At 71.6% G+C, this 56,253-nt stretch carries 50 protein-coding genes and 2 pseudogenes (2 of these 52 running past the window's edge); 27 read left to right on the forward strand and 25 right to left on the reverse strand.

What is annotated here, in order from left to right:
- A protein-coding gene (locus ACIRJP_RS29175) for an ABC transporter ATP-binding protein (RefSeq protein ID WP_404180279.1) crosses the window boundary here: on the forward strand, positions 1–476 show its end. The gene continues 733 nt to the left of window position 1, outside the view; the window shows 476 of its 1,209 coding nt (coding positions 734–1,209); its start codon lies beyond the left edge, outside the window; the stop codon is at positions 474–476.
- A gap of 21 nt (positions 477–497) precedes the next feature.
- Here ACIRJP_RS29175 and ACIRJP_RS29180 read toward each other — a convergent pair whose 3' ends face one another.
- Positions 498–1,622 (reverse strand): alpha/beta hydrolase, encoded by a 1,125-nt coding sequence (locus ACIRJP_RS29180; RefSeq protein WP_404180282.1) that lies wholly within the window; start codon positions 1,620–1,622, stop codon positions 498–500.
- 138 nt (positions 1,623–1,760) lie between these two features.
- Between ACIRJP_RS29180 and ACIRJP_RS29185 the strand changes: the two genes are divergently transcribed.
- The 6 genes from ACIRJP_RS29185 (at position 1,761) to ACIRJP_RS29210 (ending at position 6,706) form a co-directional block, all read left to right on the forward strand.
- Positions 1,761–3,632 (forward strand): phosphatidylglycerol lysyltransferase domain-containing protein, encoded by a 1,872-nt coding sequence (locus ACIRJP_RS29185; protein WP_404180285.1) that lies wholly within the window; start codon positions 1,761–1,763, stop codon positions 3,630–3,632.
- A gap of 94 nt (positions 3,633–3,726) precedes the next feature.
- Complete coding sequence (gene folP, locus ACIRJP_RS29190) at positions 3,727–4,524, forward strand: dihydropteroate synthase (protein ID WP_404180413.1); 798 nt, start codon at positions 3,727–3,729, stop codon at positions 4,522–4,524.
- A complete protein-coding gene (locus tag ACIRJP_RS29195; RefSeq protein WP_404180288.1) occupies positions 4,521–5,003 on the forward strand; it encodes a nuclear transport factor 2 family protein in 483 nt (160 codons plus the stop codon). Before folP ends, ACIRJP_RS29195 begins: the two co-directional genes overlap by 4 nt.
- 201 nt (positions 5,004–5,204) lie before the next feature.
- On the forward strand, positions 5,205–5,564 hold the full coding sequence (folB, locus tag ACIRJP_RS29200; protein WP_266731883.1) for a dihydroneopterin aldolase: 360 nt from the start codon (positions 5,205–5,207) through the stop codon (positions 5,562–5,564).
- Complete coding sequence (folK, locus tag ACIRJP_RS29205; RefSeq protein ID WP_404180291.1) at positions 5,561–6,172, forward strand: 2-amino-4-hydroxy-6-hydroxymethyldihydropteridine diphosphokinase; 612 nt, start codon at positions 5,561–5,563, stop codon at positions 6,170–6,172. The genes folB and folK overlap by 4 nt, the downstream gene beginning before the upstream one ends.
- A gap of 51 nt (positions 6,173–6,223) precedes the next feature.
- Positions 6,224–6,706: a DUF3180 domain-containing protein gene (locus ACIRJP_RS29210; protein ID WP_404180294.1), complete on the forward strand. Its 483-nt coding sequence runs from the start codon at positions 6,224–6,226 to the stop codon at positions 6,704–6,706.
- Positions 6,707–6,758: 52 nt separating this feature from the next.
- Here ACIRJP_RS29210 and folE read toward each other — a convergent pair whose 3' ends face one another.
- From folE to dacB, 6 genes are all read right to left on the reverse strand, one after another.
- A complete protein-coding gene (gene folE / locus ACIRJP_RS29215) occupies positions 6,759–7,364 on the reverse strand; it encodes a GTP cyclohydrolase I FolE (protein ID WP_404180416.1) in 606 nt (201 codons plus the stop codon).
- Positions 7,365–7,517: 153 nt separating this feature from the next.
- The gene (gene ftsH / locus ACIRJP_RS29220; protein ID WP_404180297.1) at positions 7,518–9,548 is read right to left on the reverse strand and encodes an ATP-dependent zinc metalloprotease FtsH; all 2,031 of its coding nucleotides are present in this window, start codon (positions 9,546–9,548) and stop codon (positions 7,518–7,520) included.
- A gap of 228 nt (positions 9,549–9,776) precedes the next feature.
- Complete coding sequence (hpt, locus tag ACIRJP_RS29225; RefSeq protein ID WP_072487175.1) at positions 9,777–10,316, reverse strand: hypoxanthine phosphoribosyltransferase; 540 nt, start codon at positions 10,314–10,316, stop codon at positions 9,777–9,779.
- Between the two features lie 100 nt (positions 10,317–10,416).
- Positions 10,417–11,499 (reverse strand): tRNA lysidine(34) synthetase TilS, encoded by a 1,083-nt coding sequence (gene tilS / locus ACIRJP_RS29230; protein WP_404180300.1) that lies wholly within the window; start codon positions 11,497–11,499, stop codon positions 10,417–10,419.
- 200 nt (positions 11,500–11,699) lie between these two features.
- A complete protein-coding gene (locus tag ACIRJP_RS29235; protein WP_404180303.1) occupies positions 11,700–12,833 on the reverse strand; it encodes a zinc-dependent metalloprotease in 1,134 nt (377 codons plus the stop codon).
- A 49-nt stretch (positions 12,834–12,882) separates the two neighbouring features.
- Positions 12,883–14,388: a D-alanyl-D-alanine carboxypeptidase/D-alanyl-D-alanine-endopeptidase gene (gene dacB / locus ACIRJP_RS29240; RefSeq protein ID WP_404180306.1), complete on the reverse strand. Its 1,506-nt coding sequence runs from the start codon at positions 14,386–14,388 to the stop codon at positions 12,883–12,885.
- A gap of 86 nt (positions 14,389–14,474) precedes the next feature.
- Between dacB and ACIRJP_RS29245 the strand changes: the two genes are divergently transcribed.
- A complete protein-coding gene (locus ACIRJP_RS29245; RefSeq protein ID WP_031090989.1) occupies positions 14,475–14,969 on the forward strand; it encodes an inorganic diphosphatase in 495 nt (164 codons plus the stop codon).
- Positions 14,970–15,323: 354 nt separating this feature from the next.
- Positions 15,324–17,033: a threonine/serine exporter ThrE family protein gene (locus tag ACIRJP_RS29250; RefSeq protein WP_404180419.1), complete on the forward strand. Its 1,710-nt coding sequence runs from the start codon at positions 15,324–15,326 to the stop codon at positions 17,031–17,033.
- 22 nt (positions 17,034–17,055) lie between these two features.
- Here the strand turns inward: ACIRJP_RS29250 and ACIRJP_RS29255 are convergent, their stop codons facing one another.
- Positions 17,056–17,769, reverse strand: a complete 714-nt coding sequence (locus ACIRJP_RS29255; RefSeq protein WP_404180309.1) for a DedA family protein — start codon at positions 17,767–17,769, stop codon at positions 17,056–17,058.
- 171 nt (positions 17,770–17,940) lie between these two features.
- On the opposite strand from ACIRJP_RS29255, the gene ACIRJP_RS29260 reads away from it, so the two are divergent.
- A complete protein-coding gene (locus ACIRJP_RS29260; RefSeq protein WP_404180312.1) occupies positions 17,941–18,306 on the forward strand; it encodes a YbjQ family protein in 366 nt (121 codons plus the stop codon).
- A 56-nt stretch (positions 18,307–18,362) separates the two neighbouring features.
- Here ACIRJP_RS29260 and ACIRJP_RS29265 read toward each other — a convergent pair whose 3' ends face one another.
- On the reverse strand, positions 18,363–19,121 hold the full coding sequence (locus tag ACIRJP_RS29265) for a MerR family transcriptional regulator (protein WP_404180315.1): 759 nt from the start codon (positions 19,119–19,121) through the stop codon (positions 18,363–18,365).
- 136 nt (positions 19,122–19,257) lie between these two features.
- On the opposite strand from ACIRJP_RS29265, the gene ACIRJP_RS29270 reads away from it, so the two are divergent.
- The 3 genes from ACIRJP_RS29270 to ACIRJP_RS29280 all read left to right on the forward strand — a co-directional run bounded on the left by ACIRJP_RS29270 (position 19,258) and on the right by ACIRJP_RS29280 (position 22,759).
- A complete protein-coding gene (locus ACIRJP_RS29270) occupies positions 19,258–20,544 on the forward strand; it encodes an ion channel protein (RefSeq protein ID WP_404180318.1) in 1,287 nt (428 codons plus the stop codon).
- A 152-nt stretch (positions 20,545–20,696) separates the two neighbouring features.
- Positions 20,697–21,320 carry an NAD(P)H:quinone oxidoreductase gene (wrbA, locus tag ACIRJP_RS29275; protein ID WP_404180321.1) on the forward strand — a complete coding sequence of 208 codons (624 nt, stop codon included), beginning with the start codon at positions 20,697–20,699 and terminating at the stop codon, positions 21,318–21,320.
- 14 nt (positions 21,321–21,334) lie between these two features.
- Positions 21,335–22,759 carry a glutamate decarboxylase gene (locus ACIRJP_RS29280; protein ID WP_404180324.1) on the forward strand — a complete coding sequence of 475 codons (1,425 nt, stop codon included), beginning with the start codon at positions 21,335–21,337 and terminating at the stop codon, positions 22,757–22,759.
- 24 nt (positions 22,760–22,783) lie between these two features.
- Here the strand turns inward: ACIRJP_RS29280 and ACIRJP_RS29285 are convergent, their stop codons facing one another.
- The 4 genes from ACIRJP_RS29285 to ACIRJP_RS29300 all read right to left on the reverse strand — a co-directional run bounded on the left by ACIRJP_RS29285 (position 22,784) and on the right by ACIRJP_RS29300 (position 26,484).
- Positions 22,784–23,404, reverse strand: coding sequence for a PadR family transcriptional regulator (locus tag ACIRJP_RS29285; protein WP_388666644.1), 621 nt, complete (start codon positions 23,402–23,404; stop codon positions 22,784–22,786).
- Positions 23,405–23,422: 18 nt separating this feature from the next.
- Entirely contained in the window at positions 23,423–23,974 is a 552-nt protein-coding gene (locus ACIRJP_RS29290) for a DinB family protein (protein ID WP_404180327.1), read from the reverse strand.
- 115 nt (positions 23,975–24,089) lie between these two features.
- The gene (locus ACIRJP_RS29295) at positions 24,090–25,547 is read right to left on the reverse strand and encodes an aldehyde dehydrogenase family protein (protein WP_404180330.1); all 1,458 of its coding nucleotides are present in this window, start codon (positions 25,545–25,547) and stop codon (positions 24,090–24,092) included.
- Positions 25,548–25,602: 55 nt separating this feature from the next.
- Positions 25,603–26,484, reverse strand: a complete 882-nt coding sequence (locus ACIRJP_RS29300; protein WP_259927850.1) for a helix-turn-helix transcriptional regulator — start codon at positions 26,482–26,484, stop codon at positions 25,603–25,605.
- A 327-nt stretch (positions 26,485–26,811) separates the two neighbouring features.
- Here ACIRJP_RS29300 and ACIRJP_RS29305 point away from each other — a divergent pair, with 327 nt between their 5' ends.
- Entirely contained in the window at positions 26,812–27,309 is a 498-nt protein-coding gene (locus ACIRJP_RS29305; protein ID WP_404180333.1) for an ATP-binding protein, read from the forward strand.
- Positions 27,310–27,547: 238 nt separating this feature from the next.
- Here ACIRJP_RS29305 and ACIRJP_RS29310 read toward each other — a convergent pair whose 3' ends face one another.
- Positions 27,548–27,790, reverse strand: coding sequence for a DUF397 domain-containing protein (locus tag ACIRJP_RS29310; protein ID WP_037690973.1), 243 nt, complete (start codon positions 27,788–27,790; stop codon positions 27,548–27,550).
- A 265-nt stretch (positions 27,791–28,055) separates the two neighbouring features.
- On the opposite strand from ACIRJP_RS29310, the gene ACIRJP_RS29315 reads away from it, so the two are divergent.
- Positions 28,056–28,544, forward strand: coding sequence for a hypothetical protein (locus tag ACIRJP_RS29315; protein WP_404180336.1), 489 nt, complete (start codon positions 28,056–28,058; stop codon positions 28,542–28,544).
- Positions 28,545–28,561: 17 nt separating this feature from the next.
- Here ACIRJP_RS29315 and ACIRJP_RS29320 read toward each other — a convergent pair whose 3' ends face one another.
- A complete protein-coding gene (locus ACIRJP_RS29320) occupies positions 28,562–30,742 on the reverse strand; it encodes an FUSC family protein (RefSeq protein WP_404180339.1) in 2,181 nt (726 codons plus the stop codon).
- A gap of 133 nt (positions 30,743–30,875) precedes the next feature.
- Positions 30,876–32,066: a DUF2786 domain-containing protein gene (locus ACIRJP_RS29325; protein ID WP_404180342.1), complete on the reverse strand. Its 1,191-nt coding sequence runs from the start codon at positions 32,064–32,066 to the stop codon at positions 30,876–30,878.
- 105 nt (positions 32,067–32,171) lie between these two features.
- Here ACIRJP_RS29325 and ACIRJP_RS29330 point away from each other — a divergent pair, with 105 nt between their 5' ends.
- The 6 genes from ACIRJP_RS29330 to ACIRJP_RS29355 all read left to right on the forward strand — a co-directional run bounded on the left by ACIRJP_RS29330 (position 32,172) and on the right by ACIRJP_RS29355 (position 41,170).
- Entirely contained in the window at positions 32,172–32,981 is an 810-nt protein-coding gene (locus tag ACIRJP_RS29330; protein WP_404180345.1) for an ABC transporter ATP-binding protein, read from the forward strand.
- Entirely contained in the window at positions 32,975–35,134 is a 2,160-nt protein-coding gene (locus ACIRJP_RS29335) for an ABC transporter permease (protein ID WP_404180348.1), read from the forward strand. Before ACIRJP_RS29330 ends, ACIRJP_RS29335 begins: the two co-directional genes overlap by 7 nt.
- Before the next feature lie 208 nt (positions 35,135–35,342).
- Complete coding sequence (locus ACIRJP_RS29340) at positions 35,343–36,344, forward strand: DUF1259 domain-containing protein (protein WP_404180351.1); 1,002 nt, start codon at positions 35,343–35,345, stop codon at positions 36,342–36,344.
- A 206-nt stretch (positions 36,345–36,550) separates the two neighbouring features.
- Complete coding sequence (locus ACIRJP_RS29345; RefSeq protein ID WP_404180354.1) at positions 36,551–37,756, forward strand: cytochrome P450; 1,206 nt, start codon at positions 36,551–36,553, stop codon at positions 37,754–37,756.
- A gap of 489 nt (positions 37,757–38,245) precedes the next feature.
- The gene (locus ACIRJP_RS29350; RefSeq protein WP_383712032.1) at positions 38,246–39,304 is read left to right on the forward strand and encodes a type III polyketide synthase; all 1,059 of its coding nucleotides are present in this window, start codon (positions 38,246–38,248) and stop codon (positions 39,302–39,304) included.
- Between the two features lie 168 nt (positions 39,305–39,472).
- Positions 39,473–41,170 (forward strand): bifunctional 3'-5' exonuclease/DNA polymerase, encoded by a 1,698-nt coding sequence (locus ACIRJP_RS29355; protein ID WP_404180358.1) that lies wholly within the window; start codon positions 39,473–39,475, stop codon positions 41,168–41,170.
- On the opposite strand, the gene ACIRJP_RS29360 is transcribed toward ACIRJP_RS29355, so the two are convergent.
- From ACIRJP_RS29360 to ACIRJP_RS29370, 3 genes are all read right to left on the reverse strand, one after another.
- Positions 41,133–41,351 carry a hypothetical protein gene (locus ACIRJP_RS29360; protein ID WP_404180361.1) on the reverse strand — a complete coding sequence of 73 codons (219 nt, stop codon included), beginning with the start codon at positions 41,349–41,351 and terminating at the stop codon, positions 41,133–41,135. The genes ACIRJP_RS29355 and ACIRJP_RS29360 overlap by 38 nt on opposite strands.
- A gap of 152 nt (positions 41,352–41,503) precedes the next feature.
- Positions 41,504–42,337: a carbohydrate-binding protein gene (locus ACIRJP_RS29365; protein WP_404180364.1), complete on the reverse strand. Its 834-nt coding sequence runs from the start codon at positions 42,335–42,337 to the stop codon at positions 41,504–41,506.
- 197 nt (positions 42,338–42,534) lie between these two features.
- A complete protein-coding gene (locus tag ACIRJP_RS29370; RefSeq protein WP_404180367.1) occupies positions 42,535–43,908 on the reverse strand; it encodes an alpha-lytic protease prodomain-containing protein in 1,374 nt (457 codons plus the stop codon).
- 173 nt (positions 43,909–44,081) lie between these two features.
- Here ACIRJP_RS29370 and ACIRJP_RS29375 point away from each other — a divergent pair, with 173 nt between their 5' ends.
- Positions 44,082–44,762 carry a phosphotransferase gene (locus ACIRJP_RS29375; protein WP_404180370.1) on the forward strand — a complete coding sequence of 227 codons (681 nt, stop codon included), beginning with the start codon at positions 44,082–44,084 and terminating at the stop codon, positions 44,760–44,762.
- A 21-nt stretch (positions 44,763–44,783) separates the two neighbouring features.
- Here ACIRJP_RS29375 and ACIRJP_RS29380 read toward each other — a convergent pair whose 3' ends face one another.
- From ACIRJP_RS29380 to ACIRJP_RS29390, 3 genes are all read right to left on the reverse strand, one after another.
- The gene (locus ACIRJP_RS29380; protein WP_404180372.1) at positions 44,784–45,833 is read right to left on the reverse strand and encodes a serine hydrolase domain-containing protein; all 1,050 of its coding nucleotides are present in this window, start codon (positions 45,831–45,833) and stop codon (positions 44,784–44,786) included.
- A 310-nt stretch (positions 45,834–46,143) separates the two neighbouring features.
- Complete coding sequence (locus tag ACIRJP_RS29385; RefSeq protein ID WP_404180375.1) at positions 46,144–46,392, reverse strand: DNA glycosylase AlkZ-like family protein; 249 nt, start codon at positions 46,390–46,392, stop codon at positions 46,144–46,146.
- A complete protein-coding gene (locus ACIRJP_RS29390; RefSeq protein ID WP_404180378.1) occupies positions 46,389–47,378 on the reverse strand; it encodes an MDR family NADP-dependent oxidoreductase in 990 nt (329 codons plus the stop codon). The genes ACIRJP_RS29385 and ACIRJP_RS29390 overlap by 4 nt, the downstream gene beginning before the upstream one ends.
- 96 nt (positions 47,379–47,474) lie before the next feature.
- Between ACIRJP_RS29390 and ACIRJP_RS29395 the strand changes: the two genes are divergently transcribed.
- A complete protein-coding gene (locus tag ACIRJP_RS29395) occupies positions 47,475–48,431 on the forward strand; it encodes a helix-turn-helix transcriptional regulator (protein ID WP_404180381.1) in 957 nt (318 codons plus the stop codon).
- 154 nt (positions 48,432–48,585) lie between these two features.
- Here ACIRJP_RS29395 and ACIRJP_RS29400 read toward each other — a convergent pair whose 3' ends face one another.
- From ACIRJP_RS29400 to ACIRJP_RS29410, 3 genes are all read right to left on the reverse strand, one after another.
- Positions 48,586–51,543: a hypothetical protein gene (locus ACIRJP_RS29400; RefSeq protein WP_404180384.1), complete on the reverse strand. Its 2,958-nt coding sequence runs from the start codon at positions 51,541–51,543 to the stop codon at positions 48,586–48,588.
- Between the two features lie 2 nt (positions 51,544–51,545).
- Complete coding sequence (locus ACIRJP_RS29405) at positions 51,546–53,393, reverse strand: HSP90 family protein (RefSeq protein ID WP_404180387.1); 1,848 nt, start codon at positions 53,391–53,393, stop codon at positions 51,546–51,548.
- Between the two features lie 100 nt (positions 53,394–53,493).
- On the reverse strand, positions 53,494–54,480 hold the full coding sequence (locus tag ACIRJP_RS29410) for a hypothetical protein (protein ID WP_404180390.1): 987 nt from the start codon (positions 54,478–54,480) through the stop codon (positions 53,494–53,496).
- Between the two features lie 244 nt (positions 54,481–54,724).
- Between ACIRJP_RS29410 and ACIRJP_RS29415 the strand changes: the two genes are divergently transcribed.
- The 4 genes and pseudogenes from ACIRJP_RS29415 to ACIRJP_RS29430 all read left to right on the forward strand — a co-directional run.
- A complete protein-coding gene (locus ACIRJP_RS29415) occupies positions 54,725–55,045 on the forward strand; it encodes an SseB family protein (protein ID WP_404180393.1) in 321 nt (106 codons plus the stop codon).
- A pseudogene (locus ACIRJP_RS29420) lies at positions 55,042–55,446 on the forward strand (hypothetical protein); the annotation flags it as partial. The gene ACIRJP_RS29415 and the pseudogene ACIRJP_RS29420, both read left to right, overlap by 4 nt.
- A pseudogene (locus tag ACIRJP_RS29425) lies at positions 55,419–55,604 on the forward strand (putative T7SS-secreted protein); the annotation flags it as partial. The pseudogenes ACIRJP_RS29420 and ACIRJP_RS29425, both read left to right, overlap by 28 nt.
- Positions 55,605–55,672: 68 nt before the next feature.
- A protein-coding gene (locus ACIRJP_RS29430; protein WP_404180396.1) for a hypothetical protein crosses the window boundary here: on the forward strand, positions 55,673–56,253 show its 5' portion. The gene runs 49 nt beyond the window's last position; only the first 581 of its 630 coding nucleotides appear in the window; it begins with the start codon at positions 55,673–55,675; its stop codon lies beyond the right edge, outside the window.

Raw genomic sequence — 56,253 nt, forward strand, 5'->3', positions numbered from 1 at the left:
GGCTCTCCGTCACCCCCATCGAGGAGGGCGACCTCGACCAGCCGCCCGTCGTCCACCTCGACGACTCCCTGGCGAAGGCGACCGAGCGACTGCGCGCCGAGGGCGCGCGCTGGGCCGTCGTGCTGGACGGCCAGGACAATCTGCACGGCTGGATCCCGGCCGACGGAGCCGGAGCCGATGCCGGAGCCGGGGCCGGAGCCGATGGCACCGTGCGCGCGCACGCCCGCCGGATGGAGGCCTGGCTGCCCGTCGGCGCCCCGCTCAAGCAGGCGTTCGCCACCATGCTCCAGCACGACGCGGGCTGGATCGCCGTCATCGACGCGGAGAGCACCGGCCGGTTCCTCGGTGTGCTCACCCCGGCCCGGCTGCACGAGGCGCTGCGCCGCTCGATCGACGCGGACGCCCAGGACGTACCGCGCACCGAGGCGGCGGTCGAGACCGTGGAGAGCGTCGGCAAGACGGCCGCCACCGGGTAGAGCCGGGGGCCGGGCCCCGCGTCAGTTCTCGCTGAGCCGGCTGCTCATCCAGTCCAGCGCCGAAGGGATCTCCCGCCGCCAGGTGTTGAAGTTGTGCCCGCCGCTGTCGAGCACGATCGAGGAGACCTGGGCGGGCGACTTCACCTTGGAGATGAACCGCTGCGTGGAGCGGTAGTTCCCCTCGCCGTGCCGGGACGTCGTGACCAGGAAGGACACGTCGGGCTGCTTCGGCAGGTGATCCAGGGTCCACATCAGATCGGCGCGGTCACGGGCCTGCTGGTCGCCCTGGAAGAGATCACCGGTCGTCGGGTCCTCGGCCGCCTTGTAGTACGCGGAGAGCCCGACGCTCGCGGTGAACCGGTCCGGGTGGTGGAGGCCGATCTTCAACGCACAGTAACCACCGGTCGAATTGCCCATGATGCCCCAGTTGTGGGCCAGTCTGCCGACCCGGTACACCTCCGAGACCACGTTCGGCAGATCCTCCGCGAGGAACGTCTCGGTCTGCGGCCCGCCCTTGATGTCCACGCACTCGGTGTCCCGCGGCGGCGCCAGCGTCGGCCGCAGCATCACCAGGATCATCGGCTGCGCCTTGCCCGCCTTCACCCGGTCGTGCGCGGTCCGCGGATAGTCGAGGCCCTTCAGGAGGTTCTCCGGAATGCCCGGGTAGCCGGTGAGGACCACCACGGCGGGGAACTTCCGGTGCGCGAACGCCGGCTGGAAGTACTCGGGCGGGAGGTACACGTACGCCGAGCTCTCGATCGCCGACCGCCGGCCCGAGATCACGACCTTGTCGATCCGCCCGCTCTTCACCGGCTGCGAGGCGCCCGGCACGTCCGGCAGCTGCATCCCGACCCGGACGATGTTCTTGGCCGCCAGCGTCCCGGCCGCGTGGTCCGTGACGACGCCCAGATCCTGCTTCTGGCCGAGCAGGTCGGCCCACGACCCGTAGAAGAGAAAGGAGTTGTTGGCCAGCAGACCGACCGAGGAGAAGACCATCACCTGGGTCGCCAGCAGCAGGCCGACCCTGCCCAGCACCGCGCGCACGCTGCGGCGGGCCAGCCGGGGCCAGAGCCAGATCGTGGCGGCGAAGGACACCACGGCCAGCCCGATGACCAAGCCCAGGAACACATTGCCGGTAAGGCCCATGGGTGTGAGCTTTCTTGTCTGGAAATTTCCGGTTCTCGGGTGAACCCCGGTCCCGGAAGCCTCGTCCTACAGGTCGTACATCGTCCGGAGGACCACGGCCGAAGGACTCAAGAATCTCTCGCGGAACCACGGGAAGCGATGTCTGTCACGCTAGATGGGGATAATTCGGGATCGGTTCCGGGCCCTGTACGCAAGTTCCTGCGCGGCCCGAGCTCTGTACGCAAGCTCGTACGCGGCCCGCGCCCCGAATCCGTACCGACGCTGGTCGGTACCGCTTGCACCGTCGTCGGCCTGATCGATGTCGCCGCGGGCGTCTTCCCGCGCTTCCGGCACAGCCGGATGCACACCCTCGCCGAGGTACTGCCCGGCGCCCTCGGGCCGTTCGCCGCCGCGCTCTCGCTGAGCGCCGGCGTCCTGCTGCTGCTGCTCGCCCACGGCCTCAAGCGGCGAAAGCGGCGGGCCTGGCGGGCCGCCGTCGTCCTGCTGCCGGCCGGTGCGCTGGCGCAGTTCACCTACCGGCACTCGGTCATCGGCACGCTCGTCTCGCTGGTGCTCTGCCTGCTGCTCGTCCGCAACCGCGGCGAGTTCGCCGCGCTCCCCGACCCCAGGAGCCGCTGGCGGGCGCTGGCCAACTTCGTGCTCCTCGGTGCGGGTTCGCTGGCCCTCGGGCTCGTCGTCGTCAGCGCGCACCCCGGCCGGGTGGTCGGGAGCCCCAGCATCGCCGACCGGCTCCAGCACGTGCTGTACGGAATGCTCGGCTTCGAGGGGCCCGTCGAGTACGCCGGCGACACCTCCTGGACCGTGGCGTACTCCCTGGGCGCCCTCGGTCTGCTCACCGCCGTCACCACCATCTACCTCGCCTTCCGCCCCGAGCACCCGGCCGCCCGCCTCACCGAGGACGACGAGGTCCGCCTGCGCGCCCTGCTGGAGAGGCACGGCGGCCGCGACTCGCTCGGGCACTTCGCGCTCCGCCGCGACAAGGGCGTCGTCTTCTCCCCCAGCGGCAAGGCCGCCGTCTGCTACCGCGTGGTGTCCGGGGTGATGCTGGCCAGCGGCGACCCGATCGGCGACGTGGAGGCCTGGCCGGGCGCCATCGAACGGTTCATGGACGAGGCCAGGGCCCATTCCTGGACCCCGGCCGTGATGGGCTGCGGCGAGACCGGCGGCGAGGTCTGGACCCGCGAGACCGGGCTCGACGCCCTGGAACTGGGCGACGAGGCGGTGGTGGACGTCGCGGATTTCTCGCTCGCCGGGCGCGCGATGCGCAACGTACGCCAGATGGTGAAGCGCATTGAACGGCTCGGCTACGAGACTCGGGTCCGGCGCGTGGGCGAGATCGGCGACGCCGAACTGGCCCGCATCCGCCGGGCCGCCGACGACTGGCGCGGCACCGACAACGAGCGCGGCTTCTCCATGGCGCTGGGCCGGATCGGTGACCCGGCCGACGGGGACTGTGTCATCGCCACCGCCCACAAGGCCGACGAGCACGCAGGCGAGTCCCCCTACGGCGACCTGAAGGCCGTGCTCCACTTCGTCCCGTGGGGCCCCGACGGCATGTCTCTCGACCTGATGCGCCGCGACCGCTCCGCCGATCCCGGCATGAACGAACTGCTGATCGTCGCCGCCCTCCAGGCGGCCCCCCAGCTCTCCGTCGAACGCGTCTCGCTGAACTTCGCGATGTTCCGCTCGGCACTCGCCCGGGGCGAGAAGCTGGGCGCCGGACCGGTGCTGCGTACCTGGCGCGGACTGCTGATCTTCCTGTCGCGCTGGTTCCAGATCGAGTCGCTGTACAAGTTCAATGCCAAGTTCCGCCCCCGCTGGGAGCCCCGCTTCGTCGTCTACCGCACCGCCCGCGACCTGCCCCGCATCTCCCTCGCCGCCATGCAGGCGGAGGGCTTCGTGAGCCTCGCGCTCCCCCGCCCCTTCGCCCGCCGCTTCCCGGCGCCCCGGCCCCGCCCCTGCGCCCACACCGCGGCGCCCGGCCGGGAGCAGCACGCGCGCGCGGCGTAGCTCCGCTCCATCCGGGGCCTACGCTGGTCGCATGAGTACGTTGCGTGGACGAGGCACGGTCCAGGGCCTTCCGGAGTGGGACCGCTGCGCGGTCATGGGTGTCGTGAACGTGACCCCGGACTCCTTCTCCGACGGAGGGCGCTGGTTCGACACGATGGCCGCGGTCAAACACGGCCTCGACCTGGTGGCCCGGGGCGCCGACCTGATCGACGTCGGCGGCGAGTCGACCCGCCCCGGCGCGAGCCGGGTGGACGCGTCGGAGGAGCTGCGGCGCGTGGTCCCGGTGGTCAAGGGCCTGGCGTCCGAAGGGGTCACGGTCTCCGTGGACACCATGCGGGCCCGGGTCGCCGACGAGGCGGTCGCGGCCGGAGCCGTCCTGGTCAACGACGTGAGCGGCGGCCTCGCCGACCCCGACATGGTCCGGGTCGTCGCCGCGGCCGGCGCCCCCTTCGTGGTGATGCACTGGCGCGGCTTCAGCGAGTCCATGAACAGCCGGGCGGTGTACGGGGACGTCGTCGCCGAGGTCGTCGCCGAGCTGCGGGAACGGATGGACGCCGTGGTCGCGGGCGGCATCGCCCCGGAACGGATCGTGATCGACCCCGGTCTCGGCTTCGCCAAGGACGCCGCCCACGACCTCGCCCTGGTCGCCCACCTCGACGAGCTGCGTGCCCTGGGCCGCCCACTGCTGGTCGCCGCCTCCCGCAAGCGCTTCCTCGGCCACGTACTGGCCGGCGAGGGCGCCGCACCGCCGCCCGCCCGCGAACGCGACGCCGCCACCGCGGCGATCTCCGCCCTGTCCGCGCACGCGGGCGCCTGGGCCGTCCGGGTCCACGAGGTCCGGGCCACGGCCGACGCCGTACGGGTCGCCCGCGCCATCGAGGGAGCTTCGTGAGCGGGCCCCGTGACGAGCACGCGGAGGCGGCTGCCGACATCGCGGCCGTCGAGCAGACCAACACGGCCTTCTACGAGGCGATGGAGCGCGGCGACCTGGAGGAGCTCTCCGGTCTCTGGCTGCCGGGCGAGGACCTCACCGTCTCCTGCGTCCATCCGGGCTGGCCGGTGCTGACCGGCCGCGGCGAGGTGCTGCGCAGTTACGCGCTGATCATGGCGAACACCGAGTACATCCAGTTCTTCCTGACCGACGTCGGGGTCTCGATGACCGGTGACACGGCCCTGGTGACCTGCACGGAGAACATCCTCAGCGGCGGCCCGGCGGAGGACGGCAACGCCCTCGGCCCACTGGTCGGCCAACTCGTCGTGGCCACCAATGTGTTCCGGCGCACACCCGACGGCTGGAAGCTCTGGTCCCACCACGGCTCGCCCGTACTGACCGAAACCGGTGACGAAGAGGACGAAGAGACACCCTCCTGACCGGCCGGCCGGGCGGCCGCGCCCCCGAACGGGGTTGGAACGGGGCCGTGCGGGTATACGCGGCTACCAGTCCGTGAGGCCGCGTCCACGGCCCCCGCGGGCGAGCACTGTCGGTGCTCGCAGGTAGATTCGAAAGAGAGCACCTCGCCGTCCGCACGCGGCCCCGTGTCTCTACGACCAACGACAGCAGGAGTGATTCGCGTGGATCGTGTCGCGCTGCGCGGCCTCAAGGCCCGTGGACACCATGGCGTCTTTCCCAAGGAACGGGAAGAGGGCCAGACCTTCATCGTGGACCTGGTGCTCGGCCTGGACACCCGCCCCGCGGCAGCCTCCGACGACCTGACGAAGACCGTGCACTACGGCGTCGTCGCGGAGGAGGTCGTCGAAGTGGTGCAGGGTGACCCCGTCGACCTGATCGAAACGCTCGCGGAGCGCATCGCCCAGCAGTGCCTCAAGCACGAAGGAGTCCAGGAGGTGGAGGTCGTGGTGCACAAGCCGGATGCGCCGATCACCGTCCCCTTCGACGATGTGACCATCACCATCACCCGGAGCCGAGTATGACTGCGTTTTCCACCGAGGGGCAGAGCGACCCGACCGTCCAGCCGGTGCCCGCCGCCGTGGTCGAACAGGTCGACGCGGCGGACGTCACCCTCTCCAACCCCAAGCGTGCCGTGATCTCCCTGGGCTCCAACCTCGGCAACCGCCTGGAGACCCTCCAGGGCGCCATCGACGCGCTGGAGGACACCCCCGGCCTGCGGGTCAAAGCCGTCTCCCCGGTGTACGAGACGGAGCCGTGGGGCGTCGCACCCGGGTCCCAGCCCTCGTACTTCAACGCGGTGATCGTCGTGAAGACGACGCTCCCCCCGTCCTCCCTCCTGGAGCGCGGCCAGGCCGTCGAGGAGGCCTTCGACCGGGTCCGCGAGGAGCGCTGGGGCCCGCGCACCATAGACGTCGACATCGTGGCTTACGCAGACGTCGTCTCCGACGACCCGGTGCTCACCCTCCCCCACCCCAGGGCCCATGAGCGGGCCTTCGTCCTCGCCCCGTGGCACGACGTCGACCCCGAGGCCCAGCTGCCCGGCGCCGGTCCCGTCGCGGAGCTGCTGGCCGGAGTCGGCCGGGAAGGCGTGCTGCCCCGCGCCGATCTGGAACTCCGCCTGCCCGAGTAGTCGTTAGGCTCGACGGAAACTGACCACTGGCGGCGAAGGGCGGATCTCTCGGTGAAGCAACTCAGGCTCGGGGTACTGGTCGGCCTCTTCGCCGCTGCCGGAGTGCTCTCCTGGGGCGGCGCCCGCCTCTGGGACTCCCTGGGCAGCCTGCCGAGTGTTCCCCTCGCCGCGCCGATCGTGCTCGCGGTGATCGCCGTCATCCTGCTGGCGACGGCGCTCTCCGTCCGTTCCCGGCTGCGCGCCCAGCGCGAGCGCCGGCCGGGAGCCAAGGGCATCGAGCCCCTGATGGCCGCCCGCGCTGTCGTCTTCGGCCAGGCCAGCGCCCTGGTCGTCTCCCTGGTCTCCGGCATGTACGGCGGCATCGGCGTCTTCCTGCTCGGCTCCCTCGACATCCCGGCCCGCCGCGACCAGGCCATCTACGCGGGCTTCGCCGTCCTGGCGGGCATCGCCGTGGTCGCCGCGGCCCTCTGGCTGGAGCGCATCTGCAAGCTCCCGGAGGACGAGGACAACGACAGGAGCTCGGCGGCCGCGTAGGGCCACCGAGCTCCTGTGGTGAGGCTGCTTCCGGATCCGAATCCGGGTCCGGTCAGCGCGCCATGATCAGGCTCATCGCCTCGGCACGCGTCGCGGGGTCACGGAGCTGTCCGCGCACCGCCGAGGTCAGCGTCTTGGCCCCCGGCTTGCGGATCCCGCGCATCGACATGCACATGTGCTCACACTCGATGACGACGATGACCCCGCGCGGCTCCAGGATCTCCATCAGGGACTCGGCGATCTGCGTGGTCAGCCGCTCCTGGACCTGCGGGCGGCGGGCGTAGACGTCGACCAGCCGGGCCAGCTTGGAAAGACCGGTGATCTTGCCGGTGGTCGCCGGGATGTACCCGACGTGTGCGACGCCCCTGAACGGGACCAGATGATGTTCACAGGTACTGAACACTTCGATGTCCTTGACCAGCACCATCTCGTCGTGACCGAGGTCGAACGTGGTCGTCAGGACGTCCTCGGGCTCCTGGTGGAGGCCGGCGAATATCTCCTTGTACGCCCGCGCCACCCGCCCCGGCGTCTCGCGCAGTCCCTCGCGGTCCGGGTCCTCGCCCACCGCGATGAGGAGTTCGCGTACGGCGGCCTCGGCCCGCTTCTCGTCGAAGTCGCCGATCGAACCCTGGCCGTCCAGCGTCACCGGGTCGGTCATCTGTGCCTCGTTCCTCTGAGCTGTCACCCGCGCCATACCTCCGCACGGGCGTACGAAAAAGCCGCGCCTCCACAGGCTAGAACCTGTGGGGGCGCGGCTTCCATTCCGGGCCCGGCGCGACCTCCGTGAAAGGGGCCACACCGGGGAACGGGATCAGCTCTCGGGCCGGTCCTCCGGGACGACCTCGGTGGCCGGGACGGTGTCCGTGGGGACGGCCGTGCCGTTCGCCGTGGTGGCGCCGTTGGTGAGGGCGAGCTCCTTCGGCGAGAGCACCGGGGGCCGCGTCGAAGGCGTACGCCGGGCCGAACCGGTCCACGCCGGACGGGCCGGGCGCTTCACGATCGGGGCGAAGATCTCGGCGATCTCCTCCTTGCCGAGCGTCTCCTTCTCCAGGAGCTGGAGCACCAGGTTGTCCAGGACGTCGCGGTTCTCGACGAGGATCTCCCACGCGTCGTTGTGGGCGGTCTCGATGAGCTTCTTGACCTCCTCGTCGACCAGGGCCGCGACCTCTTCCGAGTAGTCGCGCTGGTGGCCCATCTCCCGGCCCACGAAGGGCTCGGTGTTGTCGCCGCCGAACTTGATCGCGCCGAGCCGCTCCGTCATGCCGTACTGCGTGACCATCGCGCGAGCCGTTGCGGTGGCCTTCTCGATGTCGTTGGCGGCGCCGGTGGTCGGGTCGTGGAAGACCAGCTCCTCGGCCGCGCGTCCGCCCAGCATGTAGGCCAGCTGGTCGAGCATCTCGTTGCGCGTCGTGGAGTACTTGTCCTCCTCCGGGAGCACCATCGTGTAACCGAGGGCGCGGCCGCGGGAGAGGATCGTGATCTTGTGGACCGGGTCCGCCTGGGGGGAAGCCGCCGCGACCAGGGCGTGTCCGCCCTCGTGGTACGCGGTGATCTTCTTCTCCTTCTCGGACATGATCCGGGTCCGCTTCTGCGGGCCCGCCACGACACGGTCGATGGCCTCGTCGAGCATCTTGTTGTCGATCAGCTTCAGATTGCCGCGCGCCGTGAGGAGCGCCGCTTCGTTCAGCACGTTCGACAGGTCGGCACCGGTGAAGCCGGGCGTACGACGGGCGACGGCGCCGAGGTCGACGTCCTTCGCTACCGGCTTGCCCTTCTGGTGCACCTTGAGGATCTCCAGGCGGCCCTGCATGTCCGGCCGGTCGACCGCGATCTGCCGGTCGAAGCGGCCCGGACGCAGCAGCGCCGGGTCGAGGATGTCCGGCCGGTTCGTGGCGGCGATCAGGATGACGCCGCCCTTCACGTCGAAGCCGTCCATCTCGACGAGCAGCTGGTTCAGCGTCTGCTCGCGCTCGTCGTGCCCGCCGCCCATTCCGGCACCGCGGTGCCGGCCTACGGCGTCGATCTCGTCGACGAAGACGATCGCCGGGGCGTTCGCCTTGGCCTGCTCGAAGAGGTCACGGACCCGGCTGGCACCGACACCGACGAACATCTCGACGAAGTCGGAACCGGAGATCGAGTAGAACGGGACGCCCGCCTCGCCGGCGACGGCGCGTGCGAGCAGCGTCTTGCCCGTACCGGGCGGCCCGTACAGCAGGACGCCCTTGGGGATCTTCGCGCCGACGGCCTGGAACTTCGCCGGCTCCTGGAGGAACTCCTTGATCTCCTGGAGCTCCTCGACAGCCTCGTCCGACCCCGCCACATCGGCGAACGTCGTCTTCGGCGTGTCCTTGGTGATCAGCTTGGCCTTGGACTTCCCGAACTGCATGACCCGGGAGCCGCCGCCCTGCATCTGATTCATCAGGAACAGGAAGACGACCACGATCAGGACGAACGGCAGCAGCGAGAGGAGGATCGAGATGAACGGGGACTGCTTGGACGGCGAGACCGTGTAGCCCTCGCCGATCTTGCCGCTCTCGAACTTCTGCTGCAGCGTGTCCGCGATCTGGACACCCTGGTTGCCGATGTAGCTCGCCTGGAACTTGGTGCCGGACTCGCCCGAGAGCTTCTGGCCCTTCTTCAACTCGATCTTGATGATCTGTTCGTCACCGGTGGTCAGCTTGGCCTGCGCCACCTGGTCCTTGCTGATCGCCTGGATCACCTTGCCGGTGTCCACCGATTTGTAGCCGCCCGACGAGCCGACGACTGTCATCAACACGACCACGGCGAGGACGGCCAGCACGATCCACATGACCGGCCCACGGAAGTATCGCTTCACGTCCATCCATACGGGGCGAAGCCGCCCCGTCCCTCCTGCCCGTAGGTAAATGCTGCTGTGAGAAAAGACTGTTCTTCGGACGGTACCCCAGCATTGTCACCCGCGACTGCCGGGGACGTCTGTCAAAACCCGCCTTCGAAGACTCAACGGCGGGAAGCCCGTGAAAGGTTCCCCGCCGTCGGCTCCGGTCGGTCCGGGCACCGCCGGGGCCGGGCGAAGGGCTCCGGGCGGAGGTCAGCCCCCGTAGACGTGCGGGGCGAGGGTGCCGACGAAGGGGAGGTTGCGGTACTTCTCGGCGTAGTCGAGCCCGTAGCCGACGACGAACTCGTTGGGGATGTCGAAACCGACCCACTTGCAGTCGAGCGCGACCTTGGCCGCGTCCGGCTTGCGCAGGAGGGTGCAGATCTCCAGGGAGGCGGGCTCCCGCGAGCCGAGGTTCGACATCAGCCACGACAGCGTCAGGCCCGAGTCGATGATGTCCTCGACGATCAGGACGTGCTTGCCCTTGATGTCGGTGTCCAGGTCCTTCAGGATCCGGACCACTCCGGAGGACTGGGTGCCGGCGCCGTACGACGAGACGGCCATCCAGTCCATGGTGACGGGGGTGGACAGCGCGCGCGCCAGGTCCGCCATCACCATCACTGCGCCCTTGAGGACACCGACGATGAGCAGGTCCTTGCCCGCGTACTCCGCGTCGATCTTCGCGGCCAGCTCGACGAGCTTCGCGTCGATCTCTTCCTTGGTGAGGAGCACCGACTGAAGGTCGGTGCCCATGTCCTTCTCGTTCACCCGCGTCTCTTTCTCTGCCTGCCGGGTCCGGGGTGTTGCCCCCGCACCTGCGCGGCCGCTCGCCTGCATGTCAGCCGCTTGTGCTTCAGCTCTGCCGAATGACCAGTCTGCCACCCTGCCGCATGGCTTCGACGCGTCCGGGCAGGTTGATGGCGCGCTGGCCGCGCCAGCCGGTGATCAGACGGTCGACTTCCTCGATGTGACGGGCGAAGAGCGAGCCGGCCGGGGAACCGGCCTCCAAGACTGCCCGGCGCAGGACCCGGCGGCGTACGGCGGGCGGCAGCGCGAACAACTTGGCGCACTCCAGCCGGCCCGCGTCGTCCCGCGCGGCTCGGCCGGCCTCGGCGGCCCAGGTGTCCAGCGCGTCGGCGTCGTCGCGGGAGAGCTGCGCGGTACGGGCCAGGGCCTCGACGACCCCTTTGCCCAGCGCCTTCTCCAGGGCGGGCAGGCCCTCGTGGCGCAGCCGGGAGCGGGTGTAGGCCGGGTCGATGTTGTGCGGGTCGTCCCAGACGGGCAGCGACTGGACGAGGCACGCCTTGCGGGCGGTCTGCCGGTCGAGTTGGAGGAAGGGGCGGCGGTAGCGGCCGGCCGGTCCGGATGCGGCGGCCATGCCGGAGAGCGAGCGGATGCCGGAGCCGCGGGCGAGGCCGAGCAGCACCGTCTCCGCCTGGTCGTCACGGGTGTGTCCGAGCAGGACGGCGGCGGCGCCGTGCCGCTCCGCCGCCGCGTCAAGGGCGGCGTAGCGGGCGTCCCGGGCCGCGGCCTCGGGGCCGCCTTCGTGACCGACCCGCACGGCGACGGACTCGACCGGGTCGAGGCGCAGGTCGGTGAGGCGGTCCACGACCTCGGCGGCCCGCTCGTCGGAGCCGTCCTGGAGGCCGTGGTCGACGGTGATTGCGCCGGCCCGGACGGCGAGTTTGGGGGCCTCGAAGGCAAGGGCCGAGGCGAGGGCCATGGAATCGGCGCCGCCGGAGCAGGCCACCAGCACCAGTGGGGTGTCGGGGCGCTCGGGGAGTGCGGCGCGCTGCCTGCCCGCACCGGCTTCGGCGAGCTCGGGGTGCGGGGTGCGCCGGTTGAGGTCGGCGCTTCGGATGTGATCGGTGAGTACGTCGTGGAGTACGCGGCGGACCGCCAGGCGTATCGCCGCGACCGCAGGATGGGGACCCATGTCCGGTGCCCTTCATGAAGGTTCGGTGAGGTGCCTCGGAGCGGCGGACGGAGAAGTGCGCCGTCACTCAGAGTGCGTCGATGGTGACAGAGGCAAGCCGTCCATCGAGCATTGCACGCCTTCCCATGCCCCTACGGTCCCTCGGATGGGTGATTACCGGCGCGTTCTCATCCTGCCGTCCGCCGGCGGACCGCCCATGGTCAGGACTCTGCCCTACGGTGCACCCTCGCGATCCAGTCCGCGGGCTTCGCGATCTCCGCCTTGGTGGGCAGGGTGTTCGGCGAGGTCCAGACCCGGTTGAAGCCGTCCATGCCGACCTCTTCGACCACGGCCCGGACGAACCGTTCGCCGTCGCGGTACTGGCGCAGCTTGGCGTCGAGGCCGAGGAGCTTGCGCAGCGCCTGGTCGAGGCGGCCGGCGCCGCGCGCCCTGCGCTGCTGGAACTTCTCGCGGATCTCGTCGACGGATGAGACCACCTCGGGGCCGACGCCGTCCATCACGTAGTCGGCGTGGCCTTCGAGCAGGGACATCACGGCGGTGAGCCGGCCGAGAATCTCGCGCTGGGAGGGCGTCTGGACGAGTTCGACCAGGCTGCGGCCGCCGTCCTCGCCCTCTTCGCCCTCGGGGCGCCCGCCGGCCAGGGACTGGGCGGCCTCGCGGAGCCGTTCCAGCACGGCCATCGGATCGACGTCGGTCTCGTCGAGGAATGACTGGATCTCGCCCTGGAGGTGGTCGCGGAGCCAGGGCACGCCGGTGAACTGGGTCCGGTGGGTCTCCTCGTGGAGCGCGACCCAGAGCCGGAAGTCGTGCGGATCGACCTCCAGTTCACGCTCGACGTGGACGATGTTCGGGGCGACGAGCAGCAGCCTGCCGCCGCCGTCGGCCGAGGCGGGGAGCTCGCGGGTGGCCGGGGCGAACGTCTCGTACTGGCCGAGGACCCGGGAGGCCAGGAAGGACAGCAGCATCCCGACCTCGACGCCGGTGACCTTGCCGCCGACGGCGCCGAGCACCGCGCCGCCGGGGCCGCCCGCGCGCCGGTCCTGCATCTTCCCCAGCAGCGGGCGGAGCAGTTCGCGGAAGCCCGCGACATTGGCCTTGATCCAGCCGGCCCGGTCCACGACCAGGACCGGGGTGTCCTCCGGCCGGGTCCCCTCCGGGATCATCCGGGTGAAGGAACGGACGTGCTCCTCCGCGGCCTTGGCATGCCGGCGCAGCTCCGCGACGACTTCGCGGGCCTCCTCGCGGCTGATCTCCGGCCCCGGCCGCACAAGTCGGGTCGCGGTCGCGACCGCGAGATTCCAGTCGACCATCTCGGCACCACCGATGCTCGTCATGCGTCAACCGTACGTGCTCGGGTCGGTCCGCGGTGTGGTGTCGACCGGCTCAGCGGGGGACGGTGCTCAGGGCTGTGGCAAGTGTGTCGAGGGCGGACTGGGCTTCGGACGGGGAGGTCGTGCCGGAGGACAGGAAGGCGAAGGCGAGCAGCCGGCCCTGGTGGTCGACGACCGTTCCCGCGAGGGTGTTCACGCCGGTGAGGGTGCCGGTCTTGGCGCGGATCAGGCCGGTGCCGGCGGACTTCCCGGTGAAGCGGTCGCTGAGCGTGCCGCTGAAACCGGCGACCGGGAGGCCGGTGAGGACCGGGCGCAGTTCGGGGTGGTCGGGGTCGGCCGCGCGGGCGAGGAGGCCGGCCAGCAGTCCGGCGGTGACCTTGTCCTTGCGGTTCAGTCCGCTGCCGTCGGCGAGGTCCGCCCCCTTCAGCGGCAGGCCGAGCTTCTTGAGCTGTGCGGTGACGGCCCGTCGGCCGCCCGCGAAGTCGGCCGGTTCACCCGCGGCGAGGGCGGTCTGCCTGGCGAGCGCCTCGGCGATGTCGTTGTCACTGTTGGTCAGGGCTCGTTCGACCAGGGCGGAGAGCGGGACGGAGCGGTGTTCGGCGACCTTCCGGGACCCGGCGGCCGGGCGGCCGTGCTTCGGCTCCGCCGCGGTGTCGATCCCGGCGTCGTGGAGCAGCTTCGCGAAGGTACGGGCGGTGTCCCCGGCCGGGTCGTCGCTGCGCGGGGCGGGTCCGCTCGCGGAGTTGTCGAGCCTGCCCTCGTCGGTCATCAGGGCGCTGACGGGCGCGATGTTCTCGTTGGGGCCGATCGGGTGCCTGGCCGGCCCGGAGTAGCGGGAGGTGTCGTACGTGAGGCGGGCCTTGCCGACGCCCTGGTCCTTCAGGGCGCGGGCGGTGTCGGTGGCCAGTCTGCGCAGGGCGGCCTTGTCGAGGGTGGGGTCGCCGCCGCCGACCAGGGCGATGGACCGGAGGTCGGCGGACGCCCGGACCTCGGTGGCGATGCGGTGGTCGGGGCCGAGGGCGCCGAGGGCGGCGACCGCGGTGGCGATCTTGACGGTGGAGGCGGGCGTCATGGGGGTACCGGCGCCCTGGTCGTACAGCCGCTCGCCGGTGGCGGTGTCGATGACGACGGCGGCGCGCCGGTCGCCCAGGGCGGAGTCCTTCAGCAGCGGGCCGAGGGCGGCGCGGAGTGCGGCGGCTGCGCCGTTGGGGGTGGTGCGGGCGTCCGGGGCGGCGTTGTCGACGGCGGCGGAAAGGGCGTCCAGAACGGCCGGGGCGCTGGGTGCGGGGGCCGGTCCGGGCGGCGCGGCGGGCTCGTGATGTGCGCCACCTGTACGGTTCCGGGCGGCGGCCCAGTCGATCTCGGCCTTACGCTGACCCGAGTCCCAGGGGCCGGCGGCAAGGACGACGCCGGCTGCGAGCGCCAGGCCGAGGCCGGCGGAGACGGCGGTGAACTGCCGGTCGTTCAGTCCCTTCAACCTGATCACGGCGGCCCGGAGGGTGCGCCTGCTCAGCTTGTCCAGCGGGTTGACCGACGGTCTTTTCACCGGCTCGTCCACCGTTGACCAGCCCCTTTCGCGAGCACACATCTGCGTGGGGGACACTTAATCACCAGTCGTATGTGTTGATCATGGAGGAGCCACCCGTGGAGTTCGACGTCGTTATCGAGATCCCGAAGGGTTCGCGGAACAAGTACGAGGTGGACCACGAGACCGGTCGGATCCGCCTGGACCGTCGACTCTTCACCTCGACCAGCTACCCGGCGGACTACGGCTTCGTCGAGAACACCCTCGGCGAGGACGGCGACCCGCTGGACGCGCTGGTCATCCTGGAGGAGCCGACCTTCCCCGGCTGCCTCATCAAGTGCCGCGCCATCGGCATGTTCCGGATGACGGACGAGGCCGGCGGCGACGACAAGCTGCTGTGCGTGCCGGCCTCCGACCCCCGGGTGGAGCACCTGCGCGACATCCACCACGTGTCGGAGTTCGACCGCCTGGAGATCCAGCACTTCTTCGAGGTCTACAAGGACCTGGAGCCCGGCAAGTCGGTCGAGGGTGCCGACTGGGTCGGCCGCGCCGAGGCCGAGGCCGAGATCGAGGCCTCCTACAAGCGCCTTGAGGCGCAGGGCGGCGCGCACTGACCCGAGGGTCGTGGCCGGATTCCGGCCGAGGTACGTGACACGGTTCCGTTTCCACGGTTCCGGGCCGGGAACGGGCGGTACTCCTCATCGCGGAGTGCCGCCCGTTCCGCGTGTCCGCCGCGGTTCGTGCGGCGGCTGCTCCGCGTGTACCGCACGACCCGTCGAGCGCCCGTTCCGCGGGTCCACCGCGACCCGCGTGTCGCCTGCTCCGCGGGTCCGCCGCGATCCGCATGTCGCCTGCTCCGCGGGTCCGCCGCGATCCGCGTGGAGCCCTCCTGGCGTCCGGGCCGCGTCCCGTGGCCATACTGGGCACAGGTGCGGCCGATGGCGCGCAGCCGAGAGGAGCGAGGTCGAGTGGTGGCGGAACAGGGCGGTCCGGAGGACCAGAAGCCCCAGTCCGACGAGGCGCGCAGCGCCTTCACGCCGCCGGCCGGGGTGGACCGGCGCGCGTCCGCGCCCGACGACGACCACCCGACATCGGAGTTCGCCGTTCCGGCCGGTCTGACGACCGAGCCCCAGGGGCCGGGAACAGGTTCCGCTTCGGGCTCCGCCCCGGGGTCCGGTTCTGGTTCGGAGACGATCGGTTCGGCCTTCGCCCCGCCGCGCACCTACAGCGCCCAGCACTCGCCGCCCGCCTTCACCCCGGCCCACGGCAGCCCGATGATCCGGCTGACCAAGGAGGCCCCCTGGCAGGACCGGATGCGCACGATGCTGCGGATGCCGGTCGCCGAGCGCCCGGCGCCCGAGACGGTACAGAAGGCCGACGAGGCGGGGCCCGCGGTGCCCCGCGTCCTCGACCTGACGCTGCGTATCGGGGAGCTGCTGCTGGCGGGCGGCGAGGGCGCCGAGGACGTCGAGGCGGCCATGTTCGCGGTGACCCGCAGCTACGGCCTGGACCGCTGCGAGCCCACGGTCACCTTCACCCTGCTGTCCATCTCGCACCAGCCGTCGCTGGTCGACGACCCGGTGACGTCGAGCCGTACCGTACGCCGCCGCGCCACCGACTACACCCGGCTGGCCGCCGTGTTCCGGCTCATCGACGACATCACCACCGAGGACGTCGAGGTCTCGCTGGAGGAGGCCTACCGGCGACTGGCGGAGATCCGGCGCAACCGGCACCCGTACTCCGGCTGGGTGCTCACACTGGCCGCCGGCGGGCTCGCGGGGGCGGCGTCGGTGCTGCTCGGCGGTGGTCCGCTGGTGTTCCTGGTGGCGGCGGTCGGCGCGATGCTCGGCGACCGGCTCGCCTGGCTCTGTGCCGGGCGTGGGCTGCCGGAGTTCTACCAGTTCGTGGCGGCGGCGATGCCGCCGGCCGCGCTGGGGGTGGCGCTGACCCTGACCCACTGGTCGGACCTGCAACCGTCCGCGGTCATCACCGGTGGGCTGTTCGCGCTGCTGCCGGGGCGGGCCCTGGTGGCGGGGGTGCAGGACGGGCTGACCGGTTTCTACATCACCGCGGCCGCGCGGCTGCTCGAAGTCATGTACCTGTTCATCGGCATCGTGGTCGGTGTGCTGCTGGTGCTGTATCTGGGGCTCCAGCTGGGCGCCCAGCTGAACCCCGAGGCCAGGTTCATCGCCCCGGACCGGCCGGTGGTTCAGATCCTGGCGTCGATGGCGCTCTGTTTCGCCTTCGCGATCCTGCTCCAGCAGGACCGGTCCACGGTGCTGGCGGTGACCCTCAACGGCGGTGTGGCCTGGGTGATCTACGGGGCGATGGCCCGCACCGGCAACATCTCGCCGGTGGCGGCGACGGCGACGGCGGCCGGTCTGGTGGGACTGTTCGGGCAGCTGCTCTCGCGCTACCGGTACACCTCGTCGCTGCCGTTCATCACCGCGGCGATCGGCCCGCTGCTGCCCGGTTCGGCCACGTACTTCGGTCTGCTGGCCGTGGCCCAGGGGCGGGTGAACGCCGGGCTCTCCTCGCTGTCGACCGCGGTGGCCACGGCGCTGGCCATCGCGATCGGGGTGAACCTGGGGAGCGAGATCTCCCGGCTGTTCATGCGGGTGCCGGGTGCGGTCGGCGGGGCGGGCCGCCGCGCGGCCAAACGGACGCGCGGCTTCTGATCCCCTGCGGCCGGAGGGTGCGTCAGCGCTTGGCGTGACGGCCGCGCTGGCCCGGGGCCGGGCTGCCCCCGGCGGACGGGCCGTGGCCCTCGCTGCCGCCGGACGCCGCTTCCTTCTTCGACTTGGAGCGGGCGCGCAGGAACTCGATCGCGATCGGCACCACCGAGATGAGCACGATCAGGATGAGCATCGCCTCGATGTTCTCGTGGACGAAGTCGATCTTGCCGAGGGCCGAGCCGAGCAGCGTGACGCCGACGCCCCAGAGGACTCCGCCGATGATGTTGAACACGATGAACGAGCGGTAGTTCATCCGGCTCACACCGGCGATGATCGGCGTGAACGTACGCACCACGGGCACGAAGCGGGCCAGGATCAGCGACTTCGGGCCGTACTTCTCGAAGAAGTCGTGCGCCTTCTCGACGTTCTCCTGCTTGAAGAGGCGGGAGTCCGGGCGCTTGAAGAGCGAGGGGCCGACCTTGCGGCCGAAGAGATAGCCCACCTGGTCGCCGATGATCGCCGCCAGCGCCACCAGCAGGCAGACCAGCCAGAGCGGGGTCTTCAGCTGGCCGGTGGTCACCAGCAGCCCCGTGGTGAACAAGAGCGAGTCGCCGGGGAGGAAGAAGCCGATCAGCAGTCCGGACTCGGCGAACACGATGAGGAGGACACCGGGAAGCCCGAAGGTGTTGATCAGATAGTCCGGGTCCAGCCAGCTCGGGCCGAGCGCAAGCGTATTCAAGGGTCCGGGGCTCCTGGATCGATCGATGGCGGCTGCGTGGCCGCCCAAAGCTATCAACGCAGGACGACGCCCCCGGGTTCCAGATACCCCCCGCGAGGACACCCACCGGCCCGGCCGGGGATGCACACCGGGCCAACCGGGACAAAGCTGGCCCCCAGGAGGTGCCAAACGATGGGCATTGAGGATTACGGCGGCGGGCAGACGGAGCGTTCGGACGTCCTGGTCGTCACGACGAACGACGTGCCGGGCCACCAGGTGACGCGGGTGATCGGGGAGGTGTTCGGCCTCACCGTGCGCTCCCGCCACCTGGGCAGCCAGATCGGCGCCGGGCTGAAGTCCATGATCGGCGGCGAGCTGAAGGGGCTGACCAAGACGCTCGTCGAGACCCGCAACCAGGCGATGGAGCGGCTCGTCGAGCAGGCGAAGGCCCGGGGCGCCAACGCGGTGCTGATGATGCGCTTCGACGTGACCGAGGCGGCCGACGTGGGCACGGAGGTGTGCGCGTACGGAACCGCGGTCGTGATCAGCCGGAGCTGAGCGGGCACGGCCACGGGAGCGAGGACGCCCCGCCCGGCGTCCCCGCCCCGTGGCGGTCACCCCAGGCGCCGGGCGTTGGCCTCGATCGCGTCCCGCAGGTGCTCGGCCAGGCCGGGCCGCATCGAGTCGTAGTACGCGCGGAACCGCTCGTCGGACACGTACATCTCGCCGAGCCCCCGGTGCATCTCGGCGGAGCACTCGTAGAACCACTTGCCGATGTGCAGCCGGTGGGCCTCGGCCAGCTCCATCGCCCGCTCGCCGGTGGCCGGCTCCCCGGCCTCCATCAGCGCGTCGTAGGCGGCGGTCCATTCGGTGACCTCCGCCTGCATCCGCTTCCAGTCGTCCTTGGTGTACCGGGCGGCCCGGCGCTGCGATTCGGCGTACAGGTCGGTGCCGCCCCAGCGGCGTTCGGCCTCCTCGGCGTGCTCCTCGGGGTCCTTGCCCCCGAAGACCTCGAACTTCTCCTCGGGCGTGAGGTTGATGCCCATCTTCCGTGCCTCCATTGCTGTCTCGACGGCGTCGGCCATCCTTCTCAGCTCGGCGATCCGGCCGGAGAGCAGCCGGTGCTGGCGCCGCAGGTGCTCCTGCGGGTCCGCCCGCGGATCGTCGAGCAGTACCGCGATCTCGTCGAGCGGGAAGCCGAGTTCCCGGTAGAACAGGATCTGCTGGAGCCGGTCGAGATCGCCGTCGTCGTAGCGGCGGTGCCCGGCCCGGCTGCGCGCGCTGGGCGAGAGCAGTCCGATGCCGTCGTAGTGGTGCAGGGTGCGCACCGTGACTCCGGCGAATCCGGCGACCTGTCCCACGGAGTAATCCATGACCCCTTCGCTCCCTTCTCCGATCGGGTACGTCCCGAGCCTGGGCCCTGACGTGACGTGAGGTGCAAGCCCGAATTGCCGCCACTCCGGCACCCCCGGAAGGGTTATGTACCTTTTACGCCGTTATGGTGAGCCGGTGGCCACCGAATCCTCCGCCCTCGCCGGATCCGCCCGTGAACCCACCCCCGTACAGCGGCTGCTGCCCGTCATCGTGCCCTCCCTGGCCGTCGGGGTCCTCTCCGCCCTCGTCCTGCTCGGCATCAGCCTGCTCGCGGAAAAGCTTCAGGGCGTGCTCTGGGAGACGTTCCCCGACGCACTCTCCGTCGGCCGCTACTCCGCGCTCTGGATGATCGTGATGCTCACCGCGAGCGGGCTGGCGGTCGGCCTGCTCGTCCGGGCGGTGCCCGGTCACGCGGGTCCCGACCCGGCGACCACCGGGCTGGTCGATCCGCCGCTGGCGCCGGGAGTGGTGCCGGGGCTGCTGCTGGTCACGGTCCTCACCCTGGCGGGCGGGGTCAGCCTCGGTCCGGAGAATCCGGTCACGGCCGCCAACATCGCGCTGGCCTGCCGGCTCGGCCGCAGGCTCATGCCCGGCACGCCGGTGGCGCTCTGGCTCTCGCTCGCCGCGGCCGGCACCATCGGCGCGCTCTTCGGCACCCCGGTCGCCGCCGCGCTGATCCTCACCGAGACCCTCGCCTCACGCGCCGAGCCGGGCGCACTCTGGGACCGCCTCTTCGGGCCGCTCGCGGCGGGCACGGCGGGCGCGCTCACCATGACGCTGCTGGCCCACCCCAGCTTCGACCTGGCACTGCCGGCCTACGAGCGGCCACGCTGGGGCGACCTGTCCTCCTCCGTCGTCATCGCCCTGGCGGGGGCCGTGCTCGGCATGTTGACGGTGTACGCGTTCCCGTACGCGCACCGGCTCTTCCGGGCCCTGAGGCGTCCGGTCCTGGCGCTGACCGCGGGCGGGCTGCTGCTCGGCCTGCTGGGTGCGCTGGGCGGCCGTCTCACCCTGTTCAAGGGGCTCGACGAGGTGAAGGAGCTCGCCGCCGACCCGGGCGGCCACTCGGCCTGGCAGTTCGCGCTCCTGGCCCTGGTGAAGGCGGCCGCGCTGGTGATCGCGGCGAGCTGCGGCTTCCGTGGCGGGCGGATCTTCCCCGCGGTCTTCGTGGGTGTCGCTCTGGGGCTCTGCGCCCACGCCCTGGTCGCCTCGGTGCCGGTGGCGCTGGCGGTGACCTGCGGGGTACTGGGGGTGCTGCTGGCGATCACCCGGCAGGGCTGGCTGAGCCTGTTCACCGCCGCGGTGCTGGTCGGCGACGCGGGCGTGCTGCCGATCCTGTGCATCGCCTCGCTGCCCGCCTGGCTGCTGGTGACCGGGCGGCCGCAGATGCAACTGCACGAGGACGGTACGCCGCTGAAGTGAGCCGTCGGGGGCGGGACGAACGAAGGGCGCGCGCTCGAAGCGCCGAACGCCCGGCTCTTCCGTATCGTCGCATCCGTACGCATTCCTCCCGCAAGGCCCCTGCCCGCGGGTCCGTACGGATGCGTCCCATCAGCTTGCCGGAGGTTCGCGCAATGCCCACGCCCGTCAACGTCGCCGTCATCTACTACTCGTCGACCGGAACCGTCGCCACGATCGCCAAGGCCATCGCGCAGTATGCCGAGAAGGCCGGTGCCGAGGTGCGGATGCGCAAGGCCCGCGAGCTCGCCCCGCAGGCGGCCATCGACTCCAATCCGGCGTGGGCGGCCAACGCGAAGGCCACTGCCGACATCACCGAGGTCTCGCCCGACGACATGATCTGGGCGGACGCCGTGATCCTCGGTACGCCGACCCGGTTCGGCAACGTGAGCGCCCAGCTCAAGCAGTTCCTCGACACGCTCGGCGGCCACTGGCAGGCGGGCCACCTCGCGGACAAGGTCTACAGCGGCTTCACCTCCACCAGCACCACCCACGGCGGCCAGGAGTCCACGCTGCTCGCGCTCTACAACACGATCCACCACTTCGGCGGCATCCTGGTCGCCCCCGGCTACACGGACCCGTCGAAATTCGTCGACGGCAATCCGTACGGCACCTCGCACGTGGCCGGCCAGGGCGACATCCCGGTCGGCGATCAGACCCTGACCGCCACCCGGGTCCAGGCCGAGCGGGTCGTGAAGTTCACCCGCGCCATCAAGGACGGCCTCGCCGCCGAGAGCTGAAAGGGCTGCCGCCGATGCCTCTCCACAAGGGCTCTCCCCAGCAAGCAGAACCGTCCGAAGCCCGCCGCAGACTCGCCCTCAACCCCTTCTACGGGGAGGCCGACCCCGTCGCCGGCATGGAGTCGGCGCCGCCCCGGCACCGACTGCCCGACGGGCCGATGCCGCCGTCGACCGCGTACGGCCTGGTGCACGACGAGCTGATGCTCGACGGCAACTCACGGCTCAACCTCGCCACCTTCGTCACCACCTGGATGGAGCCCCAGGCCGGGGTGCTGATGGGCGAGTGCCGCGACAAGAACATGATCGACAAGGACGAGTACCCGCGCACCGCCGAGTTGGAGCGGCGCTGCGTGGCGATGCTCGCCGACCTCTGGAACGCCCCCGATCCCTCGGCGGTCGTGGGCTGTTCGACGACCGGCTCCAGCGAGGCCTGCATGCTCGCCGGGCTGGCGCTGAAGCGCCGCTGGGCGGCCCGGAACGCCGACCGCTATCCGGCGTCCGCCCGGCCGAACCTGGTCATGGGCATCAATGTGCAGGTCTGCTGGGACAAGTTCTGCAACTTCTGGGAGGTCGAGCCCCGGCTGGTCCCGATGGAGGGCGACCGCTTCCACCTCGATCCGCAGGCCGCGGCCGACCTCTGCGACGAGAACACCATCGGCGTCGTCGGCATCCTCGGCTCCACCTTCGACGGTTCGTACGAGCCGGTCGCGGAGCTGTGCGCGACACTGGACGCCCTCCAGGAACGCACCGGCCTCGACGTCCCCGTCCACGTGGACGGGGCCTCCGGGGCGATGGTGGCGCCGTTCCTGGACGAGGACCTGGTGTGGGACTTCCGGCAGCCGAGGGTGGCCTCCATCAACACCTCCGGGCACAAGTACGGCCTGGTCTACCCGGGCGTCGGCTGGGTGCTGTGGCGCACCCCCGCCGAACTGCCCGAGGAGCTGGTCTTCCGGGTCAACTACCTGGGCGGCGACATGCCGACCTTCGCGCTGAACTTCTCCCGGCCGGGTGCGCAGGTGGTGGCGCAGTACTACACCTTCCTGCGGCTGGGCCGAGAGGGCTACCGGGCCGTCCAGCAGGCGTCCCGGGACGTGGCCTGCGGGCTCGCGAAACGGATCGAGGAGATCGGCGACTTCCGGCTCCTCACCCGGGGCGACCAGCTGCCCGTCCTCGCGCTGACGACCGCGCCGGGGGTGGAGGCGTACGACGTCTTCGACGTGTCGCGGCGACTGCGCGAACAGGGCTGGCTGGTGCCGGCGTACACCTTCCCCGCCAACCGGCAGGACCTGTCGGTGCTGCGGGTGGTGTGCCGCAACGGCTTCTCGTCGGACCTCGCCGAACTGCTGCTGGAGGACCTCGGACTGGTCCTTCCCGACCTGCGCCGCCAGGCGCATCCGATGAGCCGCGACCGGCAGATGGCGACGTCGTTCCACCACTGAGACGCCGTCCACCACGCAGCGGAGTCAGTGCCCCGTCGCGTAAGGGTTCTCCTGCCCTTCGGCGAGCACCCCGACGAAAGGCTCGCCCTCCCCCGCGAAGGTGTACGCCCCGCCCTCGATACGAGCGATCAGCCCGCGCGTCCACTCGGCCCCGGCATCCGCCGAGTGGACCCACATGTTCATGATCTCGCCGATATGGCCGATCGACTCGGGCCCGGCCTCCGGCGTGTAGTACTCCGTGACCGTGGCCCGCCACGCCTCAAGTCCGGCCACCCGCTCCCTGAGCAGCGCGACCGCCTCGGCCCGCTCCAGGTCGACCATGCCGCCGAGAGCCGCCGACAGCACGTCCGGCTTCTGGTCGTACGAGGTCAGCGCCGCGCGCAGCAGTGTGAAGTACTCCTCGTCGCCCCGCTCCGTGATCTCGTACTCGGTACGGGGCGGGCCGCCCGCCGTGCTCGGCGCGGTCTCGTGGGCGAGCAGCAGCCCCTGCTTCGCCATCTGCTTCAGCGCGTGATAGACCGAGCCGGGCTTGGCGTTGGACCACTCGTGCGCGCCCCAGTACTCCAGGTCGTTGCGGACCTGATAGCCGTGCGCCCGCCCGTGCTGGCGCACGGCGCACAGGACCAGCAGCCGGATCGCGGACATCTCACGCACCCCTTCTGCTCAACTTTGATCAGAGTAGCCCCCCGCCTCGGCGACCAGCTCCAGCGCGGTGCGGCCGTCCAGGGACTCCCGGATGATGTCGGCGTGCCCGGCGTGCCGGGCGATCTCCTCCACGAGGTGGGCCAGCAGCCAGCGCATCGAGACCCGCCCGTCCTTCGGGAACCAGGGCGCCTCGGGCAGCGGGAAGGTGTCGTCCAGGCTGGGCACCGAGCGGATGAACTCCTCCTCCTCGGCCACGACGCCGTCCCAGAACTTCAGCACCTGCTCCACCGTCTCGTCGCCGACGAGCCGGAAGCCGTCCGCCCAGGTGTTCTCGTTCCGGACGGTCTCGTTCAACTGCTGCTGGGCCATCCGCAGCCAGTTCAGCTCGCACTCGGCGACGTGCTTGGCCAGTCCGGCGAGGGAGAGCTCACTGGCGCTGGGGCGGCTCGCCGCCTGCTCCTCGGTCAGCCCGAGCAGCGAGCGCCGGATCGCACCGCGCTGGGCCTCGATGAAGGAGAGGAACATGCCGCGCTCGTCGCCGGGGGTTTCCGAGGGAACGTGAGTGACCATGGTGTCCGCCTTGATGATCCGTGCCGGTTCTTCCTGACACCGACCAAGCTACGGACCCTTGCGGTCAGCGGCTGTCCGCAACGGGAAACCCGCGCGGTCGGAAGCGGTCACTCGGTCAGAAGGGGAACTCGCTCCGGCCGTACTGGATCGAGATCCACTTCTGGGTGGTGAAGGCGTCGACGGTCGCCTCGCCGTTCAGCCTGCCGAGCCCGGAGGACTTCTCGCCGCCGAACGCCACCAGCGGATCGTCCTGGACGGTCGAGCCGTTGACGTGGAACATCCCACTGACGACGCGCCGAGCGAACCGCACCCCGCGTTCGGTGCTGCGGGTGTGCACGGCGCCGCTCAGCCCGTACGGGGTGTCGTTGGCGATGCGTACGGCCTCGTCCTCGCCGTCGAACGTCATCAGCAGCGCCACGGGGCCGGATATCTCCTGGGACAGCAGCGGGGAGCCGTCGGGGAGCCCGGCGAGCACGGTCGGCTCCACGAGGTTGCCCCGGGTCCGGCCGCGGACGAGCGCGGTGGCCCCTTCGGCGATCGCCCGGTCGACCAGGGCGGTCAGGGCGTCGGCCTGGAAGGTGTTGATGACCGGGCCGATCCGGGTCTCCGGTTCACGCGGGTCACCGGTCCTCAGCGCGGCCACCGCGGCGGTGAACCTCTCGGTGAACTCCCGCTCGACGCGGCGGTCCACCAGGATCCGGTTGGCGGCCATGCAGACCTGCCCCTGGTAGACGAAGCGGCTGTGCACGGCGGCCTCGACCGCGTGGCCGATGTCCGCGTCCTCCAGCACCACCAGGGCACTGTTGCCGCTGAGTTCGAGGACCGTCCGCTTGAAGTGCCCGGCCGCGACGGCGCCGACATGGCGGCCGACCCGGTCCGAGCCCGCGAACGAGATCACCTTGGGCACGGGGTGCTCGATGAACGCGTCACCGATCTCGGCGACATCGGTGATCACGATGTTCAGCAGCCCGGCGGGCAGTCCGGCATCCTCGAAGATCTTCGCGATCAGCGTGCCGCCGACGACCGGGGCGTTCTGGTTGGGCTTGACGACGACCGCGTTGCCGAGCGCGAGGGCCGGTGCGACGGACTTCATCGCCACCAGGAAGGGGAAGTTGAAGGGGCTGATCACGCCGACGACACCGACGGGCAGCCGGTAGAGGCGGTTCTCCTTGCCGTCCGCCAGGGCGGGCAGCAGGGCGCCCGGCGGACGCAGCGCCTGACGGATCGCGTCGCGCAGGAATTCCTCGGCGACCCGGACCTCGTACTCCGCCTTGACCCGGGTGCCGCCGAGTTCGTCGATGATCGCGTCGACTATTTCCTCGTGCAGTTCGCCGGTGATGCGCAGTGCGCGTTCCAGGATTTCGCGGCGCTCGTACGGTCCGGTGGTGGCCCAGGTCCGCTGGGCGCGCTCCGCGGCGCGGTAGGCCAGGTCGATCTCCTGCGCGGTGGCAATGGTGATCGCGGCGAGTTTCTCCCCGTTGTAGGGGTTGAAATCGATGATGTCCCACGAGCCGGTTCCGGTCCGCCACTCACCGTCGATGTATTGGTCGGCCAGCTCGTAGAAGAAGGACATGCAAATCCCTTGATTCAGGTGCAGACTCCCGTCGAACCGTCATCGTACTGACGAATCAGGTGAGTTGGAGCAGACCACGCAGCAGATCGCGGCTCTCCTCGGGCCCCGGGCTGTCCTCGTGGAGCCGCACCATGGCCTTTTCGTACTGCGCGACTTCTTCGGCCTTGTCCAGATAGAGCGCACTTGTCAGCTGCTCCAAATAGACAATGTCCGACAGATCGGATTCCGGGAATCGCAGCATCGTAAAAGAACCGCTCTCGCCGGCATGCCCGCCAAAACTGAAGGGCATCACCTGGAGAGTGACGTTGGGCTGTTCCGACATTTCGATCAGATGCCGCAATTGCCCACGCATCACTTCGCGGTCACCGTAGGGCCGGCGCAGCGCGGCCTCGTCCAGTACGGCATGGAGATGGGGTGCACGTTCGGAGACGAGGGCCTTCTGGCGTTCCAGCCGCAGCGCGACCCGGCGGTCGATCTCGACGGCGGGCGCGGCACCCATGCCCCGGGTGACGACCGCGTGTGCGTACGCCTCGGTCTGCAACAGACCGTGGACGAACTGGACTTCGTACACCCGGATGAGGGATGCCGCCCCCTCCAGCCCGATGTACGTCTGGAACCAGCCGGGCAGCACATCTCCGTAACTGTGCCACCACCCCGCCACGTTGGCCTCCCGGGCCAGGCCGAGCAGAGCGTCCCGCTCCGCCTCGTCCGTGACTCCGTAGAGCGTGAGCAGGTCCTCGACATCCCTGGCCTTGAAGCTCACCCGTCCCAACTCCATGCGGCTGATCTTCGATTCGGAGGCCCGGATGGAGTAGCCGGCCGCCTCACGGGTGATGCCGCGCGAGTCGCGCAGCCGCCTGAGCTGCGAGCCCAGCAGGATGCGCCGCACCACAGATCCACTCGACTCGCCTGCCGCCACTGGCCCGGTCCTCCCCATCGCTTCCCTGGCATCGGGCTCCCCCCTGACCCCAAGTGCCGGATTCTGCCATCAAAACGCTTCAGCCCGTACTCATTCGATTACGGAAACGAGAAGCCTTCCAGAGAGCTGTGAAAATACACCCAGGAAGAAATGACCAAGAACCGGCACGGGGTCGGACAGGTCAGGCGCGTGCACGTGCATCTGCCCTTGCATCTGCCCAACGCATTGGGAACCATGGGGCTCGCGCACCTGCGTGCTCGTTCGTGTTGTGCCGCTGTACCCCCCGCAGTACTGATACAGCCGCGAATCCCGGGAGTGCCTCGCATGGGGACGAATGGATCGACGATGCTCGAGCCGTTACGGCAGGGGCTTCCCCCCATCGATCCCTCAGCCGTCTCCGGATCGGCCACCTGCACACTGCCCGCCCGCTACGAAGCCGTGGGCGGGGCAAGGCGGTTCACCCGGACGACGCTGAACGGTTGGGGACTGGCCGAGCGGTTCGACGACGTCGCGCTGGTGGTCTCCGAACTCGTCACCAACGCCCTGCGCCACGCCCTGCCCTCGGACAGCTCCGCACCGGTGCCCCAGGACCCGCCGGTACGGCTGCACTTGCTGCGCTGGAGCTCACGGCTGGTGTGTGCGGTACGCGATCCCAGCCGGGAGAGCCCGGTCGCCTCCGAGGCACCGGACTGCGCGGAATCCGGCCGCGGCCTCTTCCTCGTGGAGTCCTTCAGTGACTCATGGGGCTGGCACCCCGCCCCGGAGACGGAGAGTCCGAACACCCCGGCGGCATCGCGCGGCAAGGTGGTCTGGGCACTGTTCCGGCTGTCCGACGGCATGTGAACCGCCCGGTCGCGACGAGCGGCCGGCGGTCCGGGCCGGACACCGGCCCGCGGGAAGTGGTCTGCCGCCTGCCATGAGGTGGCCGGTCGTCTGCTGCGAGGCGGTCAGCCACCCGGTGCGAGGGGGTCAGCCGCGCTCCGTGAAGTGGTATCGGCCGCGCTCCGTGAGGTAGTCGGCCGCGCTCTGGGAAGTGATCGGCCACCGTCCGTGAAGTGGTCACCCACCCACTGTGAGGCGGTCAGCCGCCCGCTATGAGGTGGTCGAACTCCCCGTCCTTCACCCCGAGCAGCAGTGCCTCTATCTCGGCCGGCGTATAGACCAGCGCCGGCCCGTCGGGGTGGCGCGAATTCCGCATCGCCACATCTCCGTCGGGCAGTTTCGCGAACTCCACGCACGAACCCTGGGAGTTGCTGTGTCTGCTCTTCTGCCAGACGACTCCGCGAAGCTCTGTGGCCGCCATGCCGTTGTACACGTGGTGCACAGGACGCTCCCCGAGTTGCAAGGTGCAAGTGTCAACTGTCTCGGATCATAGCTCTGTTCAAATATTGCTGCATGCGCAGATGCATGTGCCGATGCACGTGCACGCGGGGTGTTCTCGCGATTACAGCTTTAGTCCGATCCTTACTCCGTATGGACAGACGCACGGAACGCCGTTTCGGCTGCGTCTACCCCCGGTCGAGCTCTCCATCCCGGCAGAACGCGCTGATAACTTGGCTCGGTCTTTCGTCAACAAGGGGGAATTACAGATGCACGGAGTCGTACGGACCGGCGCGGCGATCGCCGCCGGAATCCTCTGCACCGCGGCACTGACCGGCTGCAGCAGCGACAGCGGGAAGAGCGACGGACGAGGCGGCTCCACCGCCTCGGACCAGCCCGGCCGCCAGGCCGATGACAACAGCGGGTCCGGCACCGACGCCGCTGCGCTGGAAGGCGGTTGGGCCGGAAAGACCGACGGCAAGGCGGTCGTCCTGTCGGTGGCGTCGGGGAAGGCCGTGCTCGTCACCGAACAGCATGCCTGCACGGGCACCGTGCAGGGCGCGGGCAAGGTGACGCTCACACTGAAGTGCGTCGACGGTGGAGACGACCGCACCTCGGGGTCCGTCGACTCCGACAACGGCAAGACCGTCGTGATTTCCTGGGACAGCGGGGTCAAGGACACCCTGGCCAAGACCGACCCGGGCGCCCTGCCGTCCGGCCTGCCGGACTTGGCCGACCTCCCGACCACTGCCCCCTGACGGCCGCCGCCCGGGCCTCAATCCGCCTGGCGCCCAGGTGATTTCGGCTTCGTCCCGGAACCGGACCTGCCGTCCAGCCCCCGGGAGAACTCCTCCAGGGCTTCGAGGAGCAGGTGGGCCCCTTCCCGTACGAAGGGGTCCGCCTCGCCCTCGTCCGTGCGCTGCCGCGCGTCCCACTCCGCCAGCGCCTCGCGCACCTCGGTCCAGTCCGGCACCCGCCGCTCCCGCACCGCCTTCGCCCCCCGTTCGGTGGCCCGGCGCAGCGCCTCGGCCAGTTGTCCCGCGTCCGGTACGGGGGTGGCGCCGCCGCCCGGGAGGTGGGCCTCCAGCAGCATCGCGGCCCGGCCCAGCTGGGCGAGCGCGTGCTGGGTGTCGTCGGCGGCGGAGCGCGAGAGGCCGCGGTTGCGCACCGGTTCGTGCTGGGCGGTGGCCAGCGCCTCCTGCCAGGCGACCCGGGCCTCACGGGTATCGAGCAGCGCGGAACGCACGTCGTCGTGGCCGCGCTCGGCCGGTTCGGCGTACTGGTCGACGACCGAGGCCGCGTACCGCCCGTCCGCCTTCAGCCAGTCGCCGAGCCTGCCGCGGAGCCTCGGGGTCTCCCAGGCCGGGTAGAGGGCGTACGAGATCATCGCGAGCAGGCCGCCCGCGAGGGTGAGGACGACGCGTTCGAGCACGGTCTGCGACCAGTTGTCGCCCGCCATGCCGAGCAGGAAGACGACGTACGCGGAGACACAGGCCTGGCCGACGACGTACCCGGTACGCATCAGCAGATACATCAGCAGGGCGCAGAGCACGGAGAGCGCCGCGGCCGTGGTCACGCCGGGGTGGGCGGTCTGCACGATCGCGGTGGCGAGCGAGACGCCGACGATCGTGCCGCCGAACCGGGCCACGGACCGCGCGTACGTCTGCGAGAACTCCGGCCGCATGACCATGACGGCGGCCATCGGCGCCCAGTAGCCGTGGCCGAACGGCAGCACGGTGCCGATGAGATAGCCGCCGGCCGCGACGACGGAGACCCGGACGGCGTGCCGCAGGATCGGTGAACCCGGGCGCAGCTCCGCGCGCATCGCCGCCAGGACGACGGGGACCAGCCGGAGCAGGGTGGGGCGGCGGCGGTGCGGGGCGGCGGGGATCCCGGCGGCGGGGGGCCCGTTCGCGGGTGCCTTGATGGCCTCGGCGGCCGCCTCGGCCTTGGCTTCCTGTTCCTTCGTGCCCTCGCCCTCGGCTGTTTCGATGACGTCGGAGAGCAGTGCGCCCAGCCGGTCGGCGGCGCGGAGCGGCGGGCCGGTGAGGAGCGTTCCGGTGTCCGGGGTCTTCAGCGCGGCGACGGCGGACGGGGCGAGCTCGACCGCGTTGCCGTGGCGGATCGCGCGGGCCGCCGAATCGAGCACCGATCCGGCGGCGGCGAGCAGCTCGCGGACGCGCTCCCGTTCCGGACCCTCGGACGGCACTCCCAGGGACGGGTCGGCGAGCGAGGCGAGCACCGGCCTGATCCGTTCGGCGACCCCTCGGGAGCCCCGCAGCTCGGGCGGCCGGCGGCGGGCCTGGCGCGGGGTGACCGCGGCCGCGCTGCGGGCCGTCATCAACGGCACCGGGTCGAACGGGGCGAGCGGGTCGTGGCGCAGCCGGCGGGCGTAGTCGGCCTCGGCTGCCAGCGCGTCGGCGAGGGCGTCGCGCTGGGCGCCCCATCTGCGCACCGGGAACAGCACGATCAGCGCCGCCTGCACGATCCCGCCGAACAGGATCATCGCGGCGTGCACGGCCGAGTTGGCGACGGAGGTGGGCAGGGTGACCGTGACCAGCATGATCGCCACGTTCGACGCCGCGATGATGCCGGCGGTCGGGCCCGCCGCCCAGGCCAGGCCCGCGACGAAGGTCCAGAGCACCAGCAGGGCGAGGAACAGCACGAGCCGGGAGCCGGTGAGATAGCCGAGGAACGTCGACACGGCGAGGCTCGCCCCGGAGACCAGGGCGAGGACGGGCCGGGGGCGCCAGCTGCGCTGGAAGGTGGCGATGGCCGCCTGGAAAGCGCCGAACGCGGAGCTCGCGGCGACCACCGGCCCGAAGAACGCGAGGCTGATCCCGATGACGAGGGCGAGACCGGCCGCGCCCCGGATCGCGATGAGCGGTTCGAGACGCCGCCGCTCGATCGACAGCCCCGAGCGGGCGGTCTCCTTCAGCGCCCGGAGCCAGCTCATGCCCAGAGCCTAACCGGAATTACCGTTTAGCCCGAGTTGCCCCGAATCAGATCGCGAGGGCGGGTCCTGCCTCCGTCCTCGTCCGCCGGGGCGGCACCGTCCGCCCCTCTGCCGGCGTTCGCCGGGGCGCCGCCTACCGCCTCCCGCGTCCGCCGCGGAGCTCCGGTCCGGTCCCGCCCATCCGTGCCCGGTCCGCCGCGGCCGTGCCGTGGGTCCATCCGTCCAGGTCGGTGGCGCCCCGGACCCGGGTGGTCGTGGTCTCGGGGAACATCCGCTCGGCGGCGTCCGTGACGGCCATGTCGCGGGCGGCGAGGACCGGGAGGAGATCCGGGTCGCCGGCCTCCGCCGGTCCGGCCCCGGTCCCGGCCTCGGCGGCGGCGGTGACCCGGGCGGTGTCGGCGGCGAGCCTGCCGCCCAGCCGCTGGGCGTACGCCATCAGGAAGGACTGCCGAAACGTCTTGGTCCGCTTGCGTCCCCCGGCCCGCTGGCCCGCCTCCGCCTTCGTCATCGCCACCGTGCCCTGGACCAGCAGGGAGGTGTACAGCAGTTCCACGGCGTCCAGGTCCGGTTCGAAGCCGACCACCGTGGAGAAGCCGAGTTCGCTGTTCCACACCGCACGGCAGCGGTTCGCGGCGGCGACCGCGTCGAGCAGGATCGCCTTCGCCGTCTCGTACGGCGCGTCGACCCCGATCCGGCAGGCCCCCGGCGCCTCCTTGCTGTGCGTACGGGCGGCGAGCAGGGCCTCGTCGATGGAGTGGCGGGCCATCAGCTCCTGCGCCTTGGTGGTGAGGGCCTCCGCCTCCTCGGGGAAGCCGGTCGCCTCCGCCTTGGCCAGCAGGGCGCGGATCCGGGTCAGCATCCGGGGTTCGTCGTGCGCCGGCGGCAGGTGGAGCCCGTGCGGGGCGGCGCCGGGCGGGGGCCCGACCGGTTCGATCGCGGGGAGCCGGAGCAGCAGCCGGTACAGGCCGAGGACGGCGGACGCGTAGGAGAAGCGGTCCGGACGGTTACGGGGCGGGGCGTCCGGGAGCCCGTCGAGCTGGGCACGCCACCGCGGCGGCAGCCGCTCGTACCGCGCGGTCTCCGAGACGATCAGCCCGGCGGCGAGACAGGCCGCCGTCTCGTCGAGGTCGCGGCGGACCAGACGTACGACATCGGCGGGCTGCCAGCCGCGCTCCCAGGCCCGGCGGACGAACTCCTCGCCGCGCCGGAACAGTTCCGCGTCGGCCGTCGGATCGGCGGCGAGGAGGGAGGCGCCGGTGTCGAGGCCGGCGTCGCCGTCCGAGTAGAGGGCTGCTGCGAATGCCTGGTCGGTCACCGGTTCCATGAGGTCAGGGTAGGCAGGGCGGTGCGGCGGGGTATGCCTGGCCCTACCCCGTGGACGGGCCCTGGTGGTCGTGATCGCGGGGCGCGGAAACGGTTCGATCGACGCATGACTTCCTCCCGAGCAACCGCCGCCCCCGCGAGGGCGGGTGCGAGCGCCGCCGACGCCGTACGGCTCCGCTCCGTGCGCCGCGCCTACGGTGAGGTCGACGCCCTCGGCTCCATCGACCTCACCGTCCGCACCGGCACCTTCACCGCCGTCATGGGCCCGTCCGGTTCCGGCAAGTCCACGCTGCTGCACTGCGCGGCCGGGCTCGACCGGCCGACGTCCGGCGCCGTCGAGGTGGGCGGGGTGGAGCTGACCGGGCTGAGCGAGCGCCGGCTGACGCTGCTGCGCCGGGACCGGATCGGCTTCGTCTTCCAGGCGTTCAACCTGATCCCCTCGCTGACCGCCGCCCAGAACGTCGCGCTGCCGCTGCGGCTCGCGGGCCGCCGCCCGTCCCGTACCGAGGTACGGGACGCCCTGGCCCGGGTCGGTCTCGCGGACCGGGCGGGGCACCGGCCCGCCGAGCTGTCCGGCGGCCAGCAGCAGCGGGTGGCCCTGGCACGGGCCCTGATCACCCGGCCCGCGGTGCTCTTCGGCGACGAGCCGACGGGCGCGCTGGACACCGCGACGAGCCAGGAGGTGATGGGGATGCTGCGGGAACTGGTGGACCTGGCGGGGCAGACGATCGTGATGGTCACCCATGACCCGGTGGCCGCGGCGTACGCGGACCGGGTGGTCTTCCTGGTCGACGGGCGGGTGGCGGACGATCTGACCGGACTCGACGCCGGGCGGATCGCGGCCCGGATGGCGGCGGGGCGCCGCACCGCCGGTGGACGGGCCGTCCCGGCCCGCGTCCGGGAGGCGTCGTGCTGACCGTCGCCCTGGCCTCCCTGCGCACCCGCTGGCCCGCGCTGACCGGCGCCTTCGCCGCGCTGGCGCTGGGCGTGGGGCTGATCGCGGCCATGGGCCTCGGCCTCGCCTCGACCTTCGGCGCCCCGGCCCGGGCACCGCAGCGCTTCGCCTCGTCGCCGGTGGTGGTGATGGGCAACGACACCCTGACCGTGCCGGTGCGGCGCGGACCGTCCACAGGCAGCGCGAGCCGGAAGCTCGCCCATCCACACCCTGTGGATATCGAACTCCTGCGCAAGCTCCGGGCGCTCGGCCCGGTGACCCGGGACGACGGGCAGGACGCCGTACGCGCTCGGCACGAACCCGACGCCGTGGGGGTGGACGCGCCCGTCGCCGAGGTGCGCCGGGTGGTCGGCGACCGCGCCCTGGTCCTCACCGGGGACGACCGCCGCCGGGCCGACCCGGCCACCGAGCGGGACGCCGAGGGGCTGCTGAGCGCGAACGTGCTGCTCGGCACCGCGGGCGGCCTCACCGCCTTCGTCTCGGTCTTCGTCGTCGCGTCGACGTTCGCCTTCGCGGTGGCGCTGCGCCGGCGCGAGTTCGGGCTGCTGCGCACGGCCGGCGCCACGCCGGGCCAGCTGCGGCGGCTGCTGGTGACGGAGGCCGCCGTGGTCGGCACCCTGGCCTCCGCCGCCGGATGCGTGCTGGGTGGTCTGGGCGCGCCGCTGCTCGCCGCGCTGCTCGTCGACGAGGGGATGGCGCCGCCCTGGTTCGTCGTCCGCCCGGCCGCCTGGCCGCTGCACGCCGCCTTCTGGACCGGGCTGGTGGTGTCCCTCGCCGGGGTCTGGGCCGCCTCGCGGCGGGCGGGCCGGACCGGCCCCGCCGAGGCGCTGCGCGAGGCCGATGTCGATACGGGGGTGCTCCCGCCGGTCCGCCGGCTGCTGGGCTTCGCCCTGCTCGCGGGGGCCGCGTTCCTGATCGCGCAGACCCTCGCCACCGACCCGTCCGCGCTGCTGAAGCGGAAGACGTACATCACGCAGCCGATGGTCCTGATCACGGCCGTCGCCCTGCTCTCGCCGCTGCTCGTACGCCCGCTGTCCCGGCTGGTCCGGCTGCCGGGAGCGACCGGGATGCTGGTGACCGCGAACGCCTCGGCGGCGCTGCGGCGTACGGCGGCGGTGGCCGCTCCGGTGCTGATCACCGTGGCGCTGGCGGGTGCGGTGGCCGGCTCCGCGATGACGGGTCCGGCGGCGAAGGCGGCGGAGGCGCGCGAGCGCACGAGGGCCGATCTGGTCGTGACGGGCGAGGGGTTGAGGCCCCGTCCGATGCCCGGTGCCACGCTGTCCGCCTCCGCCCCGACCGCCGTCTACGTACGCGAGGAGGGCACCGCCCTCGTCGCCTCCGAGGCCCGCGCGGTGGACGACGCGAGGGCGCTGGCCCGGGTCGGGCGGCTGCCGGTGGTGGCGGGCGACATCGCGGACCTGGACGACGGCTCGATCGTGGTGAACGAGGAGTGGGCCCAGCACACGGTGGGCTCGACGGTACGGGTGTGGCTCGGCGACGGGCGGCCCGCCTCCTTGCGGATCGTGGCGGTGCTGGCCCTCGGCACGGGGAACAACGGCGCCTATGTGACCAGGGCGAACGCCCCGGCGGCGGCCGTGGACCGGATCGAGGTACGTCTCTCGCCGGGCGCCGACCGGGCTCTCGTCGAGGCCCGGTTGCGTGGGACCGGCGGCACGGTGCGGTCCACGGAGCAGTGGCTGGAGGCGACGTACCCGAGCGCCGGTCCGCAGACCCGGACCGGTCTGGTCGTGCTCCTGGGGATCGCGCTGGTCTACACCCTGATCGCACTGGCCAACACCATGCTGATGGCGGGGTCCGTACGGTCCTCGGAGCTGGACGCGCTCCGGCTGGCCGGCGCCACCCGGCCGCGGGTCCTCGCGGTGGTGGCCGGGGAGACCCTGTTCGCGGTCGGTCTCGGGGCGCTGCTCGGCCTGGCCGTGGCCGGGGTGCATCTGGCGGGCCTGGCCGCCGCGCTGGTCTCGGTGTCGGCGCCGGTCGTGGTGTCGGTGCCGTGGGCGCTGATGGGCGGTGCGGCGGGGGCGTGCGCGCTGGTCGCGGTGGGGGCTGCGCTGCTGCCGGAGGCGGTGCGGCGACGCTCGCCGAGGACGGGCTGAGGCGGTGGGGGTCACGGTGGGGCGCGGGGCGGCGGCCGGTCGAGGCGCGGTGCGCTCGTGCTGTCCGGCCGCCCCACCCGGCCCGGCCGGACACCGCGTTTAGTCCATCCAGCCCCACCGGCTGACGATGTATCCGCTTTCATCCTTTCATCATGATTTCGCATGCTTTCATCTCGCCATGAAAGCGACCGATGGAGGCGATCGGATGATGACCGGAGACCGACGGCAGGGCCTGGACCCACAGGCCATCACGTCCCGGCGGCGCCTGCTGGCAGCCGCCGCGCTCGCGCCGGTACTGACCGCGGCGAGCCCCGGTGTGGCCCGCGCCCTGCCCGCCGACATGGCCGGGCCGGGGCACGGAAGGCGGATCAGGCCGGTACCGACCACCCTGGACGACTGGGCGGACGTGGCGAAGGCGCTGGGCCGGAGCGGCAACATGCTGCGCGACACGACGTACCACACGGGCTTCCCCCGGCGGGATCTCCTGGTGGTCTCCGACGGCGTCGTCGTCACCCCGGGACTGGCGCTGGGCACCCACGTGGCCTTCGTCCGCTACGCCGACGGCTCCGTGATGGTCATGGGCGACGTGGTGGTCACCGAGGACGAGCTCCAGCACGTGACCGACGCGTGGCAGGAGAACGGGATCGAGCAGACCGCGCTCCACAAGCACCTGCTCGCCCAGACCCCCGACCTCTGGTGGACCCATGTCCACGGACACGGCCACGACGCGGTGGCCCTGGCCCGCGGGCTGCGCGCCGGATTCGACCGCACCGGCACCCCGCCCCCGGAGCGGCCGCAGCCGTCGGCCCCGGTCGACCTGGACATCGCCGGGATGGAGGCGGCGCTGGGCGCCAAGGGGTCCACGGAGGACGGGCTCTACAAGGTCCTCTTCGTCCGCCGCGAGACCGTCGCGGACGGCCGTCTGATCCTGCCGCCCGGCCTGGGATCGACCAGCGCGTTCAACTTCCAGCCGCTGGGCGGTGGCCGGGCCGCGCTCAGCGGCGACTGCGCCATGCGCGCCGACGAGGTCCCGCACGTACTGAAAGCGCTGCGGGACGGCGGGATCAAGCTCGTCGAACTGCACAACCACCATCTGTCGGAGGACCCCCGCCTGTTCTTCACCCACTTCTGGGCGGTGGGCGACGGTGTCGCCCTCGCCCGCTCGCTGCGCCCCGCGGTGGACGCCACCGACGTCGTACCGGGCGGCTGACCCTGGTCGGACCCACCGGCCAGCGCCCCTTCCGCCGGTCGCCGGACCGGATTGCGCCGGTCCAGCGACCGGCGCCGTCCGATCCGCTCTTCATATGGACCAATCGGACCGGAGCGGCGCGTGGCCCGGCGGACGACCGGGCACCCATGTCCCGTCCAAGCCCGCGATCGCGTGGACCACCCGTCAGATCCCGTCTGGAGCTCCGCATGGAACCAGTAGCCGGCGCACGGCACTGCCCGTTCGACTACGCCGAGGCCCTCGAATTCGACCCGGTGCTCAGGCACTTGATGACCGAAGAGCCCGTCTCCCGCATCCGCCTCCCGCACGGCGACGGCGATGCGTGGCTCGTCACCGGCTACGACGACGTGCGTACGGTGACCACCGACCGGCGCTTCAGCCGCAGCGCCATCATCGGCCGGAACTTCCCGCGCATGACCCCCGAACCGATCGTTCAGGACGAGGCGATCAACGTCATGGACCCGCCGGGCAGCAGCCGTCTGCGCAGCTTGATCTCCAAGGGCTTCGCCCCCCGCCACCTGGAGCGCATGCGGGTGCGTACGCAGCATGTGGTCGACGAGCTGCTGGACCGCATGGAGGAGCACGGCGCCCCGGCCGACCTGTTCGAGCATCTGGCCGCGCCGCTGCCCCTGACCACCATCTGCGAGGTCCTCGACATCCCGGACGCCGACCAGGCACAACTGCGCGCCCACGCCCGGACCATGATGGACACCACCGTCGACAACAAGGAAGCGGCCATCCGGTCCAAGGCCGAGCTCCGCGCCTACTTCGAGGAGCTGACCGCCGAACGGCGCGCCAACCCCGGCGACGACCTGATCAGCGCGCTCGCCACCGCCCGCGACGGGGACGAGCTCCTCGACGACCAGGAACTGGCCGTCATGGCCATGGTCCTGCTGATCACCGGCCAGGACACCACCACGTACGAGATCGGGAACATCGCCTACACGCTGCTCACCAGGCCCGACGAGCTCGCCATGGTGCGCGACCGCCCCGAGATGCTCCCGCAGGCCATCGAGGAGCTGCTGCGCTTCATCCCCTTCCGCAAGGGCGTCGGCATCCCCCGGGTCGCCCTGGAGGACGTCGAGCTGAGCGGCGTACAGATCCGGGAAGGGGACATCGTGCACGTCTCCTATCTGACGGCCAACCGCGACGGCCGGAAGTTCGACCGCCCCGACGAGCTGGACCTGGAGCGCCAGGGGACGTCCCACATGACCTTCGGGTGGGGCGGGCACCACTGCCTCGGCGCCCCGCTCGCGGCCACCGAGCTCCAGATCGCCATCGGGACGCTGCTGAAGCGCTTCCCCGCGCTGAAACTGGCGGCTCCGGCCGAGGAGGTGCGCTGGAACAGGACGTCGATCTGGCGCTATCCACTCGAACTGCCCGTCACCTGGTGAGCAGGCGCCCCGGCAGCCGTCATCGATGATGCTTCGGCCCCCGGCCGTCGGCAACCCGGACGCGTCCGGGGCCCCGGCCGGGGCCGGCCCGGACCTCTCCGGGGCCCCGGGGAGGTCCTCCGGCCGGGGGCTGCGGCGTACGGCCCCCGGCCACTCTCCGCACGGCCCGCGCCCTCTCCCTCCGCAGGGCCCGCGCGGCGCCGTCGGCGTGCGCTCGGCGTGCGGCCCCGATCCACCTGCCGTAGCGTGTTCCCGACGGCCACCCAAGCCGTGGCGGATCCGCTTCCGCCCACGACGGCTAGAACGACAGTCTTCGACGGTCGGCCCGTCCGCGCCCGTTCCAGGGGTACCTGACCCGGCGCCGGAATCCACCAGTGTCCGCATCCGTGCGACGCCGCGTGTGCGGCACCGTGGTGGCCGCCTCCGGCCGGGATGCCCCGGAACCCTCGGGCCCGGCCGTGTTGGACCATGCCCGCTAGGAGGAGTTCCATGGCGGTTCTCTGCAAGCCGGCCATCGCGGTTCCCGAGTACGTCATCACCAACGAGGAAACCCTTGAGCTGGCGCAACGGTTGCACGGCGACCACCCGCAGATAGACCTGGTCCTTCGTCTGATCGAACACACCGGGGTGCAGAAACGGCATCTGATCCAGCCGATCGACAAGGTGCTGCAGCACCCGGGCTTCGACGCCCGGAGCATCACCTACGAGGAACACACCAAGGCCCGCGTTCCGGCGGTGGTGCGCCAGGCGCTCGACCAGGCCGAACTGGAGCCGCGGCAGATCGACTTGATCGTCTACGTCTCCTGCACCGGCTTCATGATGCCGCCGCCGACCGCGTGGCTCATCGGCGAGCTGGGCTTCCGGCCGGAGACCCGGCAGCTGCCGATCGCCCAGCTCGGCTGCGCCGCGGGCGGCGCCGCGGTCAACCGGGCCCACGACTTCTGCACGGCGTACCCCGACGCCAATGTGCTGATCGTGGCCTGCGAGTTCTGCTCGCTCTGCTACCAGCCCACCGACCTGGGCGTGGGATCGCTGCTGTCCAACGGGCTGTTCGGCGACGGCATAGCCGCCGTCGTGCTCCGCGGCAGCGGGGGCACCGGAGTCCGTCTGGAGCGCAACGGCTCGTTCGTCATCCCGGCCACCGAGGACTGGATCTCCTACGCGGTCCGGTCCACAGGGTTCCACTTCCAGCTCGACAAGCGGGTGCCCGGAACCATGGAGCCCCTCGCACCGGCCCTGGAGGCGGTCGCCGAGGAGCACCAGTGGAACGCGGGCAAGATGGATTTCTACATCATCCACGCGGGCGGCCCGCGCATCCTGGACGACCTGAGCCACTTCCTGGACGTACCGCCCGAGGCGTTCCGCTTCAGCCGCGCCACGCTCACCGAGTACGGCAACATAGCCAGCGCCGTGGTACTCGACGCCCTCGGCCGCATGTTCGACGAGGCATCGACCCTCGACGGGCAGCGCGGCCTGATGGCCGGCTTCGGCCCCGGCATCACCGCCGAGATCTCGCTGGGCACCTGGACCAGCGATTCCGAGACCTGACGCCCGCCGCTCCCCCGGTCCCGGTACCGGTGCTGTTCCCGGCACCCGGGGACCGGGGGACGCGGACCGGTAAACGGACCGGGGTGCATGGACCGGGGTGCTTGGACCGGGGGACACGCACCGCCCGCCCACCGTCCGATGTCAGTGCCGGCTGCCAGAATCGAAGGCATGACCGAACGGTGGGCTCTGGCCATGACGGAGACCGGCGGCGCCCTCCTCGCCCCGCTGGCCCCCACCGGCCTGCCCGCCGCCCCGGTCGTGGCCGAACCCGACCTGGTGGCGGCGGTCCGCTCCCGCCCGGACGTCACCCGGTGGGTGTGGCGCTCCACCGCCGAGATCTATCCGCGGCTGCTCGCGGCCGGCGTCCCCGTGGACCGTTGTTACGACATCGAGGTCGCCGAATCCCTCCTCCTCGCCCATGAGGGCCGGCTCGGCGAACCCCGCTCCGCGGCTGCCGCCCACGCCCGCCTGCACAACGCCCCGGTGCCCCCCGACCCCCCGGCCCGCTCCGCGGAGCCCGGCTCGCAGTCCTCGCTCTTCGAGCCCCGCTCCGGCACGCAGCTCCCCTTCGAGGACCTGCTCCAGGTGTACGCCGAACAGCTCCGCCGGCACGACGCCACGGCGCACCCGGGCCGGATGCGCCTGCTCACGGCCGCCGAGTCGGCCGGCATGCTGGTCGCCGCGGAGATGAACGGATCCGGCCTCCCCTGGCGCGCCGACGTCCACCGCGAAGTGCTGGACGAACTGCTCGGCGAGCGCTACGCGGGCGGCGGCGAGCCCCGCAAGCTGGCCGAGCTGGCCGACGAGGTCTCGGCCGCCTTCGGCAGAAGGGTCCGGCCCGATCTCCCCGCCGATGTGGTCAAGGCGTTCGCGCAGGCCGGGATCAAGGTGAAGTCCACCCGCCGCTGGGAGCTGGAGGAGCTGGACCACCCGGCGGTGGAACCCCTCATCCAGTACAAGAAGCTGTACCGGATCTGGACGGCGCACGGCTGGAGCTGGCTCCAGGACTGGGTGCGCGACGGCCGCTTCCGCCCCGAGTACCTGCCGGGCGGTACGGTCAGCGGCCGCTGGACGACCAACGGCGGCGGGGCGCTCCAGATCCCCAAGGTGATACGCCGGGCGGTCGTCGCCGACGAGGGCTGGCGCCTGGTCGTCGCGGACGCCGACCAGATGGAGCCCCGGGTGCTCGCCGCGATCTCCCGCGACCCCGGGCTGATGGAGGTGGCCGGCCATGACGGCGACCTGTACACGGCGCTGTCGGACCGGGCGTTCCACGGAGACCGGGACCACGCCAAGCTCGCGCTGCTGGGCGCTGTCTACGGCCAGACCTCGGGCGACGGCCTGAAGAATCTGGCCGCCCTGCGCCGGAGGTTCCCGCTGGCCGTGGCCTATGTCGACGATGCCGCGAAGTCGGGCGAGGAAGGCAGTCTCGTACGGACGTGGCTGGGCCGGACCAGCCCTCCCGCAGCCGGGAGCGGAGCGGACGAGGAGGCCGGCATCCCGCAGGAGATCCCCGATCCGCCCCCCGTCGACAGCGGCGGGTTCACCCCTGGCTACGCGTCGTCGAACGCCCGCGCCCGGGGCCGCTTCACCCGCAACTTCGTGGTGCAGGGCAGCGCCGCCGACTGGGCGCTGCTGCTCCTGGCCGCCCTGCGCCGGTCGCTCGCCTCGGCCGGCCTCCGGGCGGAGCTGGTCTTCTTCCAGCACGACGAGGTGATCGTGCACTGCCCGCAGGAGGAGGCTCGGACCGTGGTGGAGGCGATCCGGGCGGCCGGTGAGCTGGCCGGGCGGACCGCCTTCGGTGAGACACCGGTGCGTTTCCCTTTCACTACGGCGGTGGTGGAGCGTTATTCGGATGCGAAGTAGAGCCGTGACCGGGGCCGGTGCGGGAAGCAGGGCCGGGACCCTCGTCGAACCCGGCCAGCCCGCCGTCGTAGTGCGCCGGACGCAGATGCTGATGCCGGTGCCGGGCATTGAGCAGATGGATGACGAACGCTGCGATCGCGATCATCGCGAGAACGACGACGACGGTGACCAGGGTTTCCATGCGATACCGGCCCCCTTCGATGCGCAGGCCGACACGAGCGGCTCACCGGGAGCCGTACGCATCCAGGCTACTCCGCCACGCGGAGCGTGCCCACGGGTAAAGAACCCCCGGGGCGCGCCCGCGCAGCGGCGTACGCCCGCCGTGCCGCGTGTCTACCCGCGTTCCCACAGCGCGGGGACGTTCGGCGGTTCCCAGCCGGCCATCGCCGAATGCGCCTGCAGACAGCGGTACGCGACCCCGCCGTACGTGACGCGGTCTCCCGCGCCGTAGAGCGTTCCGGCCGCCCAGGTGGAGCCGGGCGGGTCGGTCGGCGGATCCGTGGGCGGGTCGGTCGGGCCCTGGTCGACGTCGAGGACGAAGTCGAACGTCCCCTCCCGCCCCGAGCCGATCTCCCGGACGTTCATCAGGAGCGCCGGGTCGAAGATCGAGTCGGTGTTGTTGCGCGGTTCGTCGGGGAAGTAGAGCTGCGTGGTCAGGACGCCCGAGCCGGGTGCCTGGACCTTGACGTGGATGTGGCGCGTGCGCCCCGGGTACAGCCCCGGCACGATCGTGGTCAGGCTGAAGGCCCCCGACTGGTCGGTGAACTGGTGCCCGCGGAAGGCGAATCCGCTCATGTCGTACGCGCCGTTGGTGTCGGCCTGCCAGAAGTCCAGCAGTGTTCCCGGGATGGGCTTGCAGCTCCGCCCGAAGACGAAGCCGCTCACGGTCAGCGGCACGCCGGGCGTGCTGCCGGTCACCAGGCTGGTACGGAGCGGGGAGTCGGGCTTGAAGTAGGGCCCCTCGATCTGCTCGTGGGTCGGGCCGTCGCCGTCGTCGCAGTTCGGCGTGGGCACCAGCGGCCGGCCACCGTAGCCGGCGTCGCGGGCCAGCGCGACGCCTCCGCCCGCGAGCAGCGGGACGGTTCCGGCGACGAGCGCCGCCTTGAGCAGTGTCTTGCGGCTGATCCGGCGGTCACCGCCGGGGCCTTCGGTCGGTTCTGGGGTCATGGCTGACTCCTCAGGTGGGGGAAGGGCACGTGCATGACACAGAGCGGGGCGGGAGGTGCGCGCCGCCCGGCCGGGAGGCGTGGAGTTGAGGCCGGGCGGGCGCAGTATGCGGCGGCGGCCCCGCCGGAGCCGCCGGACCGGCCGTGGATCACGGACCCGCCGGGATCACGGAACGGTCGGGGCTGTGGGGGCGGCCGTCAGACGCGCTGCCAGAGGGCCGGCACGTACGGCGGCGTCCAGCCGGGCTGCGCCTGGTGCGGCTGGAGGCAGCGGTAGCTGTCGGAGCCGTACGTCACGACATCGCCCGCCGCGTACGTCGTACCGGCCGCCCAGGTGCCGCCCGGCTCGGTCGGCGGGTCGGTGGGCGGGTCGGTCGGGGTGCCGTTGGTGACGAGGGTGAGTCCGTACGCCTGGAGCGCCGGGTTCACCGGCTGGAAGTACGTCGTACCGCCCTGGGAGCAGTTGCCGGAGCCGCCGGAGGTGACACCCTGTGCCTGGCTGCCCGAGATGAACGAACCGCCGGAGTCACCGGGTTCGGCGCACACATTGGTGCGGGTGACACCGGAGACGGTGCCCTCCTGGTAGGTGACGCTGGTGTTGCGCTGCTGGACCGTCCCGCAGTGCCAGCCGGTCGTCGAGCCGGAGCGGCAGACCGACGACCCCTCCAGCGCCTCGGTGGACCCGGTGACCGTCACATCGCCGTTGCCGTAGCCGTTCACCAGGGCGCGCGGCGCCCAGCTCGTGTTGGTGGCGACCCAGGAGTGGTCGCGGCCGGGGAAGGTGGAGCCCTGGAAGGAGCCCTGGGCCTGCTGGTTGTACCCGCTGGTGCTGACCCCGGGCGTTCCGCAGTGGCCGGCGCTGACGAAGCCGGACTGGCTGCTGCCACGCCTGACGGAGAAGCCTATGGAGCAGCGCCCCGAACCGTTCATGTAGTAGGCGTCACCGCCCCGGAGATCGGCGAACGTGCGGGGAAGCTCGTTCGACTGACGCACCGTCACCACGCTGCGTGACACCCCCGCGTCGGCAAGGAACCGGTCGGCGGCGGAAGTGCGGGCGACCTGCACGACGACCCGGTTGGTGGCCACATCGACGTACCACACGGGCACGCCCGCTGGAGCCTTGCGCCGCGCTACCCGGTCCAACGCGGCCTTGGTGGCGTCGAGTTCGGCCTGACTGTGCTCGACGATCACGGGCCGGGCGCCGGCCTCGCGGATCCGGGCGGCGTCCCCGGCATCGATGGTGGCCACGATCAGGGCCGCGTCGCCACCGCTCACCCTGGCCCCGGCGAAGTCCGCGCCGAGGGAGTGCCGCAGCCCGGCGGCGACGGCCGCCGCCCGGGTCTCCTGGCCGATCCGGCCGCGCACCTCGTCGGCGGTCAGCCCGAGGTCGCGCCGCATGGCCTTCAGCAGACCGGGCGAGAGCTGCCCGGCCCACGTGGCGGTGGGGGTGCGGAGCTGGGGGGCCTGATCGGCGGACGCACTGCCGGTCAGGCCGGCCAGCGCGAGCGCGCCGACGGCCACGGTGGCGGTACACGCGGCCAGGGCACGTCTGCGGAGCATGGAGCTCTCCACGGAACTCTCCTTGACTTCGGGGGAATTGACGTCAAGGTAGCCGCGTACACGTCATCCCCAGGAGATCCCGTTCGCCCCCTCACTTCGCGTTATGGGGCCCCTGACCGGCGCTGTCGGCCCCGTATCGCCCGCCACACCCCCACACCCGGCGTCCGCCCCCGTAGGTTCGCCTCATGCGAATTGGTGAGCTATTGGGTGCGGGACGGTCCGCCGATGTGTACGCACTCGACGAGAAGTGGGTGCTGCGCCGTTACCGCGACGGCAAGGACGCCACCCACGAGTGGATGGTCATGTCCTACCTGGGCGCGCACGGCTTCCCGGTCCCCCGCCTCGGCCCCCGGAACTCGAGGACGCCCCCCTGCGACCTGATGCTGCAACGCCTGACCGGCCCGACGATGCTGGACTCCATGGTGGCCGGCGAACTGCCGGCGGCCGAGGCGGCAGCCATGCTTGCCGGTCTCCTCGCCGAACTCCATACTGTCCCGGCCCGGCTCTCCCTGGACCCCGAGGACCGGATCCTCCACCTGGACCTGCACCCGGACAACGTGATGCTGACGGACCGGGGCCCGGTGGTGATCGACTGGAGCAACACCGAGGAGGGCGTCCCGGCCGCGGACCGGGCCATGTCGTCCCTCATCCTGGCCCAGGTGGCGGTCGACCCCCGCTCCCCCGCGTCGGCCGGCGCCCGCTCCCTGCTGGACGCCCTGCTGCCGCACCTCTCCGCGTCCGGCGGCATCCCCGCCCGTCAGCTGGCCGAGGCCGCCTCGCGACGCGGCGCCAACCCGACGATGAGTCCGCACGAGGTGGCCCTCATCGGCGAGGCGACCTCCCTGATCACGGAGCTGACGGCATGAGAACCGCCCCCGCCGCCCGGCTCACTTCGCGGCGGGCTGGGCCGGCAGCGAATAGACGTGCTGCGGGGTCACGACGCGGGTGATCGCCTCGCCGAAGAGGGTGCTCGGCTCCGAACCCCGGTGGTCGGTGTCCGTGTTGAGGAGCACGACCAGGGTCGCCTTCGCCTCGGGCAGGTAGATGACCAGGGCTTCGTACCCCGGCAGCGAGCCGTTGTGCCCGATCCAGCCATGGGCGTCGAAGATGCCCAGGCCGTAGCCGGTGTCCGGCAGATTGCTGGGGGCCGTCTTCAGCCGCTCGGCCTGGGTGGCCGGGCTGAGCAGTGTGCCGGTGGCGAGCACCCGGGCCCAGGTCCGCAGGTCCCGCTGGTCGGAGATCGCACCCCCGGCGGCCCATGCCCAGGAGGGGTTCCAGTACGTGGCGTTCCCGGTCCTGCCGGTCGCCGTCTGGTCGGTGTACCCCTGGGCGTGCGGGGCGGGGAACGCCGCGGTCCGGGGCAGGAACGTGTGGTTCATGCCCGCCGGCTCGAAGACGTTCCGTTCGAGGTAGTCCGCCAGCGACCGGCCGCTCGCTTTCTCCACGACGAGCCCCAGCAGAATCGCGTTGGTGTTGGAGTACTCGAACTTCTCGCCCGGCTGGAACTGCAGGGGGTGCTTGAAGGAGTAGTCCAGCAACTCCTGCGGCGAGAAGTGCCGTTGCGGGTCGCTCGTCAGCGCCTTGAAGAAGCCGGGATCCATGGAGTAGTTGAAGAGTCCGCTGCGCATCCCCGCCAGCTCGCGCAACGTGATCCGGTCCCCGTCGGGAACCCCCTTCACGTACTTCCCGATCGGATCGTCCAGCCCGACCCTGCCCTGATCCACCAGGGTGAGCAGCGCCGTCACCGTGAACGTCTTGGTCACGCTGCCGACCCGCATGTTGAGACCGGTCGACATGGGCGCCCCCGAACTCTTGTCGGCGACCCCGAAGGCCCGTACGTAGCTCCCCTTCCCCGGAACCCACAGCCCGACCGAGACACCGGGCACCCGTGCATCGCGCATGACCTGCTGGACCGCCTGGTCCAGCTTCTTGGCCACGGCGGGAGTGAGCGGCGGGAATTCCTCGAAGGGCGATGCGGAGGATGCGGAGGATGCGGACACAGAGGGTGACGGAGTCCCCTCCGGCCAGGCGTTCCCCACTGGCACCGAAACCACCAGCAACCCTGCCGCCATCGCGGCTGCGGCCCCCCCTGCGCGGCCGGATGTGCGAGCGCGTCATGGGCCGACTCCCGTCACGAGGGAACAGAACTCCACAAGCAGCCTAGGCCCGCGGCGGCTGGGGCGCACGGACAGCGACCGCGGCCGCCCTGTCGACGTATCGCCGGCGGCGGGGCTCAGGACGACCGGCTCACCGCTGCCTCGCCGCAGTGCACCGCCGTGCCTCCCACGAACGGCAGCAGCCGCTCCGCCTCCTGAGCTGCGGCTGCGTGAAGCCGTGGATCCTGCTCCACAGCCCCACGTATGCCCAGTTGGGCTCCTGTGCCTGGAGCGCGACCAGCCGCCCGATCACCTCCAGCACGGTGCGATCGGTACGGGCCAGCAGGAACTGGCGGTCCATCAACGCCCGGTTCAGGGCCCGGAGGGAGAGCGTGGTCACGACAGCCGCACCGACACATTGCCCCGGTAGGAGCCCTGGAGGAGGGCCAGGAACGCCGCCGGCACGTCCTCGATCCCGCCCTCGATCACCGTCTGCGGGTAGACGATCCAGCCCGCATCCAGCCAGGTGCCGAAGCACTCCCGCCAGGCCGTGATCTGATCGGGTGTGTGGTAGCAGGAGAACGGCAGCAGCTTCACGCCCCTGGCCTCGGCCGCCTCCTGGTCGGGCTTCGGGAAGCGCTCCGCCGCGTCGCCGAGCTGGCTCGACAGCGAGCCGCACAGCGCGAACCGCGCCCCGGGCCGGGCCGCCCGCAACGCGGCGTCGTACTGCTCGCCGCCCACGACGTCGAAGAACACCGTGATCCCGTCGGGCGCGAGCTCCCTCAGCCGGTCCGCCGGGGAGCCGTCGTGGTAGTCGAACGCGGCGTCGTAACCGAGCTCGTTCACCAGGTAGTCGACCTTCTCCGGGCTCCCCGCGCTGCCGATCACCCGCGCCGCCCCCAGGCACCTGGCGATCTGCCCGGCCAGCGAGCCGACCCCGCCCGCCGCCCCGGAGACGAACACCACGTCGCCCTCGCCCACGCCCGCCACGTCGGCCATCCCGTAGTACGCGGTCGGCCCCTGGCCGAGGTGGTATCCGGGGTCGGCGAAGAGCCCGCGGTCGAGCTTGACGTACCCGGCGGCCGGGCCCGCCGAGTACTCGCTCCAGCCGGTCATCGACTGGACCAGGTCACCGACCGCGAGCTCGGGGCTGCCGGACCGGACGACCGTGCCGATGGTGGCGCCCCCGACCCGCCGGCCGGGCTCCCAGGCGGGCACCGGGATGGTGCAGTCGGCCCGCATCAGCTCCAGATACGTCGCGGCGAGCCCCACCTGGTCGGTCCGCACCAGGACCTCGCCGTCCACCTCCGTCTTGGCGGCGGTGAAGTGCTCGGGGGTGGGGATGCCGGTGATCCGGGCTGCCAGCTGGATCTCACGGGTGATCATTTTCTGGTCCTCACGTCGGTCCGGTTCGGCCTTCGGGAGCGACTCTAGGAAGGCTTCCGGCCACTTTCCGGCCGGAAGTCGCGAGAGGATCCCGGCATGGCGAACACCAGCTCACGGACGCTCAGACTGCTCTCGCTGCTGCAGACCCACCGCCACTGGCCCGGCCTCGAACTGGCCGGCCGGCTCGGGGTGTCCGAGCGGACCCTGCGCCGCGACATCGACCGGCTGCGCGAGCTCGGCTACCCGGTCAGCGCCGCCCGGGGCACGGACGGCGGCTACCAGCTCGCACCCGGCGCCGTACTGCCGCCGCTGCTGCTGGACGACGAGGAGGCGGTGGCTCTCGCGGTCGGCATCGGCGACGCCGCACGGAGCGGGATCGCGGGGATGGAGGAGGCGTCCCTGCGGGCGCTGACCAAGGTGGTGCGGGTCCTGCCGCCCCGGCTGCGGGCCAGGGTGGACGCCCTGGGCGCGATGACCGTCTCCGCCTCCGTGTCCGGGCCGGTCGTCGCGGCGGGGGTGCTCACCGCGATCGTCCAGGCCTGCCGGGACGAGGAACGGCTGCGGTTCGGCTACACGGCCAGGGGCTCGGCACCGACCGAGCGCGAGGTCGAGCCGCACCGCGTCGTCGCCAGTGGCGGACGCTGGTACCTGGTCGCCTACGACCTGCACCGGCACGACTGGCGCAGCTTCCGCCTCGACCGGCTGACCGGGCCGACGGCGACCGGCACACGCTTCCGGCCCCGCCCGCTCCCGGCCGATGACGCCGCGGCCTTCGTCCGGACGACGAGCGGCGCCCCCGCCTCGTACCGGGTCGAGGTCCTGGTCCACGCACCCGCCGAGCGGATCCGGCGGACGGTCGGTCAGTGGGGCACGATCGAACCGCTCGACGACACCAGCTGCCGCCTCACCATGTCCTCCGCCTCCCTCGACTGGCCGGCCCAGGCACTGGGCAATATGGGAGCCGAGTTCGAGGTCCTCGGGCCACCGGAGTTCGTCGCGCACGTCCACGAATGGGGCGCCCGCTTCCTCCGCGCCACCTGCCCGCCCCGGTGACCTGCTCCGTCACCGCGCGGGCAGATCGCCGGGCGCACCGACGCGGCCGGCTCACTCGACGCGTCGAAGCGGGCAGATCACCCGCCGCATCGACGCGCGCAGACCGCCCGCCCCTTGGTGCATCCGTCCGACGCGCGCAGGGACGGGCGGGGCGTCACTCCTCGTCCCGCAGCCGCGCCGCCAAGGCGGTCAGCGGCTCGGTCTCCTCGGTGTGGCCCAGGGCGTTCAGTCGCGACACCGCCGCGGCGAGGCGGGGCAGGGCGGAGGCGGGCCGTTCCAGGTAGATGCCCTCCACGGCACCCGCGAGACGGACGCACTCGGCCCACTCGCCGGCGTGATCCTGCTCCGTCCCCGGCTCACCGAGCAGGGTGAGGGCCTTCTCCAGGGCGGCCAGTGCGTCCTCGTACTCACCGGCGTAGGCATTGACCCGCCCGTGCTCGTAGGCCAGGGCGGTGTCCAGGGAACGGCCGCGGGCCTCGTACTCGGCGGCGCGGGCCTCGTCGGCGATCCGGCCGGCCTCGGCGAGGAGGGCGAGGGCGTCGGCCAGGCCGTCGGGACCCTGCTGCTCGGCCTGGAGACGGGCGAGTTCGCGCAGGCAGTTGCTGAGCTGCTCGTAGCGCGGGGCCCGCGCATGGGCGGCGAGCGCCTGGTCCACGGCCTCGCGTGCCCGGCCGAACTCACCGGACTCGCCGAGGAGTACGGCCGCCTCCGCGGCGATCATGGCATGGCTCCCCGGGTCGTCCTCCCAGCCGGCCGACTCGGCCGCGAGGGCGACGAGCTCCGCCGCGGCCACCTTGAGGTCCTCCCCCGCGTGCAGCGCGCGGGCGCGGGTCAGGCGCAGCTGGGCGACGAGCCGGTCGTCCACCTCCCCGGCAGTGACATCCGGTTCGGCCAGGAGGGAGTCGAGCAGAGCGATGCAGTCCTCGACCCGGCCCAGGTCGAGGCAGAGCTGAGCCGCGTTGCTGTAGGCGCAGTACGCGTCCGTCCGGCTGCCGCCGCGCAGCTGCAGCTCCGCCGAGCGCGTCAGGTGCCGCAGCGCCTCGTCGGGGCTGCCGAGGTGCATGCACGCCTCGGCCAGATCGCTGTGAAGGCGGGCGGTCTCGGCCACGTCGGCCGGCCAGTCGGCGGCTAGTCGCAGGCCCTCGGCCAGGTCCGCCCGCGCGGTCCGCGCGTCCTGGAGGGCGAGGTGGATCCGGCCGCGCAGGGCGAGCGTGTGGGGCAGGTACCAGGCGGGGCCGTGCGTCCTCAGCCGGTCGAGAAGGCCGTCGATCCCGGTGACCGCGGTGGGCAGGTCACCGGAGAGGGCGTGGGTGGTGGCCCGGATCAGCAGCGCGCGGGAGATCTGCCCGCCGAGATCGTGCCGGGTGGCGAGCGCGTGCAGCAGGTCGGCCTCGGCGAGGACCGGCGCGACGTGCTCCTCGTTCCCCGAGTTCTGCAGGCGCATGCCCAGCGCGGTCGCCCGCAGCCGCAGGAGACGAGCCTCCTGGTGCGGGGCGAGGCCGGCCGTCTCCTCGTGCAGGCGGACCATGGACGCATGGGCGGCGCCCAGCGCGGCGGCCTTCGCCTCGGCGGCGGCGTCGCCCTCCCCGGGGGTCTCGGCGGAGGTCTCGGCGGGGGCCTCGGCGGCGGCGAGCAGGGCACAGGCGCGGGCGACCGCCGCGTGGCCCGGCAGCCCGGCGTCGTCGTAAAGGCCCGCGGCCTCCTCCTGGAGAGCGACGGCCTCGGCGAACTCGTTCCGGTCACCCGCCCGGCTCGCCTCGTCGCCCAGCAGGTCCGCGCGCAGCTGTGCGAGCGGCCCCACGGCCGGGTCGTCGGGGTGGCTGTAATCGCCGGCGGCGACGAGCGCACGCAGCTTCCCCCAGCACGCCTTCGCGTCCGGGTGCCCCTGTATATCCAACTCCCTGGCACGAACGATGAGTTCGGGCAGAGAGTCCGGAACGGAGGCGGTCGTACGGGCCGGGGGTGCGGCAACCGGGGCGGCCCGGGTCACCTCGTCGAGACCGCGGGTGCGCAGGGTGAGTTCCAGCGCGTCCACGAGCGGGGCCCGGTCGAGGCGGGCCCTGCGGCGGTCGGTGTGGGCCGTGGTTCCGTTACGGGCGTCGAATCGGGCGGCGAGGTCGTCGGCGCGGCCCCGCACCTCGGCGCGCAGTCCGGCCACCGTCCAGCTGCGGCCCGCGTATCCGGCGGCGGGCAGCTCGCCGTGGCCGAGGAGCTCGACGCGCTGGAGGAGGACCTCCACGCCGGTGAGGAAGTCGAACAGGTCCAGCGGCGAGTCCACCTCGCCGAACAGGTTCCGGTTCTCGGCGAGCAGTTCCAGGCCGCGTGTCTCGTTGCCGGTCAGCGCGCAGAACTCCAGGTGCCGGCCCACCTCTCCCGCCATCGAGGGGTTGCGGCGGCAGTTGCGGTAACCGGCGAGGTGCAGTTCACGGGCCCGGTCGGCGCGGCCGGCGCGCAGCAGGGGCAGCAGCGCGTACGAGACGGAGCGGGCCGGCTCCTCCTGGCAGGATTCCGTCCCGGCCAGGACGGGTTCCCAGACGCTCAGCGCCCGTTCGTCGTCGCCCGCCGCGAGGTGATACAGGGCGCGCTCGCAGATCTCGCAGGCCTCGCAGTCGCTGAGCCGGGTCCGGGAGCGGCCGGCCCACAGCTCGTAGGCGAGGGTGGTGTCCTCGCCGATGTGGGCGGCCAGCTGGTAAGCCTGGCCGTAGTACGGCTGAAGGCCCAGCCCGGCCTTCTCGTACCGGTCCCGCATCTCCGTCAGCCACTGGCGCAGGCCGGCCAGCGGGATCTCGGGCAGCACGCGCAGGGCGCTGGCCACCCACTTGAACCGCCAGAACAGGGTGTGGCGCCGGCGCTCGTCGAAGACGTCGGGCTGCTCGTCGAACAGGTTGAGCAGGCGGGCGAAGACGACGGGCGACTTCCGGGGCTCGGAGCCGTACGTGTACGCCTCCTGGAGCTCGAAGAGCGCGTGGACCAGCGGGACGGGCTCCGCGAACTGCTCGGCGGCATCAACGAGTTCCTCGGCGGTGACCGTGCGGGCGCGGCCGTAGGGGCGCCGGTCGTTCTCCTGGAGCGCCTGGTACAGCTCGTCGGTGTTCTGGGGTGCGGTCGTCATCGTCAGCTGTCCTTGCGGAGGGCGTGGGCGAGGAGGTCGAGGAAGGAGCGGTTGATGAGGCTCGATTCGGCGGGCCTGAGCGGGCGCCGGGACAGCAGCACGGCCTGCCCGTAGAGGGCTTCGGCGCTGGTACGGGCCAGTTCCGGCTCTTCGATGGTGACGGCGGCGCGGACCAGCGGATTGAGCTGGTTGAGGATCAGCTGGGCCCGCGGGGCCTCCTGGCGCAGAGCGCCGAGGATGTCGCCCCACACGCCGCCCTCCTGCTCACGGGCGAGCCGGGAGCGGGTCCGCTCGTGCCGGGCCTCGCGGCTGTCGACGAGGAGGGCGGGGGCGGAGGCGGGCTGGAAGGTGCGCAGCGCGACATCGCAGTCGAAGACGGCGAGGGCGTCGCGGGCCAGGGCGAGGTAGGCCACGGCGGCCAGTTCCGTCTCGCGGTCGACCGGGTCGAGGTGGGCGGTGAGGGTCGCCGGGTCGAGGTCGGCGACGCTGACCTCGGGCCTGATCTCGGGCAGCCGGTGGACCAGTTCGCGGTCGTACGTGTAGCCGCCGTTGACGACGCCGAGCCCGGCGGCCGAGGCGATCGCCGCGACCTGCCGGAACTCCTCCACGCTCGATGTCACGAGCACGGTGCGATGGGTACGCGCGAACTCGTCGAGAGTGGTGTGCCCGTCGGTGGTCTCGAACGGCAGCCAGGGCAACAGCATCCGCAGGATCTCGTCGTCGTGCACCGCGAGCGACTTCACGGCCAGGTGGTGGGCCTGGAGGAACCGGCCGAGCAGGTCCGGATCGCTGGCGGCGGCCCGCGCCATCCACGCGCGCAGCCGCTCGGCGAGGGCGTCGCGGACGGCGGCGAGCGTGTCGTCCTCGTACAGGGACTCGCGGGACGCCGTCGGGCGCAGGCTCTCGGCGTCGACGACGCAGCGGACGAAGAACGCCCACTCGGGCAGGATCTCCTCGGCCTGCTCGGACAGCAGCATGCCCTTGACGTGCACGCGGTGGCCGTGGCGGCGCCCGGCCGGCACCGCCTCGGGCAGCACACACGCGATGCCCTTCAGGCCCACGGCCGGCAGGTCCAGCTCGATGGTGTCCAGCGGCGTGAACCCGAAGACCTCCTCGCCGTACGCGGCCAGCGCCCGGGAGCGGGCCCCCGGCGTGGGGTACGAACGCGCCCAGGGCGCGGGCTCCGGATTGACGGCCGTGCCCGCTCGCCCCTTGCCGTCGTCGAAGGTCACCGGATGGCGCAGCAGGGAGCCGAACTGCCGGGCCAGCGAGTGCACCTGCGCCGGCCGGGTCCACTCGTCCGTGTCGGCGCGCGGCGTCAGCGTGACGGTGGTGCCGGGCCGGGGGCGCGCGGACGCGGGCAGGGTACGGACGGTGTAGCTGCCGTCGCCGCGCCCCCGCCACTCCACGGCGTGTGCGTCGGGGGTGCGGGCGGAGCGGCTCAGGACGTGGATCTCGTCCGCGACCAGGAAGCAGGAGAGCAGCCCGATCCCGAACTGGCCGATGAAATCGGCGCGTTGCTCTGCGATCCGCTCGGCGCGCTTGCTGCTGCGCCCGATCGTGGCGAGGAAGGCGTGCACGTCGTCCTCGGTGAGACCGACGCCGTCGTCCTCGACACGCACCACCGAACCGTCGGCGTACAGGCGGATGCCGAAGGCGCCGGTGGGGGCGTCCGGCGCGAGGGCGCTCCGCGCGGTCAGCGCGTCCACCGCGTTCTGCAGGAGTTCGCGCAGGTAGACGCGTGGGCTGGAGTAGAGGTGGTGGGAGAGGAGATCGACGAGGCCGCGCAGATCCACCTGGAAGGTGCGATCGGCGCCGGCCGGGGTCGCGGCGGTGTCGGGCAATGTCATCAGGCAGTCCGGGGTGAAAGGGGCGACGGGTGGCAGGGTGCGCCCGGCATAGGCGCCGGCAGCAGCCGGTATCGGCACGAGAGCCGGGACCGGCGTACGCTCAGGCGCGGCGCTGGAAGCGGGCGAACTGCTTCTGGGGCTCCGCGAAGTAGGACCAGGGCCATTCCGTGCAGGCGCCGTCGAGCGCCTGGAAGACGCGCCGGACCGTGTGACGCTCACCGGCCAGCGACAGGGCCATGGCGAACATGTTGAAGTCCCGCTGCCAGCCCGGATTCCGCACATAGCCGGGATGGAGAATGCTGCGATCGGCCGCGTTCCTCAACTCGGCCTGGACCTCAGGGGTTTCGAGGCAGCCCACGCTCTCCGACTCGACCCATTCATCGATGTGCGCCATGGCGATCACACAGCCGATCCGGTGCCCCTCGGGGGCGCGGGCGAACGCGTCACGGGCGAACGCCAGGGCCTGCCCCGGTTCGCCGCCCCAACGGGGCTGCAACTGCGACACCCAGTCGATGTGGGCCTCCAGGTCCAGCGGATCACGGCGCAGGGCGGCGTCGAGACGGGTCCGGTTGACGACGGTGCCCAGCGACATGCCGCGGCCCGAGATGAGGAGGCGGTGCCACGGCGCGACCCACTCCGGCCGCAACTCGGCGGCCTCGAACAGCTGCTCCTCGGCGATGTGGAGCCGCTCGTGGAAGACCCGCCACTGATCCTGCGTGACGTTCACCGCACGCTCGGCCGTACGCGCCTCCCAGCCCCAGCTGACGTGACGCGCCCCGGATATCAGCAACGCCGTCGCCCGGTGCTCCTTGTCCTCCTCGACGGCACGGCCGATCCAGTCCTGCACACCGTCCAAGTCGGCCAACTGGTCCAGGACTCGGTGGTCACGCCCGAGGTCGAACGGCACCAACGCCGCCTTGACCCCCTCCCAGTCCCCCGCCCCGGCCGCCTCCACCAGCCCGAGCACCCGCTGATCACCGAGCGCGCGCAGCGTGTACATCCCGTTCCTCTGCCGACGCGGAACGGGCAGAGCGTACGGATCCGCCGCCGGTCTCTCCCCACTCCTGCCGAACAGCTTGCCGAGCATCCGAGCCCTCCCCTGGTCCCGCGCGATCGTCCGGTGCAGCATAAGCGGCCCCACCGACATCGCTTCCACGGAGTATTCACGGATACTTCACACCCCGGGCCGGAATCCCGACCTCGATCCCGACCTGAATTCCGGCCCCGATCCCGACCTCGGGTTTTCCACGGAGTCGCCTTCAGGAGCGCTCGCTGAGCGAATCGCAGAGCAGAGACGGGGAATCGGTGACCCGCGGGCGCTGGTCGGTGAGATGCGGCGCTCGGTCCTTCTGGTGCCGGCAGCCGGTGAACGCCTGTGGTCGGCGCGGTTGGATGGGGTGCGGTGGATCTGCGGGTTCACCGACGAGGCCGCGCCGGCCCGGTTCGCCCGGCTTCACGCATCCGGTGATCAGGCAATGGACTACGCGGCGCTGCTGGGCGCGCGCATCGTCGACGAGGTCGTGCCTTCCCTGGGCGAGCCCGCCGGCCTCGCCACCGAGGACGGAGCGATGTTCTTCCCGCCGGTCGTCGGCATCGTTCCGAACGCGGTCGCCCTCGACGCCGGTGAGCCGGAAGAGGGAGCGGGTCGATGAGCGGCGACGGGGCCGACCTGCATCTCGACAAGGAGTCCGTCACCAAGTTCACCAAGGGTGTGGGCGCGACCATCGACGAGCTCGGCGATCTCGGTGGCGCCACGGGTTCGGTGATGGGCAAGGGCTTCTCGTCGCTGGCGATCACCGGGATGGAGGCCGGTCACCACGGTCTCTCGGTCGACTTCGAGGACTTCTGCGAGCGCCGGGAGTGGGGAGTGCGCGCCCTGGTGAGCGACGCCAGCGGGATCGCGAACCGCCTCGGCCTGGCGGCGGGCACCCAGTGGGAGAACGACCAGTACATCGCGGGCACGCTCAAGGTGGGCGCCAACTCCCTGTTCGGCGGGAACCCGCACGCGAGCGAGGAGGAGATCGCCAAGCAGGACCGGTCGCCAACCGGATGGGCGCCGAGGTCGACGAGATGGCCCTCGGCCAGACCGAGGACAAGACCAAGCTGATCTACGGCAGCACGAGCAAGCTCAACTCCACCGTCACGAAGCTCCGTGCGTTCCAGTCGGCCTTCGACAGCACCGGCGACGGTCTCAAGGGGCTCAACTCGGCCTGTCCCCATACTCGGAGGAGAAGGTCCCGGTCTACCGGGGGACAGACCGGATGGCGGAGAATTCCATCGTGGACGAGACAGGCCACCTCATGAGCGAGGCGGCCCAGCGCGCGTACTTCGAGGGCGGCTCGGTCGATGATGCGCTTCGCGTGTCTCAGGAGGCACGTTCCGCAGCGCTTAAGGAATGGGGAAGCCCGGATTCAGTCGCCCATGCCCATTCGGAGTTCGGAACGGAGATGCAGCAGGCGTACGGCCCCCGGTCGGTGATGTCGTTCACAACGGACCCGGAGGTCGCGAAGTATTTCGCCAATGGTGGTCCCGTCTACCGTGCCATGATCCATCCGAGCGAAGGGATCTGGCAGAGCCTGCCTGGAGCAGGCGAGAGCGAAGTCCTGATCCCCAACATGATCAAGGTGGAACCGTGGGCGGGCTGGCAATGGGATTTCGTAAGTGGGACACGCAGTACTTCCCGGCAGGAGAGCTGGTCGGGGCCGACGAACCGATCGTCGGCTTCGACGAGCTGGAGGACCGCCTGCTCGCCGACCACCCCCGGATGCGCCGTATCGTGTTTCGTCTACTTCCTGGCCGGCCGCTGTTCTGCTATTACCTGCACTGGAGCGACGGAACCGACCTGGCGTCCCTCGACAAG

Source organism: Streptomyces sp. NPDC102437 (genome assembly GCF_044765565.1).
Taxonomy (GTDB): domain Bacteria; phylum Actinomycetota; class Actinomycetes; order Streptomycetales; family Streptomycetaceae; genus Streptomyces.

Excerpts from the sequence above, each read along its gene's own strand:
- ACIRJP_RS29260 (WP_404180312.1), top strand. The coding sequence starts at position 17,941 with ATGGGCATTGAGGATTACGGCGGCGGGCAGACGGAGCGTTCGGACGTC.
- tilS (WP_404180300.1), bottom strand. The coding sequence starts at position 11,499 with ATGGGTCCCCATCCTGCGGTCGCGGCGATACGCCTGGCGGTCCGCCGC.
- folK (WP_404180291.1), top strand. The coding sequence starts at position 5,561 with ATGACTGCGTTTTCCACCGAGGGGCAGAGCGACCCGACCGTCCAGCCG.
- ACIRJP_RS29290 (WP_404180327.1), bottom strand. The coding sequence starts at position 23,974 with ATGGTCACTCACGTTCCCTCGGAAACCCCCGGCGACGAGCGCGGCATG.
- folE (WP_404180416.1), bottom strand. The coding sequence starts at position 7,364 with ATGACCGACCCGGTGACGCTGGACGGCCAGGGTTCGATCGGCGACTTC.
- ACIRJP_RS29285 (WP_388666644.1), bottom strand. The coding sequence starts at position 23,404 with ATGTCCGCGATCCGGCTGCTGGTCCTGTGCGCCGTGCGCCAGCACGGG.
- ACIRJP_RS29400 (WP_404180384.1), bottom strand. The coding sequence starts at position 51,543 with ATGACGACCGCACCCCAGAACACCGACGAGCTGTACCAGGCGCTCCAG.
- ftsH (WP_404180297.1), bottom strand. The coding sequence starts at position 9,548 with ATGGACGTGAAGCGATACTTCCGTGGGCCGGTCATGTGGATCGTGCTG.
- ACIRJP_RS29280 (WP_404180324.1), top strand. The coding sequence starts at position 21,335 with ATGCCTCTCCACAAGGGCTCTCCCCAGCAAGCAGAACCGTCCGAAGCC.
- ACIRJP_RS29415 (WP_404180393.1), top strand. The coding sequence starts at position 54,725 with ATGCGGCGCTCGGTCCTTCTGGTGCCGGCAGCCGGTGAACGCCTGTGG.
- ACIRJP_RS29350 (WP_383712032.1), top strand. The coding sequence starts at position 38,246 with ATGGCGGTTCTCTGCAAGCCGGCCATCGCGGTTCCCGAGTACGTCATC.
- hpt (WP_072487175.1), bottom strand. The coding sequence starts at position 10,316 with ATGGGCACCGACCTTCAGTCGGTGCTCCTCACCAAGGAAGAGATCGAC.
- ACIRJP_RS29395 (WP_404180381.1), top strand. The coding sequence starts at position 47,475 with ATGGCGAACACCAGCTCACGGACGCTCAGACTGCTCTCGCTGCTGCAG.
- ACIRJP_RS29235 (WP_404180303.1), bottom strand. The coding sequence starts at position 12,833 with ATGACGAGCATCGGTGGTGCCGAGATGGTCGACTGGAATCTCGCGGTC.
- ACIRJP_RS29325 (WP_404180342.1), bottom strand. The coding sequence starts at position 32,066 with ATGGAACCGGTGACCGACCAGGCATTCGCAGCAGCCCTCTACTCGGAC.
- ACIRJP_RS29295 (WP_404180330.1), bottom strand. The coding sequence starts at position 25,547 with ATGTCCTTCTTCTACGAGCTGGCCGACCAATACATCGACGGTGAGTGG.
- ACIRJP_RS29330 (WP_404180345.1), top strand. The coding sequence starts at position 32,172 with ATGACTTCCTCCCGAGCAACCGCCGCCCCCGCGAGGGCGGGTGCGAGC.
- ACIRJP_RS29300 (WP_259927850.1), bottom strand. The coding sequence starts at position 26,484 with ATGGGGAGGACCGGGCCAGTGGCGGCAGGCGAGTCGAGTGGATCTGTG.
- ACIRJP_RS29305 (WP_404180333.1), top strand. The coding sequence starts at position 26,812 with ATGCTCGAGCCGTTACGGCAGGGGCTTCCCCCCATCGATCCCTCAGCC.
- ACIRJP_RS29405 (WP_404180387.1), bottom strand. The coding sequence starts at position 53,393 with ATGACATTGCCCGACACCGCCGCGACCCCGGCCGGCGCCGATCGCACC.
- ACIRJP_RS29185 (WP_404180285.1), top strand. The coding sequence starts at position 1,761 with ATGTCTGTCACGCTAGATGGGGATAATTCGGGATCGGTTCCGGGCCCT.
- ACIRJP_RS29375 (WP_404180370.1), top strand. The coding sequence starts at position 44,082 with ATGCGAATTGGTGAGCTATTGGGTGCGGGACGGTCCGCCGATGTGTAC.
- ACIRJP_RS29265 (WP_404180315.1), bottom strand. The coding sequence starts at position 19,121 with ATGGATTACTCCGTGGGACAGGTCGCCGGATTCGCCGGAGTCACGGTG.
- ACIRJP_RS29180 (WP_404180282.1), bottom strand. The coding sequence starts at position 1,622 with ATGGGCCTTACCGGCAATGTGTTCCTGGGCTTGGTCATCGGGCTGGCC.
- ACIRJP_RS29365 (WP_404180364.1), bottom strand. The coding sequence starts at position 42,337 with ATGACCCCAGAACCGACCGAAGGCCCCGGCGGTGACCGCCGGATCAGC.
- ACIRJP_RS29315 (WP_404180336.1), top strand. The coding sequence starts at position 28,056 with ATGCACGGAGTCGTACGGACCGGCGCGGCGATCGCCGCCGGAATCCTC.
- ACIRJP_RS29410 (WP_404180390.1), bottom strand. The coding sequence starts at position 54,480 with ATGCTCGGCAAGCTGTTCGGCAGGAGTGGGGAGAGACCGGCGGCGGAT.
- ACIRJP_RS29345 (WP_404180354.1), top strand. The coding sequence starts at position 36,551 with ATGGAACCAGTAGCCGGCGCACGGCACTGCCCGTTCGACTACGCCGAG.
- ACIRJP_RS29390 (WP_404180378.1), bottom strand. The coding sequence starts at position 47,378 with ATGATCACCCGTGAGATCCAGCTGGCAGCCCGGATCACCGGCATCCCC.
- ACIRJP_RS29360 (WP_404180361.1), bottom strand. The coding sequence starts at position 41,351 with ATGGAAACCCTGGTCACCGTCGTCGTCGTTCTCGCGATGATCGCGATC.
- folP (WP_404180413.1), top strand. The coding sequence starts at position 3,727 with ATGGGTGTCGTGAACGTGACCCCGGACTCCTTCTCCGACGGAGGGCGC.
- ACIRJP_RS29355 (WP_404180358.1), top strand. The coding sequence starts at position 39,473 with ATGACCGAACGGTGGGCTCTGGCCATGACGGAGACCGGCGGCGCCCTC.
- wrbA (WP_404180321.1), top strand. The coding sequence starts at position 20,697 with ATGCCCACGCCCGTCAACGTCGCCGTCATCTACTACTCGTCGACCGGA.
- ACIRJP_RS29340 (WP_404180351.1), top strand. The coding sequence starts at position 35,343 with ATGACCGGAGACCGACGGCAGGGCCTGGACCCACAGGCCATCACGTCC.
- ACIRJP_RS29320 (WP_404180339.1), bottom strand. The coding sequence starts at position 30,742 with ATGAGCTGGCTCCGGGCGCTGAAGGAGACCGCCCGCTCGGGGCTGTCG.